This window comes from Bifidobacterium phasiani (genome assembly GCF_019331775.1).
Classification (GTDB): Bacteria; Actinomycetota; Actinomycetes; order Actinomycetales; family Bifidobacteriaceae; genus Bifidobacterium; species Bifidobacterium phasiani.
Genome location: NZ_JAHBBD010000021.1, coordinates 1 through 44,709, shown reverse-complemented (window position 1 = coordinate 44,709; position 44,709 = coordinate 1). Strand labels below are relative to the sequence as shown.

Below are 44,709 nucleotides of genomic sequence, written 5' to 3'. Positions count from 1 at the left end.
CTCGGCTTCACCAACCTCGGCAACTACATCACCAGAAGCCTCCTGCACGCCGGAGGATTCAGACAAACCATACGGGAACGAATCTCACAACCATGAACCCGACACACACGAAAACCGGAAGAGCCGGATAACCCCGACGTTTCGGCCCTTGACCTCTTAACCCCCAAAACACCGGCGACTGACCGGATCCCGGATCGTGGAACGCGGCGGTGGCGCCGTGCGTTCGCATGCGTCGGAAACGAGATGCCGAGGAGGAGCCTGCGGCGGAGTGAACGGCAGGAAGCGGAAAAAGAAAAACCCCGCACGAGGCGGGGCGGTGGTGGCTCCGAGCGGCATCGATCCGCTGACCTAACGATTTTCAGTCGTTCGCTCTACCAACTGAGCTACAGAGCCATGAACAGTTGAAAAAACCCGGCAGAAACCGGGTTTTAACCATTCGCGACCCCGACCGGACTTGAACCGGCGACCTCCGCCGTGACAGGGCGGCGCTCTAACCAACTGAGCTACGGGGCCGTGGCTTCCTGTTGTTTCAGGAGCCGAGTAGATATATTACTCGGATCGACCTTGAGTGCAACTCTCGGCGTGTTGCGTTGAAATTCCGCGGTTTTTGATTTTTGGCGATGTCGCCGTTGGGAGGGCCGGAACGCCGATCGGCGCGCAAAAAACATGCCGACCGGCGTGTCGCGGCGTCGTGTCAGTCGACGAATTCGATGGCCACGGGCACATCGCCGGTCGCGGTGTGCCAGGAATCGGGAACCCACCCGTCGATTCCGGAGGTGTCGTCATCGAGGTCGAAGTCGTACGGGTCGATGCAGGTGCCGTCGTCGAAGCAGATCTGGTCGTCCTCGTACGAGTATTCGCCGTGGCCGCGGTCGTTGCTCCGGTCGTACCAATAGTCGGCGTGATCGACGAAGAATCCGAGCGCCCAGACGAAGAACACGACGCTGACCACCATCAGCACCGTGGTCACGGCGCCGACGACGATGCCGGCGATGGACAGCCCGCGGCTCTTCTCGTGCGACTTGTTGATCTGGACCAGGGCGATGATCGACAGGATGAGGCCCGCCGGGGGAATGACGAACGCAAGGATGAAGCCCACGATGCACATCACGTTCCAGCGGCTTTCCGGGGCGGGTTCGTAATATGCCGGCTGCTGGACGTACGGCGCGCCGTACTGCTGCTGGTAGGGCTGATGGGGCTGCTGCGCCCCGTAGGGGGTCTGCTGGGACTGGTAGGGCGGCTGATAGGCGGGCTGCTGCGCCTGCGCGGTCTGCTGGTCGTATGCGCCGTCCGGCGCGGCGTATCCGTACGCCGGCGCGGTCTGGGCCGCCTGGTCCTGCGGGGCGGACGGCTGCTGCTGGTATTGCGGCGCGCCGCCGGCGGGGGCGGTGTCGGGCTGCTGGGGGTATGGGTTGGAATCTGTCATGCGACAAGTCTACCCGCTGCGTGTTATCGTTCGGTTTGGTCGCGGGGGTGGGCGCATGGGCGGACCGCCGGCGGCGTCGGGTGCTTTGGCGGGGCGTCCCGGGAATCTTCCGGTTCCGCGGGCGGGATGCGCGCCGGCGGGCGCGACGTCTGCGCGCCCGCCGGGCGGTGGGTCGGTCGGAGGCTCAGTCGGTCTGCTTCCAGGTCTCGACGTCGATGTGGTGCTCCGGGTTGGCCTGCCAGGCGTCCCAGGCGGACTTCACGATGTCCTCGACGTCGTACTTGGCGTGCCAGCCCATCTCCTCGTTGATGCGCTTCGGGGAGCCGATCAGGTGCGGCGGGTCGCCGGCGCGGCGCGGCATCACGGTCTCGTGGAACGGCAGGCCGGTCACCTTCTTGACCTCGTCGACGATCTGGCGCACCGAGGTGCCCTCGCCGGTGCCGACGTTGAACACGTCGTACTTGCGCTCGTCGCGGTCCAAGTAGTCGAGGGCGGCCACGTGGGCGTCGGCCAGGTCGGAGACGTGGATGTAGTCGCGCACGCAGGTGCCGTCCGGGGTCGGGTAGTCGTCGCCGAAGATCGCCGGCGCCTTGCCCTGCTTGAGGCGGTTGAACAGCATCGGGATGAGGTTGAGGATGGCCGGGTCCTCGAGCTCGACCGGGCCGCAGCCGGCGACGTTGAAGTAGCGCAGGCCGCAGAAGCGGATGCCGTAGGTCATCTCGCAGGCGCGGGCCATCCACTCGCCGAACAGCTTGGTCTGGCCGTAGGGGTTGATCGGCAGCATCGGGACGACGTCCTCGGGCACCACGTCGACCGGCGGGACGCCGTAGGTGGCGGCGGAGGAGGAGAAGACGAGCTTCTTGACGCCGGCGTCGCGCATGCCGATGAGCACGTTGAGCATGCCGTTGATGTTCTGCTGGTAGTACCACAGCGGCTTCTCGACGGACTCGCCGACCTGCTTGCGGGCCGCGAAGTGGATGACGGCGTCCACCTGCTCGGCCTCCATGATCTCGGCGAGGCGCTCGCCGGCGCCCGGGGCCGAGACGTCCATGCCGTACAGGCGGGAGCCTTCGATGCGTGTGGGCTTGCCGTAGCTCAGGTCGTCGACGACGACGACCTGCTGGCCGGCCTGGTGGAGTGCGTGGACGACGTGGGCGCCGATGTAGCCGCACCCGCCGGTGACGAGAACTGTCATGCTGTGGCCTTTCGTTGGTGGAGTCGGGCGACATGGGTGACGCGGCGGTGAACGCGGTCACCTGATGTTCACTTTTGCTCCGGTTTGTTATCTTTTGAACAATTTCAGTATAGCATGTAAACATGAACGCACAAATCTGGTGCGGTCCGTGCGTTTCCTTTTCCAACGTGTCCCTGTATAAATAAGGCTATGCATGATGATGGTGAGCAGTTGCAGGATATGCCGGGCGTGGCGCCGGCTGCGGACGTGACGTCGGAGGCCGGCGGGGCGTCGGCTCCGGGGGTGCGGGCGTCGTCGGGGCCGGGCGCGGCGGCGGGAGGCGTCGCGGCGCGGACGGATGGCGCGGTGTCTGAAGGCGACGCGGCGGGCTCGGCTGACGGGATCGACGGGGGTGCCGACGGAGCCGCCGGGCGCCCGGCGTTGTGGGGGCGCCCGGTGCTGTCGTTCGTGCGCCGGTCGGGGCACCTCGATGCCCGCCTGCAGCGCGCGTGGGACCGCTATGCGGGGGAGTACCTGCTTGATATCAACGTGCGCGAGGGGTCGCTGGCCGTGCGCGACGACATGGTGTTCGACCGCGACTACGTGCGGTCGGCGTGGGGCAATGACAACCCGCTGATCGTCGAGATCGGCACCGGCCAGGGCGAGAACGTCGTGGCCGCGGCGGCCGGGCATCCGGACGTGAACTACCTGGCGCTGGAGGTGTACGATCCCGGCGTCGCCCACACGATGCTGCTCGCCGGCAAGCAGGGGCTGTCCAACATCCGCATCGCCCAGGTGAACGCGCCCGAGCTGTTCAAGGCGGCGCGCCCGGGCGTGGCCGCCGAGGTGTGGACGTTCTTCCCCGACCCGTGGCCGAAGATGAAGCACCACAAGCGGCGCATCGTGCAGCCGGCGCTCGCCGCCGACATCCGCCGGGCGTTGGTCGACGGCGGCGTGTGGCGCATCGCCACCGATATCGAGGACTACGCGCTGCATGTGCACGAGGTCATGGACGGTCGCGACGGCTTCGAGAACGCCGGCCGGCTGACCGTCAGCCTGCCGGTCGAGCATGTGGGCAAGGGCAACGCGGACCTGGCGGCCGGGCTGCCACATGCCGAGTTCCGCGAGTCCGAGCGGTTCGGCGGCCGCGTGCTGACGAACTTCGAGCGCAAGGGGCTTGAGGCCGGGCGCGTGATCCACGATTTCACCTACCGCGCCGTGTAGGCGGTCGGCTCCGGATTTCCGGAACGTGGCGCGGGCCGTGTGGTCCGCGCCCGTGACCGTTTGGACCGTTTCCGTCTTTTCGTCCTGCGGGCCGCCGTGGCGTGCCGTATGGGGCATGTCGGGCGAGAGTCGACGCATGCGGCGTGTCGCCCCGGTATCTGGCCGACACGCCGGGTTGCATGGCATATGGACCGCGCTTATACTTTTGTATTTGTTGCCCCCATCGTCTAACGGTTAGGACACCAGACTTTCAATCTGACAACGAGAGTTCGACTCTCTCTGGGGGTACCATCTGAAACCCTTGTAAACATCAGTGTTTGCAAGGGTTTTGCGTATCTGTGCTTTGGGGCGTGTCGTCGTGGTGGCACAAGACGGACCGGGGGTCGCTCGTATCCGCGCGGTGGGCATGCCGCCGGTGGGCGCACAATGTGCGCAGGGTCACCCCAATGGGAGTTGGGCACGGAGGGGTACAGATTGGTCTGGGGTTATAGGGTTAAGGGTCGAAACGTGGGTCTTATCCGGGCGTGTCAGGTGTGTCATGACCGTCCGGTCCATCCCTTTCTGATGCCGAACCCGTTCTCGCAGGCGTTGACGCCGGACGCGGGCAGCTGTATGCCGGCCCACATGTCGGGCTAAGGGTCGAGCGTGAGTTTATCCGTGCGGCAGGCATGCCGCCAGCGCGCACAATGTGTGGTGGGTCGTATCCTCCAGGAAGGCGGACGGCTCGACGCGGCCGAGGCCGACATGCACAATGTGTGATGGGTCGTACCGGTGGGAGTGCGGCGCGGGCGAAGACGGGATGATTGGGCCGATAGGCCGATGATGGTGCTTCGGCCGGGTGTCGGTTCCGTAGCACGGGATCCGCTCGCCGGATGGTCCGGCGCGAATCATGTCATAGTCGGTTCCGTAGCGCTTGGGGCGATATGGCTGCTGCCGAACCGACATTGAGGATTGCCCAGCGTCGGGTAAAACGCAGTCGCCTCGTTGTTTATCAACCAAAACCGACGCCAGTGGGCGCCGGGCTGGGGACGAGGGGCTGCGTGCGCGGACAGTCGGATGAGTGGGCCAGCGAACGGATGTGCAAATGGGCCGTCGGCCGGGTGGACAGCTGGAGGCGGGCGGACAGACAAGACAGATGGGCAGGCGGATAGACAACGAACGGGCGGGCGCGAACCGACAGACGGACAGGCAGATAGGCGGCCGGCCGAACGGCGCGAACAACGAATCGAGGGCCGGTCTGGGCGGACCGGCCCTCTGGTGGGGAGGAGGAACCTTGTGGATTCGGCAACGGCCCGGCATGGGCCGCCGGCCGAAACCACAAGGACATGTCGATCAGCCGCGCGCGTCGGCGTTGCGGGCCGCGGCCCGGCGGCTCAGGTACCGCTTGACGGCCAGCACCTCGAGCCCGACGAACAGCACCGCCGCCACGCCGATCACCACGTACGTGATGGTCTGCCAGATCGGGGTGGCCGATTCGGGCTCGCCGTTCTCGTACGCCCAGCTGTTCACCGCGGTGTACAGCAGGTTCTTGGTCGCCTGCCGCATCGCGATCACCGAGGTGGCCGACTCGTCGGTGATGTGGTTGGTGATGTCGGTGGTGGCCAGCATGAAGTCGTTGCCGGCGCGCACCATCTGGTCGGCGTTCTGGTAGCCCTGGCCGAGGAAGTAGTCGGAGATGACCACGCCCTGGTAGCCCCATTCGTCGCGCAGCACCGTGGTCAGCAGGTTCGCGGAGGCGCCCGCGTACACCGGGCCGATGTAGTTGTAGGCGCTCATGATCGCCGTGGTGCCGCCGTCCTTGACGGTGATCTCGAACGGCTTCATGTAGATCTCGCGGATCGACTGCTCGGTCGCCCAGGTGCACAGCATGCTCTGGCGGTTGGCCTCCTGGTCGTTGAGCGCGAAGTGCTTGACGAACGCGTACACGCCCTGGGCCTGCGCCCCGGCGACCTCGCCCGAGGCCATCACGCCGGCGAGCGTCGGATCCTCGGAGAAGTACTCGAAGTTGCGGCCGGCGAACGCCGAGCGGTGGTTGTTGATCGACGGGGCGTACCAGCCGGTGGCGTTGAGCTCGCGCGCCATGCGGCCCATCATGTCGCCGAATTCGGTGGCCAGGTCGACGTTCCACGTGCAGGCGAACGCCACGGACGCCGGGAAGCCGATCGAGCCGACGCCGGTGAAGTTGTTGTTCAGCGCGGCCGGGCCGTCGAGGTCGACCAGCGCGATCTTGCCGATCGAGTCGATCGCCGCGTTGCCGTAGCCGCCGTTGGCGATCAGGTTGTCCATCTCGTCGAAGGTCAGCTGGTCGAGCAGCTGGTCCCACTGCGGGTCGTCGTAGTCGGCGCCGCGCAGGTCGGCCAGGCGGACGCCGTTGTCGGCGCCGGTGGTCGGCATCGCGTCGTCAGGGTCGTCGTACTCGGTCGGATCGTAGTTGTCGTTGTTGAGGAACATCGCCATGGACTCCTCCGACATCGAGTACGTGGCCGGGGCGGCGGTGGCCTCGTCGTAGTTCGCGAAATGGTCGGCGCGCGACAGGTAGGTCACGTCGCCCTCGGCGTACCCGAACTGGTTGGTGGCGACGGTCTGGTCGCCGTTGTGGGTGTTGTCCTCCGAGTCGTAGGTGATGGTCTCGGGCACGGTCACGGTGGCCTCGTCGAGCACATTGTGCGAGTCGGAGCGGATGGAGATGCCGTAGTCGCCGGCCTCGAGGACCCACGCCTGGGCGTCGTTCTCGTCGTAGGAGGCCATGTCGTCATCGTCGAACGAGATCGACACGGTCTGCGACTCGCCCGGCTCCAGCTCGTCGGTCTTGTCGAACGCGACCAGGTTCGCGCTGGCCTTCTCGATGCCGCCGTTGACGTAGGGCGGGTTGTAGTACACCTCGACGACGTCCTTGCCCGCCACGTCGCCCGTGTTGGTCACGGTCACGTCGAACGACACCGTGCCATCGGAATACGTCACGTCGCCCATCTCCTGCGAGAACGTGGTGTAGGACAGGCCGTAGCCGAACGGGTACTGCACGGTCGACTCATAGTCGATCGCGCCCTCGTCCGCGGCGGTCTCGTAGTAGCGGTAGCCGACGTAGATGCCCTCCACGTAGTTCACGAACGTCGGTGTGTTGTGCGTCTCGACGCCGCGGAAGTCCAGGTAGTCGACGGCGTAGTCGTCCATGTTGTCGTAGTGGAAGTCGCCGAAGTTGTTCCAGGTCGGGGTGGCGGTCAGGTCGTACACGAAGGTGTCCGAGGTCTTGCCGGAGGGATTCACGGTGCCGGCGAGGATCTCGCCGAGCGCGGTGAAGCCGGTCTGGCCGGCGGGCGGGCACCAGATCACGGACTTGATCTGCGGGTAGTCGTCGACGAACCCGAGCTCGAAGGCGTTGGCGCCGTTGTACACGAAGGTCACGTTCTCGAAGTTCGAGGTCACCAGGTCGACCATGTCGCGCTCGGACTGCGACAGCTGCAGGATGTGCTCGCCTTCGGCGAAGTCGGCGTATTCGGTGGAGTTGTCGGTGTAGATGACGCCGTCGGCGGTCATGTCGGTCGGCAGGTCGGCCATCTCGCCGCCGACGCGGGTGATCACGATGACGGCCTGGTCGGAGAAGTCGCGCGCGTTGCCCATCAGCTCCTCGCCGTAGCTGCTGGCCGGCGGCTCGGGCAGCGTCCAGTCCGGATCCCAGAACCCGACGACCGGGCGGTCGGCGCGGTAGTCGGTGTAGAACTCGCTGAGCTCCTCGTTGGTCTCCAGCCCGGCGTTGGCCATGCCCTGCAGGACGGAGACGGTCGGGTACGTGGCGTTCATCGAGCCGGAGCCGGTGCCGCCGTAGACCGGGTTGGTCGAGGCCCAGCCGAACACGTTGACCTTGGTGTTCTGCAGCGGCAGGTTGCCGTCGTCGTTCTTCAGCAGCGTGATGCCCTCGGACTGCACCTCCTCGGCGAGGTCGTTCGCGGCGGCGACGGTCTCGCCGGAGAGCATGTAACGTTCGGTGGAGGCGTTGTTGAGCAGCGTGGCCAGCGGGCCGAACAGCATCATCGACACGGCCGCGACGGCGGCCACCATGACGGCCAGCCAGGACTCGGCGTGCACGAGCTTGCGGGTCGCCGTGTCCGCGACGGTCCGCCTGTTGACGGCGACGGTGATGATGACGGCCAGCGCCAGGACGATGCCGATCGCGATGAGGTGGGGCGCGATCGAATTGAGCACCGCGATGACGTCCGCCATGTTGATCTGCAACATGGGTGGGTTCTCCTCTCTTCTGTTCTCTTCGCTTATGTGGGTGGGCTTCCTTCGGCGGCGGGCTTGGTGCCCGCGGCGGGGTGGGCGACGTGCTGCATCGGCGCAGCGGGCCGCCGGACGTCGTCGTCGGCCGACGGTTGCACTGGTATTATGCGGGTTTCCGGACGTGGGCGCCAATGTTCGCCGGACATCCGCTGAAATAGCGTTTCTCTATGATGAAACGTTGCGTCATTTGCGATGCGTATGGTGACCCCGGTCCGCCGCCGCGGCGCGCGGTAACGCTAACATCGTCGGAGTGTCGCGGAAGGTCGCTTCCGGCGAATCGCATGCGCCGGCACTATGATGAAAGACGTCGGCCGTCCGGCGTCGGGCGGCTTGGACGGTACGCGATAGACACGGGCTTCAAAGGAGGGCTTTCATGGTCTATAGGATGATTTTCAACCAGACGGCGTATTTCGGTCGCGGCGCGATCAAGGAGATCCCGGGCGTCGCCAAGTCCCACGGTTTCACCAAGGCGTTCATCGTCACCGATCCGGTGCTGATCGAGACCGGCACCGTCAAGAAGGTCACCGACGTGCTCGACGGGGCGGGCATGCCGTACGAGGTGTTCGACAACGTCCAGCCGAACCCGCCGGTCGAGTGCATCAAGGACGGCGTCGCCAAGTTCGCCGACTCCGGCGCCGACTTCCTGATCGGCCTGGGCGGCGGTTCGCCGCAGGACACCTGCAAGGGCATCGGCATCGTCACCGCGAACCCGGAGTTCGCCGACGTGCTCTCGCTGGAGGGCGTGGCCGCCACCAAGAACCCGTCCGTCCCGATCTTCGGCGTGCCGACCACCGCCGGCACCGCCTCGGAGACCACGATCAACTACGTCATCACCGACACCGCGAACAAGCGCAAGTTCGTGGCCGTCGACCCGCACGACATCCCGATCGTCGCGTTCGTCGACCCGGACCTGACCGACACCCAGCCGCGCGGCCTGAAGGTCGCCACCGGCCTGGACGCGCTCACCCACGCCATCGAGGGCTACATCACCCCGGGTGCGTGGAGCCTGTCCGACTGCCTGTCGATGCAGACGATCCGCATGATCGCCAGGAACCTCGCCAAGTCCGCCGAGGGCGACGTCGAGGCCGGCGAGCAGATGGCGTACGCCTCGTACATCACCGGCATGGCCTACTCGAACGTCGGCCTGGGCCTGGTGCACGGCATGGCCCACCCGCTGGGCGGCCGCCTCGGCGTGGCCCACGGCGTGGCCAACGGCATCCTGCTGGCCCCGGTGATGGAGTACAACAAGGAGTACACCGGCGAGAAGTACCGCGACATCGCCGACGCGTTCGGCGTCGCGGACGCCTACACCGGCGACCTGGAGACCGTGCGCGAGGAGGCCGTGCAGGCCGTCCACAAGCTGACCGTGGAGCTGGGCAACCCGACCACGATCTCCGAGGTGGGCGCCACCGAGGCCGACCTGGAGGCGCTCGCCCACGACGCCTTCCACGACGTGTGCACGCCGGGCAACCCGCGCCAGGCCACCGAGGAGGACATCCTCGCGATCTACAAGAGCCTGATGTAGTCCGGCGCCTCCCGCAGGAAAACCGTACGCTCCACAGCCGGGGCGTACGGTTTTCCCGTTCTCGGGGGATCGCGCCCGGCGCTTGGCCCGCACCACGCCGTACAATAGGGCACCATGAACGAACAGGAAGATCAGAAGATCGATCTGGCCGCGGTGTTCCCGGCGAAGGGGGATTCTCGCCGGCCTCCCGAGTGGTACGGCCGCGCGCTGCTGTACGCCGCCATCGCCGTGTTCCTCGCGTACTTCGCATGGCGTTCGTGGAGCGGGGTGTCCGGCGTCGTGCTCGACGTGGTCATCTCGCTGTTCCTGGCGCTGGCGATCGAGCCGCTGGTGCTGATGATGGTCCGCCACGGCTGGCGGCGCGGCGTGGCCTCCGCGGTGAGCCTGGTCGGCCTGGCGGCGGTGATCATCGCGCTGATGGCCCTGTTCGGCAACATGTTCGTCCAGCAGCTGATCTCGATGGTCCGCGGGCTGCCCGGCGTCTACGAGGAGATCGCGAACACCGTCGAGCACTACACGACGTTCAGGCTGCCCGAGATCCAGAACCTCGGCACGGAGATCTTCAACAGCATCCAGACCTCGTGGGTCACCGACTTCGCCGGCCAGGCGCTGAACACGACCGTCGGCCTGTTCTCGTTCCTGCTCGACCTGCTCACCGTGGTGATGGTCACGTACTACCTGTCCGCCGCGGGACCCAAGCTCAGGCGCAGCCTGTGCCAGTGGCTGGGCCCGGCGACGCAACGCCGCTTCCTGCTCGGCTGGACGATCGTGCAGGACCAGATCTCGAACTTCCTGTTCTCGCGCACGATCCTGGCCGCGATCAACGCGTTCTGCACGGCGATCTTCCTCGATCTGATCCACGTGCAGTACTGGCTGCCGCTGGCGCTGTTCTGCGGTATCGTCTCGCAGTTCATCCCGACGGTCGGCACCTACATCGGTGGCGCGCTGCCGGTGCTGTTCGCCTGGGGCGACAACGGCCTGGCGTACGCGGTGGCCGTGCTGGTGTACATCGTCATCTACCAGCAGATCGAGAACCTGATCTTCTCGCCGAAGATCTCGCAGCGCACGATGGACCTGAACCCGGCGATCGCGTTCCTCGCCGTGCTGGTCCTGGGCGGCGTGTTCGGCGCGTTGGGCGCGTTCCTCGCGCTGCCGATCACCGCGAGCCTGCAGGCGATGTTCAAGCTGTACACCAAGCGCTACGAGCTGGTGGACTCCCCGCTGATGAGCGACCCGAAGCCGGTCAAGAAGTCGAAGGTGGTCGAGGGCGCCGAGGCGTTCACCGAGCACGTCATCAAGCCGGTGAGCGACCACATGCCGCGCGCGGCCAAGGGATCGACGGCCCGCGTGCCGATGGACGAGGACATCGAGCGCCTGCGCGAGCTGTACCAGATCCCCACCGCCGCCGACCTGGACGACTCGCAGACCGTGGCGATCCCGAAGCACATCCTGTCGCGCAGGGGCGCCGGGCTCGCCGGAACCGGCGTGGCCGACGCCGACGTGCTGGCCGACCTGTTCATCGGCGGCGGCGCGACCGGTACCGCACCGGACGGCGCCGCGGCGGATGACGCCGCGTCTGCCGACTCCGGCGCGTCCGCATCCGACGGCGGCGCGGCCGGCGGCCGCGGGCCGGCGGACGGGGAGCGTACGGACGGCGCCGCGTCGACGGACGGTTCGGCGTCGACGAACGGCCCCGTACCGAAGGACGGCGGGGCCGCGACGCGCCGCCCGTCCGCATCCGGCGGCGGCGCGACAAAGGACGGCGGGGCCGACAACCCGAGAAGCAGGTGGCGCTGATGGTGCTGCTGACCGTGCTGGACGTGCTGATGGTGATCCTCGGCGGCGCCGGGGTCATCTACCAGGGCGTGTGCATCCTGATCTCCCTGTTCGCCAAGCCGGTGCGATTCCCCGACGCCCCGATGGACAAGCGCTACGCGGTGCTGATCTCGGCACGCAACGAGCGGAACGTCATCGGCAACCTCATCGACTCGCTGCACGCGCAGACCTACCCGACCGAACTGATCGACATCTGGCTGGTCGCCGACAACTGCACCGACGACACCGCCCGGGTCGCGCGCGACCGGGGCTGCCACGTCATCGAGCGCTTCAACCAGGAGCTGATCGGCAAGGGGTACGCGCTGACCTACCTGCTCGACCGGATGCTCGACTCCGGCGAGGCGCAGCGCTACGACGCCTTCTTCGTGTTCGACGCCGACAACCGGCTCGACCGGCACTACGTCGAGGAGATGAACAAGGCGTTCCAGTCCGGCTTCCGCATCCTGACCAGCTACCGCAACTCGGTGAACCTGTCCGACAACTGGGTCTCGTCGGGCTCGGCGCTGTGGTTCATCCGCGAGTCGCGCTTCCTGAACTCCTCGCGCATGAAGCTCGGCACCAGCTGCCACGTGGGCGGCACCGGCTTCATGTTCTCGCGCGAGATCATGAACCGCAACAAGGGCTGGAAGTTCCACCTGCTGACCGAGGACCTCGAGTTCACGATGGACTCGGTGCTGCACGGCGACCGCATCGGCTACTGCGGCACCGCGATCCTGTACGACGAGCAGCCGGTGACGTTCCGGCAGAGCTGGCGCCAGCGCCTGCGCTGGAGCAAGGGCTTCCTGCAGGTGTTCCGCTACTACGGGCCGCAGCTGATCTTCCGCGCGGTGCGCGAGCGCGACTTCTCGGCGGTCGACCTGACCCTGCTGATCTGCCCGTTCATGGTGCTCAGCGTGGTGCGTGTGGTGCTGGGCCTGCTGTTCGCCGCGTTCGGCTTCGTGACCTGGACGAGCCAGCTCGGCTCGATCACCGGCTGGGCCTCGGCGATCATCACCAGCATGCTCTCGCTGATGCTGCTGGCCGCGCTGACGATCGTCGTCGAGCGCGACAACATCGGCGCCACGAACAAGGAGCTGTTCGCCTACGTGCTCAGCTTCCCGATCTACATGCTCAGCTACATCCCGATCTCATTCCAGGCCATCTTCTCGAAGGCGGAGTGGAAGCCGATCGTGCACAAGGGCGCGTGATCCGGCCTTCCCGACACTCCGGTTTCGGTTCCGGGGGGGGGTATATGCTTATGAGCATGACACTAGACAATCACGTGCCGGGTGCCGAATTTTCCGCGGCGCCCGTGCCCGACGTCCCTGCCAATCCCGCCGCCGCGGTGTCGATCCGCGGCCTGTTCAAGCGCTTCGACGACAAGGTGGCCGTCAACGGCCTGTCGCTGGACATCCCCATCGGCTCGTTCTACGGCCTGGTCGGCCCCAACGGCGCGGGCAAGACCACGACGCTGAACATGCTCACCGGACTGCTGGTGCCCGACGCCGGCACGGCCATGATCCTCGGCCGGGACGTGTGGAGCGACGTCAACCGCGCCAAGCGCGCCATCGGCGTGATGCCCCAGCCCGACCAGATCTTCGACCGGCTCACCGGCCTGCAGCTGCTGGTCTACTCGGGCATGCTGCGCGGCATGCGCCGCGACGAGACCGTCCGGCGCGCCAACGACCTGCTGTCGGCCTTCGACCTGACGGGCGCGGCGAACACGATGGTCGTGGACTACTCGGCCGGCATGACCAAGAAGATCTGCCTGGCCGCGGCCATGATCCACAGCCCGCGCATCCTGGTGCTGGATGAGCCGTTCGAATCGGTGGACCCGGTCTCCAGCGCGAACCTCAAGGACATCCTGATCGAATACGCCGGCACCGGCGGCACGGTGATCATCTCCTCGCACGTGATGGCGCTGGTCGAGAAGATGTGCACGCACGTGGCCGTGGTCAACAAGGGCCAGGTGTGCGCGGCCGGCACGGTCGAGCAGGTCGCCGCCGGCGAGGACCTCGAGGAGCGGTTCCTGCAGCTGGTCGGCGGCCGTCACGCCGCGGCGCACCTGTCCTGGCTCGACGGCGGTTCGGAGGCATGATGCGCACCATAGGCACGATCGTCGCGCTGCGTTGGGCGCTGACCTGGGCGGCGCTGCGCAAATCCGTGTGGCAGACCATCGGCTACGTGATCTCGCTGCTGGTGGGCGTCGGCGTGGTCGTCGGAACGGGTGCGCTCGCCTGGTTCCTCGGCGGCTCCGCAGACCTGCTGGCCATCCCGGGGTACGGCCTGGTGCTGCAGACCGTCGTGGTCATCGTCGGCGCGTTCCTCACGCTGGGCGTCGCGCTCGTCCAGCTCATGCTGATCGGCGAGGGCGCCACGATGAGTCCGCGCAAGTTCGAGCTCTACGGCATCCCCGACCGCGAGCTGCACGCCGGCCTGCTGGTCTCCGGCCTGTCCGGCCTTCCGGCGATCTGCGGCCTGCTCTCGCTGCTGCTGTGGCCCCTCGCGTACCGCTGGATGGGCGCGGGCGCGGTGGCCGTGGCTTTCGTCGCGGCGCCGCTGGCCATCGTCACGATGGTCAGCGTCTCGAAGATGGTCATCTCGGCGGCCACCACGCTGGTCCGCTCGACGCGCGGGCGCAACGCCTTCTACTGCGTCGTGCTCGTCGCGTTCGTGGTGATGTGCCAGGTCCCGAGCGTGGCGATCAACACGCAGGACGTGGAGGTGCTGACCATCGAGCCGTTCGCCGCGACCGCCTCGGTGCTGGCCTGGACGCCGTTCGGCGCGGCCTTCCGGCTGCCGTTCGACGCGTACGCGGGCGATTGGGCGATGCTCGCCGGCCGCGTCGCGGTGCTGGCCGTCACCTGGGTGCTGTGCTTCCTGATCTCGGTATGGTGCCTGCGCCGCGAGCGGCTGACGGTCGGCTCCGAGACCGCGACCGCTTCCGTCAAGGGCGTCGGCGCGTTCGCCTGGGCGCCGGACAGTATCTCCGGAGCGGTGTCGGCGCGGGTGTTCACCTACCTCAGGCGCGATCCGCGCCAGGGGCTGATGTTCATCTTCCCGCTGCTGTTCGTGGTGCTGTTCGCCATCCAGTCGCACGGCATGAGCGTCATGGTCTGGCAGGGCCTGCTGTGGGGCGGGCTGTTCGTCGCGCTCGCCGAGGCCAACGGCCTGGCCTACGACGGTCGCGGCTGGACGATGCAGGCGATCTGCGGCGTGCGCGGCATGGACGACCGCATCGGCCGCGCCCGCGTGTACGCCACGCTGATCACGCTGTACACGCTGGTGCTCGCCGTGGCGTGCTTCGTGATCACGGGGGACTGGGCCTCGCCCGGCGGCGTCGCCACCGGCCTGACCTACGCCGCGCTGTCGCTGGGCCTGTCGTACTGCAGCCTGGGCGCGGCCGAGGTGACGTCCTGCGTGCTGATGTACCCGGTGCCCTCGATCGACAAGCCGTTCTCGACCCCGCAGGGCCGCGCCGTGGCGCAGATGCTGTTCCCGTTCGTCCCGATCCTCGGCACGGTGGTGCTGATGCTGCCCACCGCGCTGGTCGGCGTGGGGCTGCTGCTGGCGGGGCTGTGGGACCTGTACTGGGTGCTGATCCCGGTGGCGCTGGCCGACGGCGTCGGGTTCCTCGTGCTCGGTTCGTGGCTTGGCGGTAAGCTGATGGATGCCAGGATGCCGGCGATCGTGCGCACGCTCGATTCGTTCGCATCCCTGCAGAAGTAGGCGCAACCGGCAGGACACGAAGGGGGAGCGGCCGTGGCACGAGCAACCGCGGGGCAGCACAGGCGCGCACGCGCGTCGCATCGCGTGCTCACCGTCGCCGTGTCGGCGGCGGCGACCATCGCGCTGGGGGTGGGGTACGTCGTCGCCGACGCCTACGACGTGCTGCCCGGCCCGCTCACCGTGCGCGGCGTGGCCGCGCCGCAGGTCCCTAAGGCCGGGCGGTCCCTGTCGTCCGGCGGGCTGGTCGCGGACGCGGACCTGTCGATCCCCGTCGACGCCGACGAGGCGAACGCGCTGATCGACGCCTTCGCCGCCAGCAGCGGCGTGGGCGCCGACTATTCGGTGGTCGTGGCCGACGCCGACGGCACCGTGGCCGCGCAGCGCAACGCCGACGCCGCGCGCGAGCCGGCCTCCACGCTCAAGACCCTGACCTCGCTGGCCGCGACCGCGACGCTGGACATGGCCTCCACGCTGGACACCTCGACCTACCTGGTCCAGAACGCCGACGGCTCGGCCACCGTGGTGCTCTCCGGCGGCGGCGACATGCTGCTCGGCGCGGGCGACGGCGACCCCGACCATGTCAACGGCCGGGCCGGGCTGGGCACGCTCGCCGAACGGACCGCCGAGGCGCTTGCCCAGCGCGGCATCACCGCCGTGACGCTGCTGTACGACGACTCCCTGTTCGGCGACTCGCGGTACCCGGCGGGCATCGAGGAGAACAACCCCGGCAACCTGTACTACACCGGCATCGCCTCGATGGCGGTCGACGGCGGCCGGCGGTGGGCCGACCCGCCGGACGACCCCGACACCTACACGGCGTACCCGGAGCTGTCCACGCAACCCGCGGCCGACGCCGCCGCGACCTTCGCGGCCCGGCTGGCGGAACGGGGGATCACGGTGGCCGGCGAGCCCGCGGCCGGCGCGACTCCGGCGGGCATGTCGCCGATCGCGACGGTGAGCTCGGCGCAGCTGAGCGAGATCATGGCGTTCATGCTGCGGCATTCCGACAATACGCTCGCCGAGGAGTTCGGCCGGCTGGTCGCGCTGGCGACCGGGCACGACAACTCGCCGGCCGGCGCGACGCAGGCCGTGACCGCCGCTCTGGATGATCTGGGCGTCGACACCGCCGCGCTGAGCATGGCGGACTGCTCGGGGCTGGCGCCGGGCTCGCGGCTCACCGCGAGCATCCTCGTGGAGGTCCAGGCGCTGGCGCTGGGCGGCGACGTCGGCGCCGGCATGCTCGAGGGCATGTCGGTGCCCGGGCTGACCGGCACCGCGGCCGGCCGCCTGGCCGACGACGACGCGGCGGGCCTGCTGCGCGTCAAGACCGGCACCCTGGACGCGGTCACGGCGATGACCGGCAACGTCTCGCGGCGCGACGGCGGCGTGCTGGCCTTCGCGATCATCGTGAACGACCCGGAGAACGCCTGGGAGGCGGCGCGGGCCGTGGACGTGTTCATCGCCGGATTGGCCGGTCTGTGATGGCGTACTCGACCCGCATGCGATCCGCGGTCGGCGCGGTGCGCGCCGCCCTTGAGGCCGCCGGCCTGGGGCTGCAGGACGCGCGGTTCGCGCGACACGGCAGCCATGAGCCGGACGCCGACGCGCCGCTGGTGCTGGTGGCCTGCTCGGGCGGCCGTGACTCGATGGCGCTGGCCGCCGTCGCGGCGACGGTGTGCGCCTCGCTGGGCCTGCGGTGCGGCGTCGTCGTCGTGGACCACGGGCTGCAGGAGGGGTCGGCGGCCGTCGCGAGCCAGGCCGCACGGCGCTGCGAGGGGCTCGGGCTGAATCCGGTGGCCGTGCGCCGCGTCGCGGTGCGCGCCGAGGGCGAGGGGGTCGAGGCCGCCGCGCGCGAGGCGCGCTACGATGCCCTGGCCGGCGAGGCCCGGGCGCGCGGCGCGGCCGCGGTGCTGCTCGCGCACACGATGGACGACCAGGCCGAGACCGTGCTGATGGGGCTGCTGCGTTCCGGGGGCGTCGACGCGGTGGCGGGCATGCCGGAGTCCTTCGAGCGCGACGGCGTGCGCTTCCTGCGCCCGCTGCTCGGGCTGTCGCGCGAGGACACCACCGGCATCTGCCGGGACCTGGGGCTGCGGTGGTGGGACGACCCGACCAACGGCGACGGCGCCGACGGGCCGCTGCCCGACGGCTATCCGCTGCGCTCGCGGGTGCGGCACGACCTGATGCCGTTCCTGGAGCGCTTCGCCGGCGGCGGCGTGGCGGCGCACCTGGCGCAGGCCTCGCGGCTGGCGCGGCGGGACAAGGCGCTGCTCGACGCGATGGCCGAGCGCGCGACGGCCGAGGCGGTGGCGTTCGCCGACGGAGAATGCGGGGACGTCGTGATGACGCTGCGCGCGGACGTGCTGGAGCGCGAGCCGGAGGCGATCCGGCTGCGGGTGGTCGCCCACGCCCTCGGCAGGGCCGGGATTCCCTGCACGTCGCGGCATGTCGAGGCGATCGACCGGCTGATCGTCCGGTGGCACGGTCAAGGCGCCGTGTCTCTTCCCAGTGGACATTCAGCCAATCGCAAGAAACACGTCATTCGCGTGTGCCAAGATGGACTGCATGCAAATCGCCGATGTTCAGGATGAGATCGATCACGAGCTGGTCACGAAAGCTCAGATCGACAGCAAGATCAAGGAAATGGCCGCGCAGGTCAGCGAGGACTACCGGGGTCGCGACCTGCTGCTGGTGGCGGTGCTCAAGGGCGCGGTGAACACGCTGGTCGCGTTCTCCCAGGCGCTGAGCATCCCGGTGCAGATGGACTTCATGAGCCTGTCGAGCTATGGGGCGGGCACGACCAGCAGCGGCACCGTGACGGTCCGGCAGGATCTGTCGACCGATGTTCGCGGGCGGCACATTCTGATCGTGGAGGATATCGTGGATTCCGGACGCACGCTGGCATGGCTTGTCGACGAGCTGAAACGTCGCGGCGCCGCCTCGGTCGAGGTGTTCGCCCTGCTGGAGAAGCCGTCCAGACGCGAGGTGGATGTGGACGTGAAGTACCGGGGGTACGAGATTCCCGACGAGTTCGTGGTCGGCTTCGGCCTGGACTACGCGGAACGCTTCCGCAACCTCGATTCGATCGCAGTCCTGAAACCGGCAGTGTACCAAGGAGAACAAGCATGAGCTACCCCCAGGGGCCGCAGCAGCCGTCGAACGGAGGCGGCAACGACAACGGGAACGGCAACTGGCCGAACAATCCGTTCGGCATGTTCAACAACAACGGCAACGCCGGCGACGGCAGGGGATCGGGCAGGAACCCCAACGGCAACAAGTCGTTCTGGCAGTCGCCGTGGCTGTGGGGCATCGCGATCGTCGTGCTGGCCATCGTGATGTTCCAGCTGTTCGCCGGCACCGGCACGCGCACGATCGACACCAAGGACGGCATGCAGCTGCTGTCGAACGGCGGCGTCACCTACGCCGACATCATCGACAACCGCCAGCTCGTCAAGCTGGAGCTGGACAGCGACTTCACGAAGACCGACCCCGACACCGGGCGCGTGACCAACTACGGCCGCGACGTGCAGTTCTACTACACGTTCGCGCAGGGCGCCGACGTCGTGCAGGCCGTCGAGGACGCCGACCCGAGCGACGGGTGGACCTCCAGCATGCAGCAGACCAGCATCTGGAGCTACCTGATCAGCTCGATCCTGCCGTTCGTCATCATCATCGCGATCTTCTGGTTCGCGATGAGCCGCATGGGCGGCGCCAACGGCATGTTCGGCATGGGCGGCAAGAAGAACAACGGCAAGCTGCTCGAGGGCCAGACCCCGAAGACCAAGTTCGCCGACGTGGCCGGCGAGGACGCGGCCGTGCAGGAGGTCGAGGAGATCAAGGACTTCCTCAAGGACCCGTCCAAGTACAAGGCGCTCGGCGCGCGCATCCCGCGCGGCGTGCTGCTGTACGGCCCTCCGGGCACCGGCAAGACGCTGCTCGCCCGCGCGATCGCCGGCGAGGCGGGCGTGCCGTTCTACTCCATGGCCGGCTCCGACTTCGTCGAGATGTTCGTCGGCCTCGGCGCCTCCCGCGTGCGCGACCTGTTCGACGAGGCGAAGAAGAACGCCCCGGCGATCATCTTCATCGACGAGATCGACGCCGTCGGACGCCGCCGCGGCTCCGGCATGGGCGGCGGCCACGACGAGCGCGAGCAGACGCTCAACCAGCTGCTCGTCGAGATGGACGGCTTCGACAACGACACCAACCTCATCATCATCGCCGCGACGAACCGCCCCGACGTGCTCGACCCCGCGCTGCTGCGCCCGGGCCGCTTCGACCGCCAGGTGGCCGTCGAGGCCCCGGACCTGGAGGGCCGCGAGGCGATCCTCAAGGTCCACGCCAAGGGCAAGCCGTTCGTGCCGGACGTCGACCTGCGCGCGATCGCCGTGCGCACGCCGGGCTTCACCGGCGCCGACCTGGCCAACGTGCTCAACGAGGCCGCGCTGCTGTGCGCCCGCGCCGGCGCCCAGCTCATCGACAACCGCGCCATCGACGAGGCCATCGACCGCGTGATGAGCGGCCCGAAGCGCCAGTCCAAGGGCATGGCGCTCGAGGAGCTGCGCAACACCGCGTACCACGAGGGCGGCCACGCGCTCGTCGCCGCCGCGCTGCACCACACCGACCCGGTCACCAAGATCACGATCCTGCCGCGAGGCCGGGCGCTCGGCTACACCGCGGTCATGCCGACCGAGGACCGCTACTCGCAGTCGCGCAACCAGCTGCTCGACCAGATGGCCTACGCGATGGGCGGGCGCACCGCCGAGGAGATCGTGTTCCACGACCCGACCACCGGCGCGTCGAACGACATCGAGAAGGCGACGGACATCGCCCGCAAGATGGTGATCGAATACGGCTTCTCCTCGCGCCTCGGCGCCATCAAGTGGGCCGACGAGGACGACCAGACCACCGTCATGGACGGTCTGCAGCCGCGCAAGTACTCCGACCGCACGGCCGAGATCATCGACGAGGAGGTGCACGCGCTCATCGAGAACGCGCACACCGAGGCGTGGACGATCCTCAACGAGAACCGCGAGGTGCTCGACGAGCTCGTGCGCCAGCTGCTCGTCAAGCAGACGCTGAACGAGAAGGAGGTCGCCGCGATCTTCGCCAACATCAAGAAGGCGCCGGAACGCCCGGTGTGGCTGTCCGACGAGCGGCGCCCCGACTCCGACGTCCCGCCGGTGCCGATCCCCGAATCGCTCAAGCGCTCGGTGGGCATGGCGTCCGGCGAGTGACGGCGGACGGGCGGTGGCCCATGACTGGACGAGGGGCATGCCGGAGACGGCACGCCCCTCGTCATACGCGGCGGAATCAACGGAAGAGTGGTGAGACGAATGGACTATGGTGAACCGTCACGGTCCGGCGGCGCGCGCCGGATCCCGGTGCAGGCCGGTGACGTGCTGGGCGCGGACGTGACGCTGAACGTCGACGCCGACGTGCCGCGGGAGGCATTGGAGGCATTGGCCGACCGCTTCCACGTCGACGTGGTGGTGCATTGCGACGATCCGCGGTTCGCCACGCTGGCGCCGCACGTGCGGGTGCGCGTGCGCCAGGCCGACGAGGCGCTGCTGGATGCGTGCGACGGCGGGCGGGCGGCGGCCGCGGATACGGGCGGTCCGGCGGCCGTGCCGGACGACGGCGAGTCGTCCGATTCGGCCGAACCGGGGAGCCTGGACGAATCCGACGGGCCGGTCCAGGACGACATCGCGTGGATGCCGGGGCCTCGCCGGGCCATCATCTCGATGGACAGCACCTCCGCCGACGCCGAATCGCTGTTCCGCGCGGCCATCTCGAGCGTCGAGGCGCTGCCGGGCACGCAGGTCGAAGGCATCTCGCCGCTGTACCACGTAAGCAACTTCGACGGCCCCGACGCGATGGCCGCGGTCATCCAGGCGCAGACCCGGCTCGCCCCGCGCCGGCTGATCGCCGCGCTGCAGGACGTCGAGCGCGCGCACGGCGACGCCGTCGATCTCGACGTCGTGGACGTCGACGGCGTGACCTCGGACGAGCCGGACTGCCGCGTCCCCTGGCCGTCGGCGTCCTTCCGCGCCGCCGTGCTGGCCCCGTGGCTGGACATGGACCCCGACGCCCGGCTCGGCAACGACCCGGTCGCGTTCCTGCTGGCGATGGCCCCGGACGCGGGGCGCGTCGGCATGCTGTCGGACAACTGGATCATCGGAGGCACGGCATGAAGGCGCGCAGAACCCCGTGGTGGCAGTATCCGGTGGCGCTGGCGCTCGGCGTGCTCGCCGGCATGGGGCTGGCGGCCGTCGGCGAGCGGACCGGCATGGCGCTGCTGGGCGCGCCGTGGTTCGTCATCCTGATCCTGGTCGTGCTCGGGGTCGTGGTGCTGGTCATGGCGCTGCAGGTGCACGCCTACGCGACCACCGACCCGCGCAAGCGCACGCAGCGGCTCGACCCGACGCGCGCGATGTACACGCTGGTGCTCGCCAAGGCGCTCGGCCTCGCCGGCGCGGCGCTCGCGGGATGGTACGGCGGGCAGATCCTGATGTGCCTGGGCCATCTCGAGGCCTCGTACTACCACGACGCGGTGATCGAATGCGCGATCGCCGCGGCCGTGTGCGTCGCCGACATGATCGTCGGCATCGTGGGGGAGTGGCTGTGCCAGCTGCCGCCAGAGGAGGGCGCCGAGAACCCCAAGCTCAAGCGGGCGGCGCGCCGCCGGCGGCAGGTGCCGCAGGCCGCCGCGAAGCGACGCGACGACGCCCGGCGCTGATTTTCGGCGCCGGCGCCGGCGGGGCGGTCGGGCCGCTCGCGAACATGCGTTTAACGGTGGTATGGCGGGTGGTACGGTACGGTCGGTCAAGCGGCCTGCGAACGCGTATCTGCCGCTAGCGCCGCTCGGGCACGCGGATCATCGCCTCCTGCGCGATGGCGGCGACGAGCGTGCCGTCCTGCGCGTAGACCTTGGCGGTGCCCAGGCCGCGGCCGTGGCCGGCGGTCGGGGTGTCCTGCACGTACAGGTGCCAGGCGTTGATGTCGATGTCGCGGTACCACCACATCGAATGGTCGAGCGAGGCGTAGGAGATGCCGGGCGTGAGCAGGCTCAGGCCGGCGCGGCGCAGGATCGGCTCCAGCATGATCTGGTCGCAGCCGAGCGCCAGCATCGCGCGGTGCATGACCTGCGGCGCCTCGATGGCGCCGTCGGCGCGCATCCACACCATCTGCCTGCCCGAGTCATGCGCGGCGCTGTCCTTGTCGGCGCCCAGCATCACGGTGCGCGTGACGTGGCGGATGTCGAACGGCGACTGCTGGGCGTAGTAGTCCGCGAACGGCGACTTGCCGGCGTACGGCTCCATCAGCTCCTTGGCGCCGGCCAGCGATTCGGGGTCGGGCACGTCCTGCGGCATCGGGTCGGAGAACTCGACGCCGTGCTGCCCCTGCTCCTGGAAGCTGGCGATCGCGGTCAGGATCGCGCCGTCGGCCTGGGTGACGTTGACCCGGCGCGCCGAGAACGAACGGCCGTCGCGCAACGACTCCACGTCGAACAGCAGGTCCTGGTGGATGTCGCCGGCCGTGATGAAGTAGCCGTGGATCGAATGAGGCAGACGGCTGGGGGAGACGGTCTTGGACGCGGCGATCACCGACTGGGCGATCACCTGGCCGCCGTACACGCGGCCGGTCGGGAAGTACATCGCCTCCCCGTTGATGTAGGTGTGGTTGCGGTACGGCGACGGCTCGGACAGCTCGAGCACATGCACCAGACGTTCGGCCGGGGTGTCGTTCCTTGTCATGTCGACCTCGTTTTCCTTGCACATGTCATATCACTGTACTGGGTTGCAGTCTAGCGGCGCGACGTTAAGAGCGTTTGACGTATCCGCTTGGTATGTTGCGGGTGTCGTGTCCGGTTTTGCGTCCCTCCTCGCGGTCTCGTCGTCGTGAGATGTTTCGCGTGGTCGCGTGATGTCTGACGCAAAACACCCCGTTCGCGTCATATGTTCCACGTGGTCGCGTAATACTCGACGTGTGATGGCCGATTCGCGTCACGTATTGCTCGCGGTCGCGTAATACCTGCTGCCGATCATCCATTCGTGTCTCTGACAAAGGCACAATGTGCGCGTGGTTCGTGCAATACCTGTTCCCGATCACCCATTTGCGTCGTATGTTCCCCATGTTCGTGTAATACCGGACGTCAGGGGACCGACTTGTGTCCGGTATTCCCCATGTTCGTGTAATACCGGACGTCAGGGGACCGACTTGTGTCCGGTATTCCCCCTGTTTGTGTGGTACCGGACGTCAGGGGGCCGACTTGTGTTCGGTGTTCCGTATGTTTGTGTAGTACCGGACGTCAGGGGACCGACTTGTGTCCGGTGTTCCGCACGTTTGTGTGGTACCGGACGTCAGGGGGCCGACTTGTGTCCGATATTCCGCACGCCTGTGTAATACCTGACGTATGGTGGACGGTTCGCGTCAGGTATTGCTCGTGGTTGTGTAATACCTGCTGCCAGTCACCCCGTTCGTGTCATATGTTCCCCGTGTCCGTGTGGTACCGGACACGAAGTGGGTGTTTTGTGTCCGATGTTTCGCGTGGTCGTGTAATTCCGGACGTATCGCGAGTGGTCGTGTCCGGTATTCCATGTGGTTGCGCAGGAGCGGACGCAGGGGGGGGGGGATTCATGTCGGGGATTATGTGTGGTGGTGCGATACCTGACATGAAGCGGGGACTTGCGTCGGGAATCACGCATCGTTGTGTGGGGCCGGGCGCGGAGCGGGGACTGGTGTCAGGAACGCGTACGGCGGCGTAACACGTGACGTGGAGTGGGTGTTTGCGGCAGATATTACGTACGGTTGCTTAAGACCGGGCGCGGAGTGGGCGGTTTGCGTCCGATATTCCACGCGGCCGTGTGATTCCGGACGTGGAGTGGGTGGTTTGCGTCAGTTGTTGCGTACGGTTGTGTAATACCCGACGCAGGATATGGAAAAGCGGTTGTTGACATCTAAAGGAGGGCATCGGCCCCCAAAAAGAGGTCGTTGTCCAAAAGGGTCGTTGATACCCCCCCAAAAAAAGTCAGCGACATCTGAGGGGTTGTCGGCATGAGGGGTTGTCGGCATGAGGGGTTGTCGGCATGAGGGGTTGTCGGCATGAGGGGTCGTCGACATGAGGGGTCATCGACATGAGGGGTCATCGACATTCAAAAAAGGGGGTCGGCGTCGTCCGAAATCATCTCGGACGCCGCCGACCCCTTGTCATGCGACCGCGAACCGGACGGTCGGTCCTGACGTCAGCGGGTCAGCTTGCGGTGCAGGCGGTGCGGACGGGCCGCGTCCTCGCCGAGGCGCGCGACCTTGTTCTCCTGGTACGCCTGGAAGTTGCCCTCGAACCAGTACCAGCGGGCCGGGTTCTCGTCGTCGCCCTCCCACGCGAGGATGTGCGTGGCGATGCGGTCGAGGAACCAGCGGTCGTGGCTGATGACCACGGCGCAGCCCGGGAACTCGATGAGCGCGTTCTCCAGCGACTCCAGCGTCTCGACGTCGAGGTCGTTGGTGGGCTCGTCGAGCAGCAGCAGGTTGCCGCCCTGCTTGAGCGTCAGCGCCAGGTTGAGGCGGTTGCGCTCGCCGCCGGAGAGCACGCCGGTGAGCTTCTGCTGGTCGGAGCCCTTGAAGCCGAAGCTCGCCACGTAGGCGCGGGTCGGCACCTCGACGCCGCCGACCTCGATGAAGTCGAGCCCGTCGGAGACCGCCTCCCACAGGTTCTTCTTCGGGTCGAGGCCCGCGCGGTTCTGGTCGACGTAGCTGATCTTGACGGTGTCGCCGACGGTCAGCTCGCCCGAGGTGAGCGGCTCGAGCCCGACGATCGTCTTGAACAGGGTCGACTTGCCGACGCCGTTGGGGCCGATCACGCCGACGATGCCGTTGCGCGGCAGCGTGAAGCTCAGGTCGTCGATGAGCACGCGGTCGCCGAAGGCCTTGTGGATGTGCTTGGCCTCCAGCACCTGCGAGCCCAGGCGCGGCCCCGGCGGGATCTGGATCTCGGAGAAGTCGAGCTTCTTGGAGTTGCGCGCCTCCTGCTCCATCTGGTCGTAGCGCTCCAGACGGGCCTTGTTCTTGGCCTGGCGGGCCTTGGGGCTGGAACGCACCCATTCGAGCTCGCTCTTGAGGCGCTTGGCGAGCTTGGCGTCCTTGGCGCCCTGGATCTCCATACGCTTGGCCTTGGTCTCCAGATACGTGGAGTAGTTGCCCTTGTACGGGTACAGGTGGCCGCGGTCCACCTCGCAAATCCACTCGGCCACGTTGTCCATGAAGTAGCGGTCGTGGGTGACGGCGATGACGGCGCCCTGGTACTGGTGCAGGAACTGCTCCAGCCACAGGATCGACTCGGCGTCGAGGTGGTTGGTGGGCTCGTCGAGCAGCAGCAGGTCCGGGGCCTCCAGCAGCAGCTTGCACAGCGCGACGCGGCGGCGCTCGCCGCCGGAGCACACCGAGACCGGGGTGTCCGGGTCGGGGCACTGCAGCGCGTCCATCGCCTGCTCGAGCTGCGAGTCGAGATCCCAGCCGTTGGCCGCGTCGATCTCGGTCTGCAGCGTGCCCATCTCCTCCATCAGCGCGTCGAAGTCGGCGTCGGGGTTCGCCATCTCCTCGCCGATCTGGTTGAAGCGGGCGACCTTCTCGGCGATCTCGCCGAACGCCATCTTGATGTTCTCTCCGACGGTCTTGGTGTCGTCGAGCGGCGGCTCCTGCTGCAGGATGCCGACCGTGAAGCCGGGGGTGAGGTACGCCTCGCCGTTGGAGACGGTCTCCAGACCGGCCATGATCTTCAGCAGCGTCGACTTGCCCATGCCGTTCGGGCCGACGACGCCGATCTTCGCGCCGGGCAGGAAGCTCAGCGTCACGTCGTCAAGGATCACGCGATCGCCGTACGCCTTGCGCGCCTTGATCATCTGGTAAATGAACTCAGCCAAAGTAATCCCATCCTCTAGGAATTCGATTGGTCACAATACGTCATTAATTATTCCGCAAGCGGTCTACAGAACGGCCGTCCGCATGCCGCGGAGCCGGTCGGGCGGTCGCGTCAGATGATGATCCCGTTGCAGTGGTCGACCTCGTGCTGGATGATCTGCGCGGTCCAGCCGGTGAACGTGGCGTGGCGGTCGCGCATGCGGCGGTCCTGGTAGTCGACCTCGATGCGGCGGTGGCGCAGCGTGCGGCGCTCGCCCTTGAGCGACAGGCAGCCCTCGGAGGTGTCGAACGCGCCGTCGGCGGCGGTGATGCGCGGGTTGAACATGACGGTGATGCGACCACCCATTTCCTCGTCGACGAACGCGATGATCGCCTTGGCCTCGCCGATCATGTTCGCCGCCATGCCGACGCAGCGGCTGCGGTTGGCCTCCAGCGTGTCGCGCAGGTCGTCGGCGATGGGCAGGTCGTCGGCGGTCGCCGGCTCGGCAGGCCGGCGCAGGAACGAGACCGACGTCATGATGGGACGCTGCATGCTGGCACTCCTTCGGGGTCGGGCGCGCGGCGAATCCCGGTCGCGCGCGCAGGTGGCTGGTTCCGACAGTAGCACTTCGGCCGCGCCCGCGGCGCATGCGGTTGTCGGGAGGGCGGCCTAAAAAATTGGTTTGCAATCAAACCAATTGGTGTCGTCGCGTGCTGCGGCGCGCGGGAAGGGGTGCGCCATGCTGGACGACGAGGTGCACGTCCTGCTGATGCGGGCGTTCAACAGCAGCAACCGCCTGGTCGTCGGGCGCACCGGCGCGATGGGGCTGCTGCCCGGCCAGCCGAAGGTGCTCGAATACCTTTCCGAGCACGACGGCAGCCGCGCCACCGACATCTGCGCCGGCTGCGTGCTCGACAAATCGACGATGACCGGCCTGCTGTCGCGCATGGAGGCGGCCGGGCTCGTCGAACGCCGCCGCAGCGCGCGCGACGGGCGGGCGTCGACGGTCTGGCTGACGGACCGCGGGGCCGAGACGGCGCGGCGCATGCGCGCGTCCGTCGCCGAGGTCGACGGGATCGTGCGGGATGCGCTGGGGGCGGACGACTACCGGCGGCTCGCGGCGCTGCTGCGTGCGGCGGCCGCCGCGCTCGAGGGGCGCGGAAGGGCGGCGGCCCGCCACCCGGACGCGCCCGTCGGGGACGAACGAAACGACGAAGGGAGCAACGGGCAATGAATCACATCGTGGCGCGGTTCGCGTTCTTTGTGCTGGGCGTGGCCATCAACTCGTTCGGCATCGTGCTGATCACGGTCGGCGACCTCGGCACGTCGCCGATCTCCAGCGTGCCGTACGTGTTCAGCCTCGCGTTCCCGCAGATGAGCTTCGGCCTGACCACGTTCATCTGGAACGTGCTGTTCATCATCGTCCAGGTTATCCTGCTGCGCCGGCGGTTCAAGCCCTCGCAGTTCCTGCAGATCGTGGCGAATATCCTGTTCAGCTCGGCCATCGACGTCAGCGGCGCGATCCTGGGGTTCCTCCATCCGCAGGCGCTGTGGGAGCGGCTGCTGTGCGTCGTGCTCGGCTGCCTGGTCCTGGCGTTCGGCATCGTGATCGAGGTCGCGCCGAACGTCATCGTCGTGCCGGGCGAGGGGATGGTGCGCGCGCTGTCGATCGTGACGAAGGTGCGGTACGGCACCGTCAAGGTGGTGTTCGACGTGACGCTGATGGTCATCGCGACGATCTGCTCGTTCATCTTCTTCGGCGGACTGAACGGCATCGGCATCGGCACGATCATCTCGGCCGTCATCGTCGGCCTGTTCATCAACGCGATCAACCGGCTGTTCCGGTTCCCGGACCGCATCCGCGCGCTCTCGCTCGGCGGCGACGACCGGCGCGAGACGGTCACCGTCCGCAAGTAGGGGCACGGACCGTTACCGGTCCCCGTCGGCACATGTTCCCGTCGGTGTATGTTCCGGCCGATGCGTGCTCTCGTCAGCGCACGTTTGGTGCATGCGGATGACGGCCGGCGGCCGATCCGTCCGGGTGTCGGCCGGCCCCCTCCATCCGCAAGTCGTGGCGTGTGTGACGGAAGTTCCGTGATTCACAGAGGCAACGATGGCGGCCACGGTCATCCGCGGTTCAGCCGGCGCACAGCGGCAGCATCAGCCGTTCGTGCACGGCGGGGCGGATCACGTTGTCGAAGTCGCCGGTCTCGTGGCACTGCATCGCCACGACCAGCCCCTGTCCGGGCAGCACCGTCGTGATTTGCCCGTAGGCGCCGTCCGCCCGGTAGGCGCCCGGGTACGGCGACATCCAGAACTGGAAGCCGTATCCGCACGTCCACACGTTCGTGACGGGCGTGTCGATCCGCTTCGACGACGCCAGCCGCACCCAGTCCCCGCCCACGATCCGCCGGCCGTGCCACACGCCGCCGTTGAGGTACACCTGGCCGATCCTGAGCATGTCGCGCAGCGTCATGTGGATGCCGCCGCCGGCGATGTGATGGCCCTGCGGGTCCGCCTCCCACAGCGGGAACCCCTGGTCGAGCCGGTCGAACACCGTGCGGAACACGTACTCGCCGAGCCGTTCGCCGACGGCCCGCTCCAGCATCCGGCCGGCCAGGTCGGAGTCGGCCGACGAGTAGCAGAAGCGCTCGCCGGGCTCCGCCTCGACCGGGCGCGAGAACATGTAGGCGAGGTAGTCGGGCGCGCCGACGCCGGCGCGACGGTCCGCGTTCATCAGATACGGCCGGTCGAAGCCGCTCGACATCGTCAGCAGGTGCCGCAGCGTGATCCGCCCGAGGCGTTCCGGCGCGTCCTGCGGCACGTACTCAGGGAAGGCGTCGGCCAGCCGGTCGTCCAGCCCCAGCAGCCCCTCCTCGACCGCCACGCCGATCGCGGTGACGACGTAGCTTTTGGTGTGCGAATAGATGTTGCGCGCCAGGTCGGGCGCGAAGCGATGCTCCCTGACGACGCGCTCGCCGTCGGCGATGGCGACGCCCTCGATCCCCAGCCCGCCGCGGTCCTCCGCGTACCGGACGAATTCGTCGAACGTCTCGATGCAGCCCATCACGGCCCCCTTCTAATCCTCCGCCGGCGAAGGCCCGTCGTCCCCCGTGCCGCCGTCCGTGGTTCCCTTGTCCGTCATCCCGTTACCCGCAATCCTGTCGTTCATGGTTCCGCCGTCGTGGTCTTATCATCCGTGGTCTCGTCACCCGCAATCCCGTCGTTCGCGGTCCCATCGTCCGCCGGGCCGCCATCCAAGATCCGGTCGTTTGCCGTTCCGACATCCATGATCCCGTCGGCTCCTGCGTCCCCACTCCCGGCGATCGCGTCGAGAACCGGCCGCAGCGTGGCGAAGTCGACCATGTCGACCGCGCCGCCGTACGTCTCGTTGAACATGCGGGTGTCGTCGGTCCACTCGTCCTCGGGCACCCGTTTCTCGTGCTGCCACATCATCCACATCATCGCCCGGTGCTTCGGGCTCAGCGCCGCGTAGTCGATGCCGCCGCGCAGATGGAAGCATTCGACGTGCGCCGCGACGGCGGGCGGCAGCTGGCCGTCGACGACGGCGCGCAGGTGCTCGGCGTTGCCCGGGATCGCCGGATCGCCCAGTCCGACGGTGACCACGATGACGCGCGGTCGACGGCTCGCCTCGGCGACGGGGTCGTCCTCGCGCGGGAACCGGCGGATGCGTTCGGTGACGTTCACCAGCCGCGCCATCGTCCGCTTCAGTCCCGGCACGCCGCCGGCGAACACCGCGCCGAGATACACGATGACGTCCGCGGTGACCAGCGCGACGTCGTCGACCGCGGCATAGGGAACCGCGGCGGTGCCCAGCAGCCGCGCGAGTTCGTCGGCGTACCGTTCGGTGGTGCCGTATCTGCCGCCGTACACGATCAGGGTGTCCATCGCATCCTCCTTGACATCGGCCGTCCTCGTCGATGGCAGGTGGCTCCCATTGTACGGGCGGCCGTGGTCCGCGGACGGTCCGGATGCAGGTCCGGTCGCGGCGGGCCGGCCCGTGGCTTGAATGATGGCGCGGGACTCCGCTAGCCCAGACGGATCAACGCGATGCCGGCGACGGCGACGACGATGCCGGCGATCTGCACGACGCCGGCGCGGCGCCTGGCCACCGCGAACCATCCGAACGTATCGATGAGCAGGCCGCCGATCACCTGGCCGAGCAGCGCGACCAGCACGGTCAGCCCCGTGCCCAGCAGCGGCGACAGCACCGAATTGGTCAGCACCACCAACGAGCCGAGGAATCCGCCGAACCACATCCACCACGGGTTGCCGCCGCCGAATGCCCGGTGCAGTCCGAAGCCGCGGTCATGGACCAGCACAATCACCGGCAGCGTCAGTAGTCCCACGAAGAACGAGACGAACGATGCCTTGATCGGCGAACCCAGCTCGGTGCCCAGCCGTCCGAGCATTGAGGTCTGCACCGCCGAGCACATGCCGCACAGCATGCCGATCCCGCGCCACAGCCATATCGACGGGAACATCCGCTCGTCGCGACGGACCTGAACGCCGGCTCCCGTGCCGTCGTCCCCGCCGCCATCGGCCCGGGGGCCCTCCGTCCGTCGGACGCCGCGTTGCGGCCGCAGCCGGCCGCCGTATACCAGGTCGGCGACGACGATCGCCAGTGCGAATCCAACCGCCGCCAGCATCGCGCCGATCGCGCGCGCCACGGTCATCGGCTGTTGTGGACTGCCGAACCAGCCGAATTCGTCGATGAGCAGACCCATGAGAATCTGACCCAGCACCGGCATCATCACGGTCTGCAGGCTGCCCAGTTTCGGCAGCAGCAGTATGTTCCCAGTCATGAAGATCACACCGAACAAACCGGCCAGCCACATCCACCACGGGCCGGCCAGTGCCGATGCCGGCAGTAGCGGGTGCGGTCCCAGCGTTAGCGAGGCGACGAGCGTCACCAGCGTCCCGACGGTGAACGAGACCAGCGATGCGCGGAACGGCGTCCCCACGGCCATGCGCAGACGACTGTTGACGGCGGTCTGGATCGGTGTGACGGCACCGACCATGACGCCCAGAAGCAGCAACGGCATACGCAACACCTCCCACGACCGATGATAGCCACGGGCGCGGGAAATGATCGATGTTTGACGGTCTATCGGAATCGCGCTACAATCAGAACCGCAAAATTCAAGTGGACTTTTCCGGATTCGGTCATCTTTTTGCCACGTGGCTATCTTGTGATAGCCACGTGGCTTTTTTGTTGTCCGCATTCGGAATGCCGATGGAATGGAGGATGGTGTTATGGACAACGACTTCCTGTCTCTTATCAAGACGCGTCGCGCCGTAAGGGCTTATACAGATGAACCGGTACCATCCGATGTGCTGGACGCCATACTGGAAGCGGGAACTTACGCGCCTACCGGCGGCGGACGCCAATCTCCCGTCATTGTCGCGATCACGAATCCCGAATACCGGCAGGAGATAGCGAGACTGAACGCGGAAGTGATAGGGAACGAAACGGACCCTTACCATGGCGCACCCGTTGTGGTTTTGGTTTTGGCGAATGGCTCCGCGAATACCTTTGTGGAGGATGGGAGCTGCGTTCTTGAAAATATGATGCTGGCCGCCCATGCGCTCGGATTGGGCACCGTGTGGGTGCATCGGGAGCGTGAGATTTTTGACGGAGAAAAAGGCAAGGCTCTTCTGCGGGAATGGGGGCTTCCGGAAACCTTGCGCGGCGTCGGGGCGATTGCATTGGGTTATCCGGCCGGGGAGCCCGGTCGGCCCGCGGCTCGGAAGCAAGACTACATCGTACGGGTCTGACATCCGTTATCTGGCGCGATTCCCCTGCATCGGATAAGCGGAGAGGAGGAAAATATGCGAACCGAAAACAAAATGGCCGTTGAGCCCGTTGGAAAACTCATTTGGCAAATGTCACTGCCGCCTCTAATCTCCATGTTCCTGCAATATTAATTGAATAGTTTAATAGATTTCAGATTATCTCTTTAGAAATTCTTATATGCCGGTATAGCCCATAACTACGGGCTTTCCCGGCATTTTTCGTAACGGAAGAAGCTCACGTTTCCTCTCATAACCCCTCATGTTTTTGCGTCCTAAAGTAGTAGGAACGGTAGTAAATACCGGCTTCCTATTTAGGCGGCAGCCTTGGTTTCCTCCGTGTTCTCCACGGTGGTTTCCGCAGCGGCTACGGCGGTTTCCGCCTTGGCCGCTTCCAGCCGTTCCATTTCCGCCTGTGCGGAATTGAAAGTGGCGTGTGCGTAATAGTTCAGCGTCATAACGATGTTGGCGTGTCCCATGATGTACTGCAAAGCCTTGGGGTTCATCCCGGCGTTTGCCATCCTTGTGCAGAATGTGTGCCTCATGGTGTGGGGCGTCATTACCGGCGGTAACGGCTCCTTGTGACACTTATTGAATTTCTTGGCGAGGCACTTAAACATGGCGTCATAGTTGACGGCCACTTTCGGCAGGCCGTCCCGGTTCAGGAACAGGAAATTGCTGTACCCGTCAACCTCAATGGCCTTTGCGCCTCTACGGTTCTTCAACACTCGCTGGAACGCTTCATACGCGGCTGCGCTCATAGGCACCTGCCGAAATCCGCTGTCCGTCTTAGGCGTTTCGATATAGTAGCCATCCTCTGTGCTTCTTAAAAGCTGGTGGTCTACATTGACAAAACGCTTTTCAAAGTTCAGGTCGGTTTCGGTCAGGCCGCAAAGCTCGGAAATCCGAAGCCCTGTTTCCAGCAGGATCACAACCTCGTCATAATACTTGGCATACACGGGATCGTCCTGCATGAATTTCAGGAGTTCTTCTTCCTGTGCGGGGGTGAGAGGCACCTTTGGTTCCGTGTCGTCGTTGATTACGTCATTGATCGGGAAGTCAAACGGGTTCTTGCGGATGCAATCGTCCTGAATAGCCATATAAAAGATTGCTTTCAGGGAACGCTTGCTGTTGCAGATGGTGTTATAGGCAACGCCCTGTTCCTGCATACGCAAGGCCCATTCTTTTGCGTCGGACAGCTTCACGCTGTCGATGCTGGCCGCCCCCAGCTTGTCGTCAGACAAAAGTTTCATCAACTGTTCGCGGCTTTTTTTCGTCCCACGCTTCACGTTTCCCCGCTGCCGGATGTACTTGGCATAAAGCTGGCAGACCGTCATTTTCTTGCCGATGGGGTCGATCCCGTCGGCAATGTCCTGTTGTATCTGCCTGACCTTTTCACGCAGAGAAAGGTCGGGGCGCTTCCCGGCAGGGATTTTGTCGGTGGGTACTAACTTCCATGAGTACACAAACTTGGGGTTTCCAAAGGTGTCCATATATTTGTAAGCGTATCTTCCGTCTGGTCGCTGGCTCTCTCCAGATTTCAAAAGGCGGCCTTTGCTGTCGCGCCTTTTTTCATCTCGTTCTTTTCTCGGCATATCGTCATGCTCCTTTCCATGACGGAAAGAGCCTTGACACGCTATAAAGATATTATAGCATATTCAAGGCCCGATTTCACTATATGGCGTCAAGGCTGTCAATTATTTTTTCAAACTGCTTCCGCTTGATTTGGATGCGGTTGCCGTTCATAATCACCCAGCCAGCGGTAGGGTTTTCCTCGGCCAGTTTACGCAGCTTGTTTTCCCCGACGCGGAAATATTTGGACGCTTCTTCAATCGTCAGCGTGTATTTTTCCCAGATTGGCACATCAGTATTATTCATACTTTTAGCCCCCTTTCCAATGGCTAAAAAAGTTTGTAGTTGCAAAAGGGGCCATAACGGACGGCTGCTGGCGCAGCTCCACGGGACTTTCACCCCCGCGTGGTTCTCACACGGCCATGCTCGTTGCCTGCGACGCTTTGAACGCTCGGACTACGACGGCAAGGGAGTATCATTGTCCTGCCTGCACGTCGTCGCCCGCAAGCTGCCACACTTGCTTTACGGCCCTGTGTTTTTCGCTCCGCTTTTCCCGTAGGGAAAAGCCTCATGGCGCACCAGCCGCCCGGCTCGGCACAGACAGAATGTGTCCGTTTTGCCCTATGATGCGCCGCCGTTATCTTGCGGGCATATTTGTCAAGGTGCAAGCCTGCGGCCAGCGGATCAGCGGAAATGTGGAAAGGGAGTAAAAAGCGATTTCCGTTACCGTGGCCGGGTCGTTACTTCAAATCAACGACGATGGCATGAATGAGCTTGATTTCCAGACGGCGCTTCATGTACTCGTCCACGCACACATAAGGGATGCCGTTGCCGTCGTACAAGGTACGGGTACAGAGCTTGTTTATGTAGCACTCGTAGTACCGCAGCACTTGTTCCATAGCTATTGCGTCCCCAGCGTGGGCGGCTTCCATCACCGAAAGGGGCAGAAGCTCCCTGCCGTTGAATGTGGGCTGCTTCATCCGCGTTACCTCCCTCCCGGCATTAACGCCATCAATTTCACGCGCAACTGTTTCAGGGTGCTTGTCCTGTGGCGCTGTACGGCGCTGCGGGACATTCCCATGAGGCTGCCGATTTCTCCGTCGGCCATTTCCAGAACACAGTGCAAAATCAAAATGCTTTGTTCCTGTTCCGGCAGGCTGGCGAAAGCCTCGGCCACAAGCTCGTTGTTAATCAGCAAATCATATCCATGCGACGAAAAAATGTAACTGTCGCTGGGGTACTGATCCACAGTGGAGAGCTTGTCCAATTCCTGCTGGGTCAGGGCGTCTAACGACTTTTCACGGTCGCGCTGCCGTCCCATCTCATGCAGATAATCTTTGGCCTCATTGCGGAGTACCGCCTTGCAAAATGCGTCATAGCGGTTCCGCAGGATAAAGTCATTGCGGGGGATCGTATCCATCTTCTCACCCCCTTTCTGTGGGGGATTTCGGTGGTTCTCTCCCTTTCCGCCAAAGTTACTTTTGAAAGGCCGTCAGCTACCCGGTAAACGCCGCTTTTTGGAAATTTTTTTGAAAAAGTTTTGGCCGGTGGCGCGGGCCGCAGGAAACAACAAATTTCGCCCGGCAGGTCGCAGACCCACCGGGCGAAAGCAGAAGCGATATGCAGTTGATTTACATGGTATAGTGCATATTCATGGCCGCTTGTCCCCGTTGCCGGGGACGGGCTTTTTAGGGGTGGTGCAACCCCTGTCTTATTCTGTCGAAACGCTCTTTGCTTCATGGCGGCTCCCTCCGTGGGCCGCCGATCCCGCCAGCGTCAGGGCGTCGTTCTATATGAGGGCATAAAGAACGGCGGCCTTGATTTTGTCAAAGCCGCCGTAGGTGTGTTTAAGGCATGGTGATTGCCTGCTGAACGACGGCTTTTTTCTTTTGCCGTCGTCCGGCAGATAGATTTTATTGAGTTAATGTCTTTATATAATGTCGGCTAATCAAATAAGTTATACAGAAATAGCATAGATAAAAGACCGCAAAGCAAAGAATATAGATCGCAAATGCTTTTAGCAAATCATTATACATCGGGGCTGCAAACCAATCGTTTAATTTCAAATTGATTGCCGGTACTGCACTGGACAAGATAACAAAGCACATAAGTGTTGGAATGAGTAATTTTGCCGAAATTTGATTTCTTATCAGTTTCTTTAATGCCATCTGGCTTTTACCCATATAATGCAAAATCCGTATGTTTTCTGCCTGTCGTTTTAGTTCTATAATCTGCAACAGTGATAGTATCGAAAAAAATATCACGATAAAAATAATACATATAGAGATTTGTAAAAAAGCCATCCATCTTTGCTCAATCGCAGGATAAATATGAATGTTCTTATTCAACAACAGTATTCCAAACATAAAGGATATAGCTGAAAATAACAGGCACATACTGAAAATAGAGTTTATAATTGAGCTTGTCCTTGTTCCAGATGTTATTTCAGCAATCATATATAATCGGTTTCCCGCATACAAATGCTCCGATGATTTTATCCGTATGGATGACAACAAAGCATATATCCACTTATAAAACGAAAAGATGGCACATAGTACGGGCAAACTGATAACCGAAATAAAGTGAAAGCCCTTATCCCCCGGCAAAGCTACAATCGCACATAGCATAAGCCATAAGATAGCAATACTGATTGCAAATAAACAAATCCAGAACGTTTTCCTGCGTTCATTGAGTGGCTGGTTCCGATGCTTTTCCTTTATTAACTGGCTGATTTCCAACCTCCATACAGATTTTCTTATTTGGAACATAACGCATATCTCGATCAGACAAAAATATGCAAATGAATACAGCGTCCCCTTCCCGATTACTTCTATCGAAAGCTGATTGACATCACCCTCTTGGAAAAAGGTAAAGCAAAGATTATATAGGAGCAAACTGAACAATCCGCCGACAGCAAAACATATAATCCCAACTAATATGATTTCACAAGCAAACATAAAGAAAAGCGAGGGTTTCTTCATTCCCAACAGCAGATATGTTGCAAATTCCTTTGACCGCTGTTTTACCATGAAATTGTTGATGTAGGCCATCAAAAAAGTCATAATCAGCACAATTAGCAGCGGCAAAGAAACAGTTTGGAAATTTGCCCGCAAATTTCCCCATATAGAAATATAGTTGCTGACGAAAATAATAGAAAGCAGGATAATCGTTGTTGCAATATATAAAAGATAATCCATCACGGAACGCTTTGCATTCCGTATAGCCAATTTAAGATACATAACTGCTGTCCTCCGCAATTTTTGCCATGACATCTAAAATATCTGCAAAAAAATCCTGTTTGTTTTTTTCACCACGGTCTAAGTATGTCTTGATTTCTCCGTCCTTCAAAAAGAATATGCGGTCACAATAGCTGGCGGAAAAAGCGTCATGCGTTACCATCAGAATTGTTGCATGGTAATCCTGCCGGAACATTACTAAAGTCTCCAATAACTGTTTAGCAGAATGGCTGTCTAAAGCTCCTGTTGGCTCATCCGCCAAAATGAGGCTTGGATTTGCAACAATCGCTCTGGCACAGGCGCACCGTTGACGTTGCCCGCCGGATACTTCATACGGAAATTTTTGAAGAATGTCGGTAATATTGAGGGCTGCCGCCAATTTTTTGACGGTAGCTTGTATTTCTTTTTTGGGCGCTTCTTTTATCGTCAATGCCAAAGCAATATTTTCATATATCGTTAGGGTATCTAACAGGTTATACTCCTGAAAGATAAAGCCTAAGTGTTGACGTCGAAAATCCGCCAGCTTTTCCTCTGTTAATCCTGATACATCCTGACCGTCTATTTTGACTGTTCCGCTGCTCGGCTTATCTATCGTAGCAATCATATTTAGCAGGGTGGATTTTCCTGAACCGGACGCCCCCATAATCCCGACAAAGCTGCCCTTGGCTACTTCAAAGCTAATCCCATTTATCGCTACGGTCTTTGCGTCAGCTTCATCATAAATCTTTTTTACATTTTTAAGCTGTAAGACAATTTCGTTATTCACAAGACATGGAATATATCCTTTATCATTACCCAACAGCCCGGATATAACATCAAACAAAACTTGATTTGATTTTTCTTTCAAGCACTCATCGGGTATTACTTCCCCTAAAAGCAACTCATTTAGAGTTATATCAAGCAGACTGCATAGCGGCGTAAAAAGCGATAGGTCAGGAAGTGATTTTCCTGTTTCCCATTTTGACACGGCCTTATCGGTAATACCCAGCTTCTCGGCTAACTGGCTCTGCGTCAACCCGTGTTCCTTTCTTTGGGAAGCTATAAACTTCCCTATTTTTATTTGATCCATGTGTCTTTTGCCCTCCTTGCCATATCTCCATTATACTTTGGCTATATAGAATGAACACCTACCAACGGTAGAATTGGAAGAATGAAATGGAAAAAACTCTACTTTCGTTCGATTTAATACTTTCAAAATAAAGTAGCAGAACAGTCAGCCGGTTCTGGCTGACTGAATTACCCCAAATTATCTTTTTCATCTTCTGCTATTAAAAGTACAGCCAGCTATTTGGCGTCCTTGCCTTTTTTCGTCCTGCCATCTATTGGCTTTTCTGCGTTCTTGGGAATAAGCCAGACAGTTCCCATTTTTACAGCACCGGGAATACGGCCCGAAGAACAGTAATAATTTATCCAACGAGGGGTTACACCCCATTTTTCGCCAGCTTGTTTCAATGTCATATAATCCATGCTACACCTCCAATTTTAACATTATAATTCGTTTTCTCGAATAGTACAAGGCAGGAAATGTGAATAATACAGTGTAAGTACAGGGCATATACAGAGGCATCCATGAGTAGGAAATGGGGCCGAACAGTAGCGGAAAAGATACCTCCTGTCTACGCATTTAAGGGAATAAAAGCCCGCTATTTCAAGGTTTTCCCGCCACAGTAGGCAGGCAGGTGGGGCAGATTATCCAATCCCCGCCAGAAAGGGCTTCTAAATGCGTAGGAAAACCCATAAGAAAGCGCCGGACGCGGCGGCCTGCTGGCTCTGCGTCCGGCGTTTTCTCATAGGCTGTCCTTTAGGATGGCCCGGATCAGCTTGTTTTGCAAGCGGTGTTTCATGTACTCGTCCACCCGCACATGAGGCGTTCCGTCCAGCTCGTAGAGCGTCCGGGTACACAGCTTATTCATGTAGCTGTTATAGTACCGCAAGATGCGCTCCATTGCCAGCGGATCACCGGCGCGGGCCTCCGCAAAGACCGACAGGGGCAGAAGCACCCTGCCGTGGAATGTAGGCTGCTTCATTTCGCGTTCCTCCCTCCGTTATTCTCCAATCTCTGCCGCAGCTCATTCAAAGTCTTTGTGCGGTGGCGCTGGATGGAGCTGCGGGACATCCCCACAAGGCCGCCGATCTCGCCGTCCGCCATAGACGCAACAAAGCGCAGAATTAAAATCTGCTGCTCCTGCTCCGGCAGGCTGGCAAAAGCCCCGGCCACCAGCTCGTCCCGGATATGTAGGTCAAAGCCAAAGGCCGAGAATGTAAAGCTGTCGCTGGGGTACTCGTCCAGTGTACAGAGCTTGTCCATTTCCGCCTGCGGCAAGGTGTCCAGCGGCTTTTCCCGGTCACGGCGGCGGGCCATCTCCGACAGGTAGGTGATAGCCTCGTTACGGAGAACGGTCTTGCAGAAAGCGTCCAGCCGGTTCCGTTCCACATAGTCAAAGGTGTATTCGTTCATCTTCTCACCCCCGATCTGCGGGAGAGTGAGAAGAAAAAGCTGCTGATACCACTCCTTTCACTGGCAGCAATGTAGCGTTCCCGGCCCGCACCGAAGAACCGCAAAAAACAACAAATTTCGCCCGGCAGGTCACAGACCCACCGGGCGAAAGCAGAAGCGATATGCAGTTGATTTACATGGTATAGTGCATATTCATAACCGCTTGTCCCCGTTGCCGGGGACGGGCTTTTTTTAACGGTACATAGCCTGTCTTATTTTGTCGAAACGCTCTTTGCTTCATGGCGGCTCCCTCCGTGGGCCGCCGATCCCGCCAGCGTCAGGGCGTCGTCAGTATGAGGGCATAGAGAACGGCGGCCTTGATTTGTTCAAAGCCGCCGGTTGTATAGGCGTGTCAAAGAACTGCTGCACGACGGCTTTTTTTCTTTTGCCGTCGTCCGGCAGATTAAGCAATATTTAGTTTTTGGTATATGGTACACTCCAAAATTGACAATCACAGCGCATAACCATAGCAATAATGATTAGCGCAATGCCAGAAGCAATCATAATCCACTGTAAGGGAATTACATCTGCCAGCGGCCCAAAAATTGCCATACCAATAGGCATACACCCGGAATACATAGAGCCGAGTAAGCCAAAGACACGTCCCTGCATTGCAATGTCGGTCTTTTCTTGCAATAGAGTAGTAATCGCTGTTTGTACTGTCGTTAATGCAACCCCGTAGATGGTCATTAAGATAAGGTAAAAAATAAAGTTTGTAGACACCCCCATGAGGATTGCCATAATACCAAATATAGCTAATCCCAATAGCAGCGTGGTCTTTCGGTTTTTGAAGCCGCCCCATGTACTCATTAAAAGCCCGCCAACCATCATGCCAGCAAAGCCAACCAATTCAACCATTGTTAAATAACCGTAAGTGTCACCATAAACTCTGCTTACTAAAAGTCCTGCAAGATAGCCCGCTGGAACGCATAAGAAAACGAATAAACCATAAATAATCAAAAGCCTGCCAATCAGTTTATCAGAAAACGCATAGGAAATCCCAGTTTTCAAATCCGTTAATACAGGGGCTTCTTCATTTTCCTTTCGCTCATAAGAAATGAAAATGCAAGATAAAAGTCCAATTCCCAGCACAGCCGTTAAAATATCTATTGAAAGCGTTGACCGCAAGGTGCCGATTGTCAGAATAACGCCCGCTGCGGCGGGGGCTGCAAATCGAACAATAGATTGCATAGTGGCATTGATACCATTAAAACGCATAAGCTGATCTGCGGGAACAAGCTGCGGAATAACTGCGTTGACTGCGGGCGTTTGTATACCGGCTCCCAAAGAACGCAGAATTGACATGATAAGAAGCGCCCAGAGGAGAATTGTTTGGTTGGATATATATGGCATAAACAACATCATAGCCAGAGTAACCATAGCAATGATGAAATCTGCCCCTATAATCAGCTTCTTTCTGTGATACCTGTCGGCCCACACACCACCCAAAAATGAAATCATAAATTCAGGCAGGTATGAGCATACACTAAATGCAGCTACCCATACGCCGGAAGATGTGTTTAGCGTTACATACCAGACAATCGCCATCTGAACCAACGTAGAACCAAATAACGTGATTGACTGGCTGATGAAAAATAATATCGTCCGAATTTTCCAACTGACTTGTGTTGTTGTGTGCATTTGACTTCCTCCTATTCTGGTATAGGAAGGACAAAACGCTGTGTCGGATAGCCAAACTCAATGAGTAGTTCTCTTTCAGCAAAGCCGAGCTGTTTTAGTTCGTTGCGATAGCCTGTATCTGCTTTGTCATTTTCTCTATATGTTGTTGTGCTGATTTCCTGTTGCGGAAGATATTCATTCATCAGTTTATCTAAAAAAAGTTTTGGAATACCATAGCTGCGATACTGTGGATGAACACCCATAAACTCAATGCTTCCCGTGTTATAGGAAAAAGCCATAATACCAATAGCAATATTTCCTAATGGTAAAATCAATGCTTGACTTTTTTCAATACTGTTTTTCAGTTTTGCAAGATAGTCAGCTTCATCAAGATATGGATACCCGTCAACTACCATTCTGACAAGTTCCATCCATGCAGGAATATCTGATATGGTTGCCAATTTAATATCATCAGAAGTAAAATTCATATTATTGTGCGCTTCCTTATGCAAATAGTAACGTAACTGCAAAGGATAAAATTGCCCTAACTCTCGATACTCTGCCGGTGGCATTTTATACATGGCCTTGAATACAGAGGTAAAAGCCTGTTGACTTTCATAGCCACAAATCAAAGCAATATCTATAATGGACTTTTTGGAAAAAACCAGAAGTTTAGCTGCCTCTGTTAATTGCCGCCTGCTCACATAATCATGGATTGTCATGCCTACTGTTTCGGTAAACATACGGTGCAGATGATATTTTGAATAATGGACAGCAGCTGCAACTGTATCAAGCTCCAATTTTCCATCGAGGTGACTTTCAATAAATTCAATGACCGTTTCAATGCTGACAACTTTTTGGACTTCCATGCGCCTTCCCTCCTTTCCATAGAAAGATTATCAGAAATCAACATCAAAGTTTTAATAATTCTTGCGGCGTGTCGCATACTACATCTTAATTATAGTCTTTTAGCGAAGATAAATCAAAGTCAGATATGAATTATAAAGTTCAACTCACCTGCATATAACAACATTCCATCGGGCAAATATGAATTATACAATGTAAATGGGTGATGTTATATGGCGAAAGTAGAAGATTGCCCCGGCTTTGAAACTTTCGGCGCGGATGTAAAGGCAGCGCGGAAAGCCCGGCGTCTGGCGCGTAAGGCGCTGGCGGAAATGGTAGGTATTGAGTGGCGGTATCTCGCCAACATTGAGAATAAAGGGACGATCCCCAGCCTCCCGGTCGTGATCCAGCTTATCAAGACCTGCGGGCTTCCTGTGGAACGGTATTTCAATCCCGAAGTGCTGCGCTCGGAAAGTGAGCAGCGCCAGCGTGTCAGCCACAAGCTGAAACTCTGTCCCGAAGAATATCTGACGATCATTGAGGGCGCGATTGACGGGGCCATGAAAATTGAACAGCCAAAGAAGAAAGAAACGGGGGATGCCTGAAAACCATCCTCTGTTTTCTCTTGTTTGTGAGGGACGCGGAAGCGCCCTTTATTTTTTTGCGCTTTTTTCTGGAAAGTTCCTGTTTTGCGGGTAGTTTGAGGGTTTGCGAAGGTACTTATAGCGGAGAAGAACAAAAACAGCAAGCATAGGAAGTGTAGCCACACTTCCGAAAACGCTCCGTCCCGCCCCTGCGGGCCGTCCGTTTTGCTTGTTGGGGAAATCCCCAAACCCCTTTGCCGGAAAGGAGCGTGAAACGCAATGGCAAACCGAAAGCGTCAAATCGTGCTGCGCGTCCCGGTGACGCCGGAAGAACGGGCCATCATCCAGCAGAAAATGGCCCAGCTCGGCACAAAGAATTTCTCGGCTTATGCCCGGAAAATGCTGATTGACGGGTATATCATCCACATGGACACCAGCGACATCCGGGCGCAGACTGCGGAGCTGCAAAAAATCGGCGTCAACGTCAATCAAATTGCGCGGCGTATCAACAGTACCGGGGCTGTGTACGCGCAGGACGTTGAGGACATCAAGGGGGCGCTGGCACAGATATGGCAATTACAAAGATCCATCCTATCAAGGTAAATCTGAAAGCGGCCCTTGACTACATCGAAAACCCGGACAAGACGGACGATAAAATGCTGGTATCGTCCTTTGGCTGTTCCTACGAAACGGCGGACATTGAATTTCAAATGCTGTTAGATCAGGCGTTCAAGAAAGGCAACAATCTGGCCCACCACCTGATACAAGCCTTTGAGCCGGGCGAAACCACGCCGGAGCAGGCCCATGAGATCGGGCGGCAGCTTGCCGACGAAGTGCTGCAAGGCAAATACCCCTATGTGCTGACTACCCACATAGACAAGGGCCATCTGCATAACCACATCATTTTTTGTGCCGTGGATATGGTACAGCAGCGCAAGTACATTTCCAACCGGCGCAGCTACGCCTACATTCGGCGCACCAGTGACCGGCTATGCAAGGAAAACGGCCTGTCCGTCGTGAAGCCGGGCAAGGACAAGGGCAAGTCCTACGCCGAATGGGACGCCCAGCGCAAGGGAAAGAGCTGGAAAGCCAAACTGAAAATTGCTATTGACGCCGCTATCCCGCAGGCCAAAGACTTTGACGACTTCCTGCGGCTCATGCAGGCGCAGGGCTATGAAATCAAACCGGGCAAATTCGTTTCTTTCCGCGCTCCCGGTCAAGAACGCTTCACCCGCTGTAAGACCTTGGGTGAGAATTACACCGAGGAAGCCATCACCCGCCGGATCAAGGGGCTGGCCGTGGACAGAGGCCCGAAACGGAAAGCCACAAAGGAAATCACTTTGCGGATTGATTTGGAGAACAGCATCAAGGCCCAGCAGAGCGCGGGCTATGCAAAGTGGGCGAAAGTCCACAACTTGAAGCAGGCCGCCCGGACGCTGAATTTCCTGACCGAACACGGCATAGACGACTATGCGGTGCTGGAAAGCAAAGTGGCCGAAATCAGCGCGGCAAACGACGAGGCCGCCGCTGCGCTGAAAGCGGTGGAACGCCGTCTGTCTGATATGGCGGTGCTGATAAAGAATATTTCCACCTACCGGCAAACCCGGCCCGTGGCGCTGGAATACAAAAAGGCCAAAGACAAGGCCGCGTACCGGCGCGAACATGAAAGCCAGCTTATCTTGTATGAGGCAGCGGCAAAGGCCATCAGGGACGCAGGCGTGACAAAGCTCCCCAATCTGGCCGCCCTGAAAGCCGAATACCGAAAGCTGGACGAGGAAAAGGAGCGGCTGTACCAGAAGTACGGCGAGGTGAAAAAGGAACTGGCCGACTACGGCATCATCAAGCAGAATGTAGACAGCATTTTGCGGGTGACGCCCCATCAAGAAAGGACACAAGAGCTATGAGCATACCGAGAATGAATTACCGGCAGTACCGCAAGGCCCGGAAGCTGACGCATGAGTGCTGCAATTACTGTGACGGGAACTGCCTGCTTTTGGACGATGGAGAGGAATGTGTGTGCGTCCAGAGCATTTCCTATTCGCTGCTGTGCCGGTGGTTTCGGGCCGCCGTCCTCCCGCTGGACGCGGCCCTGTACGCCGAAATCAGCAAGAGCCGGGACGAGGTGAAACGCTGCGTCGAGTGCGGGGCCGTGTTCACGCCGAAGTCCAACCGGGCCAAATACTGCCCGGATTGCGCGGCGCGGGTGCGTCGGAAGAAAGAGGCCGAACGGCAGCGGCAAAAATACTGGCAGCTTTCCGGGAAATGAGCTGCACCAGAGGTAGATTTTTTCAAAAAGATACGATAGACTATAATTATCCCCGCGAAAGAGAGGTACATAGCAATGAGGCTCTTCCGGTTTTCGTGTGTGTGATGGGAGAGCCGTGGGGCATCATGGTTGGTTGTGAAGAAGATAACCGAAGATGTCTCACGGCCTGTACGCGAGTTTAACAGGTTCGACGGGGATGCGTTGTT

General features: G+C 62.0%; 37 protein-coding genes, 3 tRNA genes and 2 pseudogenes. 20 read left to right on the top strand and 22 right to left on the bottom strand.

Annotated elements, in window-relative coordinates; genetic code table 11:
• Window positions 1–317 precede the first annotated feature (317 nt).
• The 4 genes from KIH73_RS08670 to galE all read right to left on the bottom strand — a co-directional run bounded on the left by KIH73_RS08670 (window position 318) and on the right by galE (window position 2,621).
• Window positions 318–393 (bottom strand) — tRNA-Phe (locus KIH73_RS08670).
• Between the two features lie 46 nt (window positions 394–439).
• Window positions 440–513: transfer RNA gene (locus KIH73_RS08665), tRNA-Asp, on the bottom strand.
• A gap of 181 nt (window positions 514–694) precedes the next feature.
• Complete coding sequence (locus KIH73_RS08660; protein WP_219082573.1) at window positions 695–1,426, bottom strand: DUF4190 domain-containing protein; 732 nt, start codon at window positions 1,424–1,426, stop codon at window positions 695–697.
• 184 nt (window positions 1,427–1,610) lie between these two features.
• Entirely contained in the window at window positions 1,611–2,621 is a 1,011-nt protein-coding gene (gene galE, locus KIH73_RS08655; RefSeq protein ID WP_219082571.1) for a UDP-glucose 4-epimerase GalE, read from the bottom strand.
• Between the two features lie 189 nt (window positions 2,622–2,810).
• On the opposite strand from galE, the gene trmB reads away from it, so the two are divergent.
• Entirely contained in the window at window positions 2,811–3,824 is a 1,014-nt protein-coding gene (gene trmB, locus KIH73_RS08650) for a tRNA (guanosine(46)-N7)-methyltransferase TrmB (protein ID WP_236022682.1), read from the top strand.
• 216 nt (window positions 3,825–4,040) lie between these two features.
• Window positions 4,041–4,115, top strand: a tRNA-Glu gene (locus KIH73_RS08645).
• Window positions 4,116–5,156: 1,041 nt separating this feature from the next.
• Here the strand turns inward: KIH73_RS08645 and KIH73_RS08640 are convergent.
• On the bottom strand, window positions 5,157–8,057 hold the full coding sequence (locus KIH73_RS08640) for a glycoside hydrolase family 3 N-terminal domain-containing protein (RefSeq protein ID WP_219082569.1): 2,901 nt from the start codon (window positions 8,055–8,057) through the stop codon (window positions 5,157–5,159).
• Window positions 8,058–8,475: 418 nt separating this feature from the next.
• Between KIH73_RS08640 and fucO the strand changes: the two genes are divergently transcribed.
• The 11 genes and pseudogenes from fucO to KIH73_RS08585 all read left to right on the top strand — a co-directional run bounded on the left by fucO (window position 8,476) and on the right by KIH73_RS08585 (window position 21,907).
• Complete coding sequence (fucO, locus tag KIH73_RS08635; RefSeq protein ID WP_219082567.1) at window positions 8,476–9,627, top strand: lactaldehyde reductase; 1,152 nt, start codon at window positions 8,476–8,478, stop codon at window positions 9,625–9,627.
• A gap of 114 nt (window positions 9,628–9,741) precedes the next feature.
• On the top strand, window positions 9,742–11,424 hold the full coding sequence (locus KIH73_RS08630) for an AI-2E family transporter (protein WP_219082564.1): 1,683 nt from the start codon (window positions 9,742–9,744) through the stop codon (window positions 11,422–11,424).
• The gene (locus KIH73_RS08625) at window positions 11,424–12,650 is read left to right on the top strand and encodes a glycosyltransferase family 2 protein (protein WP_219082562.1); all 1,227 of its coding nucleotides are present in this window, start codon (window positions 11,424–11,426) and stop codon (window positions 12,648–12,650) included. Before KIH73_RS08630 ends, KIH73_RS08625 begins: the two co-directional genes overlap by 1 nt.
• Window positions 12,651–12,706: 56 nt before the next feature.
• Window positions 12,707–13,540 carry an ABC transporter ATP-binding protein gene (locus KIH73_RS08620; protein WP_219082560.1) on the top strand — a complete coding sequence of 278 codons (834 nt, stop codon included), beginning with the start codon at window positions 12,707–12,709 and terminating at the stop codon, window positions 13,538–13,540.
• Window positions 13,537–15,171, top strand: a complete 1,635-nt coding sequence (locus KIH73_RS08615) for an ABC transporter permease (protein ID WP_219082558.1) — start codon at window positions 13,537–13,539, stop codon at window positions 15,169–15,171. Before KIH73_RS08620 ends, KIH73_RS08615 begins: the two co-directional genes overlap by 4 nt.
• 33 nt (window positions 15,172–15,204) lie before the next feature.
• Window positions 15,205–16,653: a D-alanyl-D-alanine carboxypeptidase gene (locus KIH73_RS08610; protein ID WP_219082555.1), complete on the top strand. Its 1,449-nt coding sequence runs from the start codon at window positions 15,205–15,207 to the stop codon at window positions 16,651–16,653.
• Window positions 16,653–17,762, top strand: coding sequence for a tRNA lysidine(34) synthetase TilS (gene tilS, locus KIH73_RS08605; protein ID WP_219082552.1), 1,110 nt, complete (start codon window positions 16,653–16,655; stop codon window positions 17,760–17,762). The genes KIH73_RS08610 and tilS overlap by 1 nt, the downstream gene beginning before the upstream one ends.
• The gene (gene hpt, locus KIH73_RS08600; RefSeq protein ID WP_219082579.1) at window positions 17,737–18,300 is read left to right on the top strand and encodes a hypoxanthine phosphoribosyltransferase; all 564 of its coding nucleotides are present in this window, start codon (window positions 17,737–17,739) and stop codon (window positions 18,298–18,300) included. The genes tilS and hpt overlap by 26 nt, the downstream gene beginning before the upstream one ends.
• A complete protein-coding gene (gene ftsH / locus KIH73_RS08595) occupies window positions 18,297–20,405 on the top strand; it encodes an ATP-dependent zinc metalloprotease FtsH (protein ID WP_219082549.1) in 2,109 nt (702 codons plus the stop codon). The genes hpt and ftsH overlap by 4 nt, the downstream gene beginning before the upstream one ends.
• Window positions 20,406–20,885: 480 nt before the next feature.
• Window positions 20,886–21,362, top strand: a pseudogene (locus KIH73_RS10975) (2-amino-4-hydroxy-6-hydroxymethyldihydropteridine diphosphokinase); the annotation flags it as partial.
• Entirely contained in the window at window positions 21,359–21,907 is a 549-nt protein-coding gene (locus tag KIH73_RS08585) for a DUF3180 family protein (RefSeq protein ID WP_219082543.1), read from the top strand. The pseudogene KIH73_RS10975 and the gene KIH73_RS08585, both read left to right, overlap by 4 nt.
• 115 nt (window positions 21,908–22,022) lie before the next feature.
• Here the strand turns inward: KIH73_RS08585 and KIH73_RS08580 are convergent, their stop codons facing one another.
• The 3 genes from KIH73_RS08580 to KIH73_RS08570 all read right to left on the bottom strand — a co-directional run bounded on the left by KIH73_RS08580 (window position 22,023) and on the right by KIH73_RS08570 (window position 26,620).
• Window positions 22,023–22,925, bottom strand: a complete 903-nt coding sequence (locus KIH73_RS08580; RefSeq protein WP_219082577.1) for an acyl-CoA thioesterase — start codon at window positions 22,923–22,925, stop codon at window positions 22,023–22,025.
• Window positions 22,926–24,413: 1,488 nt separating this feature from the next.
• Entirely contained in the window at window positions 24,414–26,090 is a 1,677-nt protein-coding gene (gene ettA / locus KIH73_RS08575; protein WP_219082539.1) for an energy-dependent translational throttle protein EttA, read from the bottom strand.
• 110 nt (window positions 26,091–26,200) lie between these two features.
• Window positions 26,201–26,620: a peptide deformylase gene (locus KIH73_RS08570; RefSeq protein WP_219082537.1), complete on the bottom strand. Its 420-nt coding sequence runs from the start codon at window positions 26,618–26,620 to the stop codon at window positions 26,201–26,203.
• Between the two features lie 187 nt (window positions 26,621–26,807).
• Between KIH73_RS08570 and KIH73_RS08565 the strand changes: the two genes are divergently transcribed.
• Window positions 26,808–27,302 carry a MarR family winged helix-turn-helix transcriptional regulator gene (locus tag KIH73_RS08565; RefSeq protein ID WP_219082534.1) on the top strand — a complete coding sequence of 165 codons (495 nt, stop codon included), beginning with the start codon at window positions 26,808–26,810 and terminating at the stop codon, window positions 27,300–27,302.
• Window positions 27,299–27,985 carry a YczE/YyaS/YitT family protein gene (locus KIH73_RS08560; protein WP_219082531.1) on the top strand — a complete coding sequence of 229 codons (687 nt, stop codon included), beginning with the start codon at window positions 27,299–27,301 and terminating at the stop codon, window positions 27,983–27,985. Before KIH73_RS08565 ends, KIH73_RS08560 begins: the two co-directional genes overlap by 4 nt.
• 220 nt (window positions 27,986–28,205) lie before the next feature.
• Here KIH73_RS08560 and KIH73_RS08555 read toward each other — a convergent pair whose 3' ends face one another.
• From KIH73_RS08555 to KIH73_RS08545, 3 genes are all read right to left on the bottom strand, one after another.
• Window positions 28,206–29,135 carry a serine hydrolase domain-containing protein gene (locus KIH73_RS08555; protein ID WP_219082529.1) on the bottom strand — a complete coding sequence of 310 codons (930 nt, stop codon included), beginning with the start codon at window positions 29,133–29,135 and terminating at the stop codon, window positions 28,206–28,208.
• Window positions 29,136–29,236: 101 nt separating this feature from the next.
• A complete protein-coding gene (locus KIH73_RS08550; RefSeq protein ID WP_219082527.1) occupies window positions 29,237–29,977 on the bottom strand; it encodes a flavodoxin domain-containing protein in 741 nt (246 codons plus the stop codon).
• A gap of 140 nt (window positions 29,978–30,117) precedes the next feature.
• Window positions 30,118–31,134 (bottom strand): DMT family transporter, encoded by a 1,017-nt coding sequence (locus KIH73_RS08545; RefSeq protein ID WP_219082525.1) that lies wholly within the window; start codon window positions 31,132–31,134, stop codon window positions 30,118–30,120.
• A gap of 211 nt (window positions 31,135–31,345) precedes the next feature.
• On the opposite strand from KIH73_RS08545, the gene KIH73_RS08540 reads away from it, so the two are divergent.
• The gene (locus KIH73_RS08540) at window positions 31,346–31,867 is read left to right on the top strand and encodes a nitroreductase family protein (protein WP_219082523.1); all 522 of its coding nucleotides are present in this window, start codon (window positions 31,346–31,348) and stop codon (window positions 31,865–31,867) included.
• 404 nt (window positions 31,868–32,271) lie between these two features.
• Here KIH73_RS08540 and KIH73_RS08535 read toward each other — a convergent pair.
• From KIH73_RS08535 to KIH73_RS08485, 11 genes and pseudogenes are all read right to left on the bottom strand, one after another.
• Window positions 32,272–33,477 (bottom strand): annotated as a pseudogene (locus tag KIH73_RS08535) (tyrosine-type recombinase/integrase); the annotation flags it as partial.
• A 79-nt stretch (window positions 33,478–33,556) separates the two neighbouring features.
• Complete coding sequence (locus KIH73_RS08530; protein WP_087154949.1) at window positions 33,557–33,760, bottom strand: excisionase; 204 nt, start codon at window positions 33,758–33,760, stop codon at window positions 33,557–33,559.
• A gap of 434 nt (window positions 33,761–34,194) precedes the next feature.
• Window positions 34,195–34,434 carry a helix-turn-helix domain-containing protein gene (locus KIH73_RS08525; protein ID WP_219082519.1) on the bottom strand — a complete coding sequence of 80 codons (240 nt, stop codon included), beginning with the start codon at window positions 34,432–34,434 and terminating at the stop codon, window positions 34,195–34,197.
• A gap of 5 nt (window positions 34,435–34,439) precedes the next feature.
• Entirely contained in the window at window positions 34,440–34,874 is a 435-nt protein-coding gene (locus tag KIH73_RS08520; protein WP_144364362.1) for a sigma-70 family RNA polymerase sigma factor, read from the bottom strand.
• Window positions 34,875–35,367: 493 nt separating this feature from the next.
• Window positions 35,368–36,693: an FtsX-like permease family protein gene (locus KIH73_RS08515; protein ID WP_219082517.1), complete on the bottom strand. Its 1,326-nt coding sequence runs from the start codon at window positions 36,691–36,693 to the stop codon at window positions 35,368–35,370.
• The gene (locus KIH73_RS08510) at window positions 36,683–37,759 is read right to left on the bottom strand and encodes an ATP-binding cassette domain-containing protein (RefSeq protein WP_219082515.1); all 1,077 of its coding nucleotides are present in this window, start codon (window positions 37,757–37,759) and stop codon (window positions 36,683–36,685) included. The genes KIH73_RS08515 and KIH73_RS08510 overlap by 11 nt, the downstream gene beginning before the upstream one ends.
• 215 nt (window positions 37,760–37,974) lie before the next feature.
• Window positions 37,975–38,148 carry a helix-turn-helix domain-containing protein gene (locus KIH73_RS08505; protein WP_476695666.1) on the bottom strand — a complete coding sequence of 58 codons (174 nt, stop codon included), beginning with the start codon at window positions 38,146–38,148 and terminating at the stop codon, window positions 37,975–37,977.
• Window positions 38,149–38,477: 329 nt separating this feature from the next.
• Window positions 38,478–38,717 carry a helix-turn-helix domain-containing protein gene (locus KIH73_RS08500; protein ID WP_219082510.1) on the bottom strand — a complete coding sequence of 80 codons (240 nt, stop codon included), beginning with the start codon at window positions 38,715–38,717 and terminating at the stop codon, window positions 38,478–38,480.
• Complete coding sequence (locus KIH73_RS08495; RefSeq protein ID WP_219082507.1) at window positions 38,714–39,148, bottom strand: RNA polymerase sigma factor; 435 nt, start codon at window positions 39,146–39,148, stop codon at window positions 38,714–38,716. The genes KIH73_RS08500 and KIH73_RS08495 overlap by 4 nt, the downstream gene beginning before the upstream one ends.
• Window positions 39,149–39,601: 453 nt before the next feature.
• Window positions 39,602–40,828, bottom strand: coding sequence for an MFS transporter (locus KIH73_RS08490; RefSeq protein ID WP_219082505.1), 1,227 nt, complete (start codon window positions 40,826–40,828; stop codon window positions 39,602–39,604).
• 11 nt (window positions 40,829–40,839) lie between these two features.
• Complete coding sequence (locus KIH73_RS08485) at window positions 40,840–41,676, bottom strand: helix-turn-helix domain-containing protein (RefSeq protein WP_219082503.1); 837 nt, start codon at window positions 41,674–41,676, stop codon at window positions 40,840–40,842.
• 210 nt (window positions 41,677–41,886) lie between these two features.
• Between KIH73_RS08485 and KIH73_RS08480 the strand changes: the two genes are divergently transcribed.
• The 4 genes from KIH73_RS08480 to KIH73_RS08465 all read left to right on the top strand — a co-directional run bounded on the left by KIH73_RS08480 (window position 41,887) and on the right by KIH73_RS08465 (window position 44,503).
• Window positions 41,887–42,258 carry a helix-turn-helix domain-containing protein gene (locus tag KIH73_RS08480; protein WP_219082500.1) on the top strand — a complete coding sequence of 124 codons (372 nt, stop codon included), beginning with the start codon at window positions 41,887–41,889 and terminating at the stop codon, window positions 42,256–42,258.
• Window positions 42,259–42,516: 258 nt separating this feature from the next.
• Entirely contained in the window at window positions 42,517–42,840 is a 324-nt protein-coding gene (locus KIH73_RS08475) for a plasmid mobilization protein (RefSeq protein ID WP_087341449.1), read from the top strand.
• Window positions 42,807–44,141 (top strand): relaxase/mobilization nuclease domain-containing protein, encoded by a 1,335-nt coding sequence (locus KIH73_RS08470; RefSeq protein WP_219082498.1) that lies wholly within the window; start codon window positions 42,807–42,809, stop codon window positions 44,139–44,141. Before KIH73_RS08475 ends, KIH73_RS08470 begins: the two co-directional genes overlap by 34 nt.
• An 11-nt stretch (window positions 44,142–44,152) precedes the next feature.
• The gene (locus KIH73_RS08465; RefSeq protein ID WP_219082496.1) at window positions 44,153–44,503 is read left to right on the top strand and encodes a cysteine-rich VLP domain-containing protein; all 351 of its coding nucleotides are present in this window, start codon (window positions 44,153–44,155) and stop codon (window positions 44,501–44,503) included.
• Window positions 44,504–44,709 lie beyond the last annotated feature (206 nt).

Excerpts from the sequence above, each read along its gene's own strand:
- KIH73_RS08660 (WP_219082573.1), bottom strand. The coding sequence starts at position 1,426 with ATGACAGATTCCAACCCATACCCCCAGCAGCCCGACACCGCCCCCGCC.
- galE (WP_219082571.1), bottom strand. The coding sequence starts at position 2,621 with ATGACAGTTCTCGTCACCGGCGGGTGCGGCTACATCGGCGCCCACGTC.
- trmB (WP_236022682.1), top strand. The coding sequence starts at position 2,811 with ATGCATGATGATGGTGAGCAGTTGCAGGATATGCCGGGCGTGGCGCCG.
- KIH73_RS08640 (WP_219082569.1), bottom strand. The coding sequence starts at position 8,057 with ATGTTGCAGATCAACATGGCGGACGTCATCGCGGTGCTCAATTCGATC.
- fucO (WP_219082567.1), top strand. The coding sequence starts at position 8,476 with ATGGTCTATAGGATGATTTTCAACCAGACGGCGTATTTCGGTCGCGGC.
- KIH73_RS08630 (WP_219082564.1), top strand. The coding sequence starts at position 9,742 with ATGAACGAACAGGAAGATCAGAAGATCGATCTGGCCGCGGTGTTCCCG.
- KIH73_RS08625 (WP_219082562.1), top strand. The coding sequence starts at position 11,424 with ATGGTGCTGCTGACCGTGCTGGACGTGCTGATGGTGATCCTCGGCGGC.
- KIH73_RS08620 (WP_219082560.1), top strand. The coding sequence starts at position 12,707 with ATGACACTAGACAATCACGTGCCGGGTGCCGAATTTTCCGCGGCGCCC.
- KIH73_RS08615 (WP_219082558.1), top strand. The coding sequence starts at position 13,537 with ATGATGCGCACCATAGGCACGATCGTCGCGCTGCGTTGGGCGCTGACC.
- tilS (WP_219082552.1), top strand. The coding sequence starts at position 16,653 with ATGGCGTACTCGACCCGCATGCGATCCGCGGTCGGCGCGGTGCGCGCC.
- hpt (WP_219082579.1), top strand. The coding sequence starts at position 17,737 with ATGCAAATCGCCGATGTTCAGGATGAGATCGATCACGAGCTGGTCACG.
- ftsH (WP_219082549.1), top strand. The coding sequence starts at position 18,297 with ATGAGCTACCCCCAGGGGCCGCAGCAGCCGTCGAACGGAGGCGGCAAC.
- KIH73_RS08585 (WP_219082543.1), top strand. The coding sequence starts at position 21,359 with ATGAAGGCGCGCAGAACCCCGTGGTGGCAGTATCCGGTGGCGCTGGCG.
- KIH73_RS08580 (WP_219082577.1), bottom strand. The coding sequence starts at position 22,925 with ATGACAAGGAACGACACCCCGGCCGAACGTCTGGTGCATGTGCTCGAG.
- KIH73_RS08570 (WP_219082537.1), bottom strand. The coding sequence starts at position 26,620 with ATGCAGCGTCCCATCATGACGTCGGTCTCGTTCCTGCGCCGGCCTGCC.
- KIH73_RS08565 (WP_219082534.1), top strand. The coding sequence starts at position 26,808 with ATGCTGGACGACGAGGTGCACGTCCTGCTGATGCGGGCGTTCAACAGC.
- KIH73_RS08560 (WP_219082531.1), top strand. The coding sequence starts at position 27,299 with ATGAATCACATCGTGGCGCGGTTCGCGTTCTTTGTGCTGGGCGTGGCC.
- KIH73_RS08555 (WP_219082529.1), bottom strand. The coding sequence starts at position 29,135 with ATGGGCTGCATCGAGACGTTCGACGAATTCGTCCGGTACGCGGAGGAC.
- KIH73_RS08550 (WP_219082527.1), bottom strand. The coding sequence starts at position 29,977 with ATGGACACCCTGATCGTGTACGGCGGCAGATACGGCACCACCGAACGG.
- KIH73_RS08545 (WP_219082525.1), bottom strand. The coding sequence starts at position 31,134 with ATGCCGTTGCTGCTTCTGGGCGTCATGGTCGGTGCCGTCACACCGATC.
- KIH73_RS08540 (WP_219082523.1), top strand. The coding sequence starts at position 31,346 with ATGGACAACGACTTCCTGTCTCTTATCAAGACGCGTCGCGCCGTAAGG.
- KIH73_RS08530 (WP_087154949.1), bottom strand. The coding sequence starts at position 33,760 with ATGAATAATACTGATGTGCCAATCTGGGAAAAATACACGCTGACGATT.
- KIH73_RS08525 (WP_219082519.1), bottom strand. The coding sequence starts at position 34,434 with ATGAAGCAGCCCACATTCAACGGCAGGGAGCTTCTGCCCCTTTCGGTG.
- KIH73_RS08520 (WP_144364362.1), bottom strand. The coding sequence starts at position 34,874 with ATGGATACGATCCCCCGCAATGACTTTATCCTGCGGAACCGCTATGAC.
- KIH73_RS08515 (WP_219082517.1), bottom strand. The coding sequence starts at position 36,693 with ATGTATCTTAAATTGGCTATACGGAATGCAAAGCGTTCCGTGATGGAT.
- KIH73_RS08510 (WP_219082515.1), bottom strand. The coding sequence starts at position 37,759 with ATGGATCAAATAAAAATAGGGAAGTTTATAGCTTCCCAAAGAAAGGAA.
- KIH73_RS08505 (WP_476695666.1), bottom strand. The coding sequence starts at position 38,148 with ATGACATTGAAACAAGCTGGCGAAAAATGGGGTGTAACCCCTCGTTGG.
- KIH73_RS08500 (WP_219082510.1), bottom strand. The coding sequence starts at position 38,717 with ATGAAGCAGCCTACATTCCACGGCAGGGTGCTTCTGCCCCTGTCGGTC.
- KIH73_RS08495 (WP_219082507.1), bottom strand. The coding sequence starts at position 39,148 with ATGAACGAATACACCTTTGACTATGTGGAACGGAACCGGCTGGACGCT.
- KIH73_RS08490 (WP_219082505.1), bottom strand. The coding sequence starts at position 40,828 with ATGCACACAACAACACAAGTCAGTTGGAAAATTCGGACGATATTATTT.
- KIH73_RS08485 (WP_219082503.1), bottom strand. The coding sequence starts at position 41,676 with ATGGAAGTCCAAAAAGTTGTCAGCATTGAAACGGTCATTGAATTTATT.
- KIH73_RS08480 (WP_219082500.1), top strand. The coding sequence starts at position 41,887 with ATGGCGAAAGTAGAAGATTGCCCCGGCTTTGAAACTTTCGGCGCGGAT.
- KIH73_RS08475 (WP_087341449.1), top strand. The coding sequence starts at position 42,517 with ATGGCAAACCGAAAGCGTCAAATCGTGCTGCGCGTCCCGGTGACGCCG.
- KIH73_RS08470 (WP_219082498.1), top strand. The coding sequence starts at position 42,807 with ATGGCAATTACAAAGATCCATCCTATCAAGGTAAATCTGAAAGCGGCC.
- KIH73_RS08465 (WP_219082496.1), top strand. The coding sequence starts at position 44,153 with ATGAATTACCGGCAGTACCGCAAGGCCCGGAAGCTGACGCATGAGTGC.